Annotated in this window: 43 protein-coding genes; 27 read left to right on the forward strand and 16 right to left on the reverse strand. The window is 45.2% G+C overall.

The window, feature by feature from the left end; translation table 11 throughout:
- Positions 1 to 106: 106 nt before the first annotated feature.
- On the forward strand, positions 107 to 1,513 hold the full coding sequence (gene rlmD, locus QYB97_RS24100; protein ID WP_301168590.1) for a 23S rRNA (uracil(1939)-C(5))-methyltransferase RlmD: 1,407 nt from the start codon (positions 107 to 109) through the stop codon (positions 1,511 to 1,513).
- Between the two features lie 51 nt (positions 1,514 to 1,564).
- On the opposite strand, the gene QYB97_RS24105 is transcribed toward rlmD, so the two are convergent.
- From QYB97_RS24105 to QYB97_RS24130, 6 genes are all read right to left on the reverse strand, one after another.
- Positions 1,565 to 1,777: a hypothetical protein gene (locus QYB97_RS24105; protein WP_301168551.1), complete on the reverse strand. Its 213-nt coding sequence runs from the start codon at positions 1,775 to 1,777 to the stop codon at positions 1,565 to 1,567.
- Between the two features lie 432 nt (positions 1,778 to 2,209).
- A complete protein-coding gene (locus QYB97_RS24110) occupies positions 2,210 to 2,380 on the reverse strand; it encodes a YfhD family protein (protein WP_425589843.1) in 171 nt (56 codons plus the stop codon).
- Between the two features lie 69 nt (positions 2,381 to 2,449).
- Positions 2,450 to 2,593, reverse strand: a complete 144-nt coding sequence (locus QYB97_RS24115) for a YfhE family protein (protein WP_301168552.1) — start codon at positions 2,591 to 2,593, stop codon at positions 2,450 to 2,452.
- Positions 2,594 to 2,700: 107 nt separating this feature from the next.
- A complete protein-coding gene (locus tag QYB97_RS24120) occupies positions 2,701 to 3,270 on the reverse strand; it encodes a GNAT family N-acetyltransferase (RefSeq protein ID WP_301168553.1) in 570 nt (189 codons plus the stop codon).
- A gap of 190 nt (positions 3,271 to 3,460) precedes the next feature.
- Positions 3,461 to 4,603, reverse strand: coding sequence for an amidohydrolase (locus tag QYB97_RS24125; RefSeq protein WP_301168554.1), 1,143 nt, complete (start codon positions 4,601 to 4,603; stop codon positions 3,461 to 3,463).
- 43 nt (positions 4,604 to 4,646) lie between these two features.
- Positions 4,647 to 5,543, reverse strand: coding sequence for a TIGR01777 family oxidoreductase (locus tag QYB97_RS24130; protein ID WP_301168555.1), 897 nt, complete (start codon positions 5,541 to 5,543; stop codon positions 4,647 to 4,649).
- Between the two features lie 103 nt (positions 5,544 to 5,646).
- Here QYB97_RS24130 and QYB97_RS24135 point away from each other — a divergent pair, with 103 nt between their 5' ends.
- From QYB97_RS24135 to recX, 3 genes are all read left to right on the forward strand, one after another.
- Positions 5,647 to 7,749, forward strand: a complete 2,103-nt coding sequence (locus tag QYB97_RS24135; protein ID WP_301168556.1) for a carbon starvation CstA family protein — start codon at positions 5,647 to 5,649, stop codon at positions 7,747 to 7,749.
- Positions 7,749 to 7,952: a YbdD/YjiX family protein gene (locus tag QYB97_RS24140; RefSeq protein WP_301168557.1), complete on the forward strand. Its 204-nt coding sequence runs from the start codon at positions 7,749 to 7,751 to the stop codon at positions 7,950 to 7,952. Before QYB97_RS24135 ends, QYB97_RS24140 begins: the two co-directional genes overlap by 1 nt.
- Positions 7,953 to 8,035: 83 nt before the next feature.
- Entirely contained in the window at positions 8,036 to 8,848 is an 813-nt protein-coding gene (gene recX, locus QYB97_RS24145; RefSeq protein ID WP_301168558.1) for a recombination regulator RecX, read from the forward strand.
- Here recX and QYB97_RS24150 read toward each other — a convergent pair.
- Positions 8,835 to 9,503 carry an SDR family NAD(P)-dependent oxidoreductase gene (locus tag QYB97_RS24150; protein ID WP_301168559.1) on the reverse strand — a complete coding sequence of 223 codons (669 nt, stop codon included), beginning with the start codon at positions 9,501 to 9,503 and terminating at the stop codon, positions 8,835 to 8,837. The genes recX and QYB97_RS24150 overlap by 14 nt on opposite strands.
- Before the next feature lie 75 nt (positions 9,504 to 9,578).
- Between QYB97_RS24150 and QYB97_RS24155 the strand changes: the two genes are divergently transcribed.
- On the forward strand, positions 9,579 to 9,890 hold the full coding sequence (locus tag QYB97_RS24155; protein WP_301168560.1) for a YfhH family protein: 312 nt from the start codon (positions 9,579 to 9,581) through the stop codon (positions 9,888 to 9,890).
- Between the two features lie 122 nt (positions 9,891 to 10,012).
- Here QYB97_RS24155 and sspK read toward each other — a convergent pair whose 3' ends face one another.
- On the reverse strand, positions 10,013 to 10,168 hold the full coding sequence (sspK, locus tag QYB97_RS24160; RefSeq protein ID WP_301168561.1) for a small, acid-soluble spore protein K: 156 nt from the start codon (positions 10,166 to 10,168) through the stop codon (positions 10,013 to 10,015).
- Positions 10,169 to 10,269: 101 nt separating this feature from the next.
- Here sspK and QYB97_RS24165 point away from each other — a divergent pair, with 101 nt between their 5' ends.
- The gene (locus QYB97_RS24165; protein WP_301168562.1) at positions 10,270 to 10,524 is read left to right on the forward strand and encodes a YfhJ family protein; all 255 of its coding nucleotides are present in this window, start codon (positions 10,270 to 10,272) and stop codon (positions 10,522 to 10,524) included.
- 17 nt (positions 10,525 to 10,541) lie between these two features.
- On the opposite strand, the gene QYB97_RS24170 is transcribed toward QYB97_RS24165, so the two are convergent.
- The gene (locus QYB97_RS24170) at positions 10,542 to 11,537 is read right to left on the reverse strand and encodes a metal-dependent hydrolase (RefSeq protein ID WP_301168563.1); all 996 of its coding nucleotides are present in this window, start codon (positions 11,535 to 11,537) and stop codon (positions 10,542 to 10,544) included.
- Positions 11,538 to 11,585: 48 nt separating this feature from the next.
- Here QYB97_RS24170 and QYB97_RS24175 point away from each other — a divergent pair, with 48 nt between their 5' ends.
- The 3 genes from QYB97_RS24175 to QYB97_RS24185 are packed head-to-tail and all read left to right on the forward strand — an operon-like array spanning position 11,586 to position 13,752.
- A complete protein-coding gene (locus QYB97_RS24175; RefSeq protein ID WP_301168564.1) occupies positions 11,586 to 11,897 on the forward strand; it encodes a hypothetical protein in 312 nt (103 codons plus the stop codon).
- Between the two features lie 5 nt (positions 11,898 to 11,902).
- Positions 11,903 to 12,994, forward strand: a complete 1,092-nt coding sequence (mutY, locus tag QYB97_RS24180) for an A/G-specific adenine glycosylase (RefSeq protein WP_301168565.1) — start codon at positions 11,903 to 11,905, stop codon at positions 12,992 to 12,994.
- A complete protein-coding gene (locus QYB97_RS24185) occupies positions 12,991 to 13,752 on the forward strand; it encodes an SDR family NAD(P)-dependent oxidoreductase (RefSeq protein WP_301168566.1) in 762 nt (253 codons plus the stop codon). Before mutY ends, QYB97_RS24185 begins: the two co-directional genes overlap by 4 nt.
- A gap of 44 nt (positions 13,753 to 13,796) precedes the next feature.
- Here the strand turns inward: QYB97_RS24185 and QYB97_RS24190 are convergent, their stop codons facing one another.
- Positions 13,797 to 14,021 carry a cytosolic protein gene (locus tag QYB97_RS24190; RefSeq protein WP_301168567.1) on the reverse strand — a complete coding sequence of 75 codons (225 nt, stop codon included), beginning with the start codon at positions 14,019 to 14,021 and terminating at the stop codon, positions 13,797 to 13,799.
- Between the two features lie 194 nt (positions 14,022 to 14,215).
- Here QYB97_RS24190 and QYB97_RS24195 point away from each other — a divergent pair, with 194 nt between their 5' ends.
- From QYB97_RS24195 to QYB97_RS24230, 8 genes are all read left to right on the forward strand, one after another.
- Entirely contained in the window at positions 14,216 to 14,386 is a 171-nt protein-coding gene (locus QYB97_RS24195; RefSeq protein WP_425589844.1) for a gamma-type small acid-soluble spore protein, read from the forward strand.
- Positions 14,387 to 14,754: 368 nt separating this feature from the next.
- On the forward strand, positions 14,755 to 15,282 hold the full coding sequence (ntdP, locus tag QYB97_RS24200) for a nucleoside tri-diphosphate phosphatase (protein ID WP_301168568.1): 528 nt from the start codon (positions 14,755 to 14,757) through the stop codon (positions 15,280 to 15,282).
- A 510-nt stretch (positions 15,283 to 15,792) separates the two neighbouring features.
- A complete protein-coding gene (locus QYB97_RS24205) occupies positions 15,793 to 17,541 on the forward strand; it encodes an ABC transporter ATP-binding protein (protein ID WP_301168569.1) in 1,749 nt (582 codons plus the stop codon).
- A 251-nt stretch (positions 17,542 to 17,792) separates the two neighbouring features.
- The gene (locus QYB97_RS24210; protein WP_301168570.1) at positions 17,793 to 18,797 is read left to right on the forward strand and encodes an ABC transporter ATP-binding protein; all 1,005 of its coding nucleotides are present in this window, start codon (positions 17,793 to 17,795) and stop codon (positions 18,795 to 18,797) included.
- Positions 18,778 to 19,746, forward strand: a complete 969-nt coding sequence (locus QYB97_RS24215) for an ABC transporter ATP-binding protein (RefSeq protein WP_301168571.1) — start codon at positions 18,778 to 18,780, stop codon at positions 19,744 to 19,746. Before QYB97_RS24210 ends, QYB97_RS24215 begins: the two co-directional genes overlap by 20 nt.
- A gap of 55 nt (positions 19,747 to 19,801) precedes the next feature.
- Positions 19,802 to 21,400, forward strand: coding sequence for an ABC transporter substrate-binding protein (locus QYB97_RS24220; RefSeq protein ID WP_301168572.1), 1,599 nt, complete (start codon positions 19,802 to 19,804; stop codon positions 21,398 to 21,400).
- 93 nt (positions 21,401 to 21,493) lie between these two features.
- Positions 21,494 to 22,495: an ABC transporter permease gene (locus QYB97_RS24225; protein ID WP_301168573.1), complete on the forward strand. Its 1,002-nt coding sequence runs from the start codon at positions 21,494 to 21,496 to the stop codon at positions 22,493 to 22,495.
- 15 nt (positions 22,496 to 22,510) lie between these two features.
- Positions 22,511 to 23,422, forward strand: coding sequence for an ABC transporter permease (locus QYB97_RS24230; protein WP_301168574.1), 912 nt, complete (start codon positions 22,511 to 22,513; stop codon positions 23,420 to 23,422).
- Between the two features lie 43 nt (positions 23,423 to 23,465).
- Here QYB97_RS24230 and QYB97_RS24235 read toward each other — a convergent pair whose 3' ends face one another.
- The 3 genes from QYB97_RS24235 to QYB97_RS24245 form a co-directional block, all read right to left on the reverse strand.
- Positions 23,466 to 24,542: an FUSC family protein gene (locus QYB97_RS24235; RefSeq protein ID WP_301168575.1), complete on the reverse strand. Its 1,077-nt coding sequence runs from the start codon at positions 24,540 to 24,542 to the stop codon at positions 23,466 to 23,468.
- 177 nt (positions 24,543 to 24,719) lie between these two features.
- Positions 24,720 to 29,180, reverse strand: a complete 4,461-nt coding sequence (locus QYB97_RS24240) for a glutamate synthase-related protein (RefSeq protein WP_301168576.1) — start codon at positions 29,178 to 29,180, stop codon at positions 24,720 to 24,722.
- A 276-nt stretch (positions 29,181 to 29,456) separates the two neighbouring features.
- On the reverse strand, positions 29,457 to 30,752 hold the full coding sequence (locus tag QYB97_RS24245; RefSeq protein WP_301168577.1) for a glutamate-1-semialdehyde 2,1-aminomutase: 1,296 nt from the start codon (positions 30,750 to 30,752) through the stop codon (positions 29,457 to 29,459).
- 179 nt (positions 30,753 to 30,931) lie between these two features.
- On the opposite strand from QYB97_RS24245, the gene QYB97_RS24250 reads away from it, so the two are divergent.
- The 6 genes from QYB97_RS24250 to bcp all read left to right on the forward strand — a co-directional run bounded on the left by QYB97_RS24250 (position 30,932) and on the right by bcp (position 36,007).
- The gene (locus QYB97_RS24250) at positions 30,932 to 31,948 is read left to right on the forward strand and encodes an ABC transporter ATP-binding protein (protein ID WP_301168578.1); all 1,017 of its coding nucleotides are present in this window, start codon (positions 30,932 to 30,934) and stop codon (positions 31,946 to 31,948) included.
- Entirely contained in the window at positions 31,941 to 32,732 is a 792-nt protein-coding gene (locus QYB97_RS24255; RefSeq protein WP_301168579.1) for an ABC transporter permease, read from the forward strand. Before QYB97_RS24250 ends, QYB97_RS24255 begins: the two co-directional genes overlap by 8 nt.
- Positions 32,733 to 32,739: 7 nt before the next feature.
- A complete protein-coding gene (locus QYB97_RS24260) occupies positions 32,740 to 33,525 on the forward strand; it encodes an ABC transporter permease (protein WP_301168580.1) in 786 nt (261 codons plus the stop codon).
- Positions 33,526 to 33,784: 259 nt separating this feature from the next.
- Positions 33,785 to 34,939, forward strand: a complete 1,155-nt coding sequence (locus tag QYB97_RS24265) for a S8 family peptidase (protein ID WP_425589845.1) — start codon at positions 33,785 to 33,787, stop codon at positions 34,937 to 34,939.
- 118 nt (positions 34,940 to 35,057) lie between these two features.
- Positions 35,058 to 35,477, forward strand: a complete 420-nt coding sequence (locus QYB97_RS24270) for a potassium channel family protein (protein ID WP_301168581.1) — start codon at positions 35,058 to 35,060, stop codon at positions 35,475 to 35,477.
- Between the two features lie 59 nt (positions 35,478 to 35,536).
- Complete coding sequence (bcp, locus tag QYB97_RS24275; RefSeq protein ID WP_301168582.1) at positions 35,537 to 36,007, forward strand: thioredoxin-dependent thiol peroxidase; 471 nt, start codon at positions 35,537 to 35,539, stop codon at positions 36,005 to 36,007.
- Between the two features lie 35 nt (positions 36,008 to 36,042).
- Here the strand turns inward: bcp and QYB97_RS24280 are convergent, their stop codons facing one another.
- Positions 36,043 to 36,222: an H-type small acid-soluble spore protein gene (locus tag QYB97_RS24280; RefSeq protein WP_301168583.1), complete on the reverse strand. Its 180-nt coding sequence runs from the start codon at positions 36,220 to 36,222 to the stop codon at positions 36,043 to 36,045.
- A gap of 146 nt (positions 36,223 to 36,368) precedes the next feature.
- On the opposite strand from QYB97_RS24280, the gene QYB97_RS24285 reads away from it, so the two are divergent.
- From QYB97_RS24285 to perR, 3 genes are all read left to right on the forward strand, one after another.
- The gene (locus QYB97_RS24285) at positions 36,369 to 37,478 is read left to right on the forward strand and encodes an aminopeptidase (RefSeq protein ID WP_301168584.1); all 1,110 of its coding nucleotides are present in this window, start codon (positions 36,369 to 36,371) and stop codon (positions 37,476 to 37,478) included.
- A gap of 133 nt (positions 37,479 to 37,611) precedes the next feature.
- Positions 37,612 to 38,562 carry a D-2-hydroxyacid dehydrogenase gene (locus QYB97_RS24290; RefSeq protein ID WP_301168585.1) on the forward strand — a complete coding sequence of 317 codons (951 nt, stop codon included), beginning with the start codon at positions 37,612 to 37,614 and terminating at the stop codon, positions 38,560 to 38,562.
- A gap of 82 nt (positions 38,563 to 38,644) precedes the next feature.
- Positions 38,645 to 39,088, forward strand: coding sequence for a peroxide-responsive transcriptional repressor PerR (gene perR / locus QYB97_RS24295; RefSeq protein WP_301168586.1), 444 nt, complete (start codon positions 38,645 to 38,647; stop codon positions 39,086 to 39,088).
- 21 nt (positions 39,089 to 39,109) lie between these two features.
- Here the strand turns inward: perR and QYB97_RS24300 are convergent, their stop codons facing one another.
- A complete protein-coding gene (locus QYB97_RS24300; protein ID WP_301168587.1) occupies positions 39,110 to 39,478 on the reverse strand; it encodes a YgzB family protein in 369 nt (122 codons plus the stop codon).
- 109 nt (positions 39,479 to 39,587) lie between these two features.
- On the opposite strand from QYB97_RS24300, the gene QYB97_RS24305 reads away from it, so the two are divergent.
- On the forward strand, positions 39,588 to 40,454 hold the full coding sequence (locus QYB97_RS24305) for a nucleotidyltransferase-like protein (protein WP_301168588.1): 867 nt from the start codon (positions 39,588 to 39,590) through the stop codon (positions 40,452 to 40,454).
- A 43-nt stretch (positions 40,455 to 40,497) separates the two neighbouring features.
- On the opposite strand, the gene QYB97_RS24310 is transcribed toward QYB97_RS24305, so the two are convergent.
- Positions 40,498 to 40,689, reverse strand: a 192-nt coding sequence (locus QYB97_RS24310; RefSeq protein ID WP_301168589.1) for a hypothetical protein, incomplete at its 5' end; no start/stop codon positions are given.

A 40,689-nucleotide genomic window follows, 5' to 3' on the forward strand; every position in this document is an offset into this window, starting at 1 on the left:
AAGCCTTCGATAAGGCTTTTTTCTCTGTTTCGGTATTGTAATTGGAACAAGCGGGAAACAATGCTATAATGGGTCGTAAAAATTTTTTTGAGAGAAGTGAATGGCTATGCCAAAAGAAACAGCCAACCACAAACAAAAAACACTGCTAACCACAGGACAGACCATCCCGCTCAACATTAAGCGCCTCGGCATTAATGGTGAGGGAGTTGGTTTTTATAAACGTACAGTGATCTTTGTGCCGGGGGCTCTGCCCGGTGAGGAAATCATTGCACAAATAGAGAAGGTTTATCCCAACAGGGCAGAAGCCGTTGTAAAGCGCATCAAGAAAAAATCCCATGACCGTGTGGTGCCTCCTTGTCCGTTATATGATGAATGCGGAGGATGCCAGCTGCAGCATCTGAGCTACGAAGGCCAATTGAAGGAAAAACAGGATGTCGTCCGTCAGGCGTTTGAGCGATATACAAAAATTAAGACTGAGAATCTGCCGCTGCGTCCGACCATTGGCATGAAAAACCCTTGGGAATATCGGAATAAGAGCCAGCTACAAGTCGCCAAAGACAAAGAAAAGGTCATTGCGGGTCTCTATGGCATTAACTCACACCGCATCATAGATTTGGACCAATGCAGCGTCCAGCATCCGGAAACTGTGCGTGTAACCAACGCTGTTAAACGGATTCTCGAGGATTTAAACATCCCTGTTTACCATGAAAAAACAAGAAAAGGGATCATCCGTACCATCGTGGTAAGGACCGGTTTCGAAACAGGGGAAACCCAGCTCGTACTCGTAACCACCCAGGAAAAAATCCCCCGCAAAGAACTGCTGATCGCCGAAATCCAAAAACGGATTCCCGGGATCAAATCTATTGTGCAGAATGTTAACGACAAAAAAACTTCAATTATCTTTGGTGAAAAGACCATTCCCCTAGAAGGTCCTGAAACGATTGGAGAGAAGCTCGGCAGCTTGTCGTTTGAACTTTCAGCAAGGGCGTTCTTTCAGCTTAATCCGCAGCAGACCGTAAAGCTTTATGATGAAGCCAAAAAAGCGGCGAAGCTTACCGGAAAAGAAAAAGTGGTCGATGCCTACTGCGGGACCGGAACAATTGGACTCTGGCTGGCCCCGGACGCGGCAGAAATAAGAGGAATGGATGTGATTGAAGAATCCATCCTGAATGCAAAAGAGAACGCAAAACGGCACGGATTTACGAACACGCAATACGAAACTGGAAAAGCCGAAGACATCCTTCCTAAATGGCTGAAGGAAGGATGGAAGCCGGATGTTATAGTGGTTGATCCGCCACGAACCGGATGCGATCAGGCTTTCCTGAAAACCGTGGGGAAGATAAAGCCGAAACGGATGGTTTATGTTTCCTGTAATCCATCAACTCTTGCAAAAGATGTCCACATGTTGATAAGTCATGGATTTGAAGTTGAAAACTTGACCCCTGTGGATATGTTTCCGCAGACGTCTCATGTGGAAGTCGTGTGTACGCTTGTGCAAAAGATTGAAAAGTGAAAAAAAGAGAGAAGGTGAGCGATCACCTTCTCTCTTTTTATTTTGTACATACTAGTCACATCCTCCGCCATCACTGCCTCCGTCGTTGCAGCTGTCACCGAAAGACCCGGAATCTGTTCCCGTATCACTCCACCAAAACCCTGAGGTGGCTGCTGCCGCACTCCTTCCTTTGATGCTTTTTTTCGCTTTTTCTTTGATATTCGGGCTGCTGCTTTCGTTTTTTTCTCTTTTTCTGCTTTCATGCAGGAGCCGAAGATAAGCCAATAAATACCGTATCCTGCAACGCCGACGATCAAGCCCTTCCAGGGATGTGGGCTGGCTATACCGAGAAAGGTAATCAGGATATAAACAAATAAATAAGTCTTTCTGAAGGTTTTCATTCGAAATTACTTCCAGATCTGCAGCTTTTCATCATGTAATCTTCACGTCCTTGGGTTTTGAATGTCTATATTAGATTAAATGAAAAGTGCGGTATTAATCAATATTTTCAGACATATACACACAATCCACAGGGTTATCCACTGGTTGTGAATAGGCGAAATAATGAAAAATTAACAAAACCCGCATCAGGCATTTATTTTTTTACATATCTTTAATAAGGGTATAACTTATCCACATTATCAACAACCTGTGTATAATATTATCCACAGAAAAGGGAGTAGAAAAAAGTCCTCCCGATAAGGAAGGACTTTTACTTTATTTATCAAGCTGGCGATTGTCTGCTTCTTCCGCGCGCTCTATAGCTTCTCTATCATCCTCATCGGCAACCTCCGAAGAATATTCAACATCTACACCTTCAGGCTGGTTAAGATCCGCTTCGGTCAAACCGTCCTTTTCATTCTCCAACCGGTCTTTTTCATTATCCACGGGAATTCCTCCTTTAGCAGTATAGGTCATCATGGTGGGGTTATTGTTGTTTGGTTTTTTAGAATGGAACTACTTGGTTTGGGAAGAGTTTTGGGATGTATATTCATTTTTTTCCCTGCCGTCAGCGGACTTAAACTCTTCTTTGTAAAGTACTTCCTGCGTTTTGGTTAAAGCAGCATTACGCTCTTCAGCCTGCCGTTTTTTGCTTTTCAAATTTGTCTCCCCCTTTAAAAGAAATAAAAAAAAGAAGATTACCCGGCAAGCAACTGAACTTACTGAGTCATCCCCTTTATAGTTTTTCCTTTAATGGCGCGAAATATTTAAGCCTCTTTCAACTGGTTGTCATCAAACACTTCGAGCTGTTGATGCTGGGTTCTCAGCTGATGAAGCATATAGTTATCCTTTTCGATATGGTACAGGTTATACACGTCTCCATCGCGGTTGAGCTGCTGATAGATGTCGGGCCGGCTTTCATTGGCCAGCGTGACATATGGAATCTTTTCTGCAGCCTTCTGTGAGCGGGGATTCGATTTTCGAATCCGCATAAAGACGGTATTAATATTATGCTCATAAAACAATTCTGAAAAGAAATGTTCTTTTGCTACCTTGTTATAGCCCTTTCCAAAGTACGGCTGTCCAATCCAGGTGCCCAAAAAACCACATCCGTCCTGTATATCGTACAGGCTGATCGCTCCGATTGGATTATACCACTCATCCAGGATGGTCCTGGAGATGGTTTCTCCGCGTTCTTCTTCTTCAATCGTCTGTTTGGTAAGGAACATAAATTCCTCGAGACATTCGGTTTTCTGCCGAACAAAAGGAAAAACTTCCGGGTGCGCCATTAAATTGAAAAGAACATGACAGTCGTTTAAATCACGCTTTTTTAACAATTTAATCCCTCCTGGAGGGCAGAAAAATCCCACCCTCGAATTAAGAATAAAAATTAATTCGGGGTGGGAATCGAACCCACTAGGACCAGAAAATCTGGTGGCGCACCAATTGCCTTCCCTATGGTTTTTGCTTATTCATTTATACTTGAATCATATGATATTTTACTGAAAAAGAAAATAGTTTTTTTGTTTATTTTTTATAAAAAAACCGCTTATTTTTGTAAAGAATTTTCCCCTCAATCATGGTCATAACAGGAAGGGAGGAAAAGTGAAACGGATGCTCGGACCACAGGCTGATATCCCCGTCTTTTCCGGGCTCCAAACTCCCGATACGCGCTGCCACTCCAAGGTTTTTTGCCGGATTGATGGTAATTCCCCTGAGCGCGTTTTCTTCGCTCAATCCTTCACGAACCGAAAGAGCTGCACACACATTCAAATACTGGATGGGAGTATAGGGATGATCAGTTGTGATTGAAACCTCAATTCCATGGTCAGCCAGAACTTTGTAGGTTTCCCATGTTTTGTTTTTCAGTTCGATTTTCGAGCGTCTAGTCAATGTGGGGCCGACTGAAACCTGCAGGCCCCGGCCCGATAATTCGTTTGCCACCAAATGGCCTTCTGTGCAATGTTCAATTCTTAAGTCGAGATTAAATTCATCAGCAAGTCTCACCGCAGAAAGGATGTCATCTGCACGGTGAGCATGGATACGGACGGGAATTTCCCGGTTTAAAGCGGCCCAAAGGGGTGCGATTCTCAGATCTTCCGTGAATGTTGATGATTTTGCATGATAAAAGGCTTCCCGGAGCATTCCCATAATGCCCATGCGGGTGATGGAATTGTTTTCTCTACCGCTGTGAATCCGTTTGGGATTTTCGCCAAGGGCCAATTTCAGCCCCGCAAGCTCTTTCACGAGCATATCACGGATATCTGTGCCGGCTGTTTTAATGACCGATGTGGTGCCGCCGATGACATTGGCGCTTCCCGGCATAATGTGGACAGCTGTGATTCCATGTTGAATAGCATCGCGAAATCCGCTGTCCAGCGGATGGCATCCATCAATGGCGCGGATATGGGGTGTCAGGACTTCATTGGTTTCATTGGCATCATTTCCTGCCCAGCCTGTTCCTTCGTCATAAAGCCCTAGATGGGTATGAACATCAATAAAGCCCGGCAAAAGGTGATAGCCAGCCGCTTCAATGACTTCCATATCTGAAGAGGGATTAATGGACGGGGCAATATGAAGGATCTTACCGTCCTGGATGAGGATATCGCCTTTTTTCATCACTGGAGATGTGATGGGATAAACCCTGGCGCCTTTAATGAGTGTTTTCAACTACATCACCTGTTTCTCTTTTTTTTGTTATTTATATTGCTGTTTACTTGAGCAAATTCTCCAGCGCCTCCTGAACCCTTGGGAAATGGTAGGTAAATCCTTTTTTTACCGCCTTCTCCGGGTAGGCGTGCTGTCCCTCCAGAATCAATACACTCATCTCGCCAAGCAGACTTCTGATGGCAAAGGAAGGTGCCGGAAGCCAGTGAGGCCGTCCCAATGTTTCTCCGAGCTCTTTTCCGAAGTCACTGTTCTGAACGGGATAAGGTGCCGTCACATTAACGGGCCCTTCAATTCCTGGCTGCAGGCAAAACTCAATGAGCCTGGCAGCATCCTCCAGATGAATCCATGATACCCACTGCCGTCCTGAACCGATTTTTCCGCCGGCAAAAAATTTATATGGCATTGCCATTTGAGACAGGGCGCCGCCTTTTTCACTAAGGATAACGCCAAATCGTGCAAAAACCGTACGGATTCCCAGTTCATTTGCATGGCTTGCTTTTTGCTCCCACTGCTGTGCCACTTCTGAAAGGAAATTTTCACTTTTGGGCGCAGAGCGTTCAGTGAAATGCTCTTGTTCCGAAGTTCCGTAAAATCCGACGGCGGAGGCGTTGACCAGCACAGACGGTTTTTCGGGCAGCTCAGACAGGATACGAAGCACCTCATCCGTTGCCTTCATCCGGCTGTCCATGATCTTTTTCTTTTTCTCATCAGTCCATCTACCATTGATGCTTTCACCTGCCAGATTAATAAAGGCATCGATTCCCTGTAGCTCACGTTCGGGTGTACTGTCATCACTCAGCCATCGCACGTAATGAAGTTTTGAATGGCCGGATTCTTTGGGAGAACGGGTCAGGATGTACACTTCATGGTCTTTTGAGAGCAAGAGTTTAGTGACGGCAGACCCAATGAGTCCGGTGCCGCCTGTGATGGCAATTTTCATAAAAACCTCCTGGATGGTAATTTTCCGGAAAATTTATTTAAAAATTAAGAATATTTGATATAATTGTCACTGTAATTATATCAATCTTTTGAGGGGGAGCCTAATGGAAACACAGACAAGCACCATTAGAAAGAAAAGTAATCCGGTGGCAAAGGCCATCATCTGGATTGCGGTTGCCCTGGCTGGAGGCATAAGTTTATCTGTTATTGCCTTGCAGAGGGACGAACACATAAGTGCCATCTGGTTTGTGGTGGCATCGCTCGCTACATACGCAGTTGCATATCGCTTCTATTCCCGTTTTATCTCCAATAAAATCTTTGGATTGGATAAGAAGCGTGCAACGCCTGCAGAAAGATACGCAGACGGAAAGGATTATGTACCAACCAACAAGTGGGTTCTCTACGGCCATCATTTTGCTGCGATTGCCGGGGCAGGTCCGCTTGTCGGCCCTACTCTTGCCGCTCAGATGGGATATCTTCCGGGAACCATCTGGATTGTTGCCGGAGCTGTCCTTGCTGGATGTGTCCAGGATTTCGTCGTCTTGATCATTTCCATGAGGCGAAAGGGAAAATCGATCGGAGAGATTGCAAGAGAAGAAATTGGCCCTGTGGGAGGCTACCTTGCACTCGTAGGTGTATTTGCCATCATGATTATCCTCATTGCTGTTTTGGGGCTTGTAGTTGTAAACGCTTTAAAAGCGAGTCCGTGGGGGATGTATACCATTGCGATGACGATTCCAATCGCATTGTTCATGGGAATCTACATGAAATTTCTGCGGCCGGGAAGGGTAGGGGAAGCTTCCATCATCGGTTTTGCCCTGCTGATTTTCGCACTGGTCAGCGGCCAATGGGTGGCCGATTCCGCCACACTGGCTCCGATGTTTACTTTCGAGGGAAAAACAATTGCCATCATGATGATTGTTTACGGATTTTTGGCTTCCGTGCTTCCTGTGTGGCTTCTGCTCGCTCCGCGTGATTATTTGAGCACATTTTTAAAAGTGGGGGTCATCGGTTTGCTGGCTGTCGGCATATTGATTGTTATGCCTGAAATCCAAATGCCTGCTTTGACCAAATTTGTGGATGGAACAGGACCAGTGTTCTCAGGGAACCTGTTTCCATTTTTGTTCATTACCATTGCTTGTGGAGCCGTCTCAGGGTTTCACTCCTTGATTTCTTCGGGCACTACGCCAAAGCTGATTGCCAATGAGAAACATGCCAACATGATTGGCTACGGCGGTATGCTGACAGAATCTTTTGTTGCAGTAATGGCTCTTGTGGCTGCGACCCTTTTATCGCCGGGTGTTTATTTTGCAATCAACTCGCCGGGCGCCGCAATCGGTACAGATGTAAGTGCTGCCGCGTCAACAATTTCATCCTGGGGATTCTCGGTCAGTGCTGATGAAATTAATACGCTTGCCCAACAGGTGGATGAAGAAAGCATTCTTTCCCGGACAGGCGGGGCTCCATCGCTTGCCGTTGGAATGGCACACATCTTTTCAAAAATTGTCGGCGGACCGCAGCTGATGGCGTTCTGGTACCATTTCGCCATCCTCTTTGAAGCAGTCTTCATATTAACGACAATTGATGCCGGAACGAGGGTCGGCCGGTTTATGCTGCAGGATTTACTCGGCAACATCTGGAAGCCGATCGGAAAAACCGACTGGATGCCTGCGGTTTATATTACAAGCGCCATTGTGGTTGCCGGATGGGGTTACTTCCTTGTGGTCGGTGTCACAGACCCGCTGGGCGGAATCAACACGCTCTGGCCGTTATTTGGCATAACAAATCAAATGCTGGCTGCCATTGCCCTGATTGTGGCGACAACCGTAATCATCAAAATGGGCAAAAGCAAATATTGCTGGGTCACACTGGCACCGCTTGCCTGGCTTATGATTGTAACGTTTACGGCCGGCTGGCAAAAAATCTTTTCTCAGCTGCCGAATATCGGTTTCCTGAAGCAGGCGGAAGTGACAAAACAGGCATTGGCTGCAGGAAAGCTCCCGCCAACCATACCGACTGCCGAAGCGGCCAAGCAGATTATCTTTAACAACCAGTTAAATGCGGTGCTTACGGGAATCTTCATGCTTCTCATTCTCGGCGTTCTGATTGATGCCATGCGGATTTGGGGAAAGGTTTGGTTTAAGAAAGAAGAACTTCCGACAAGCGAGGAACCGTTTAAACAAACGAAAATCAGCGAGGTGTCCTAATGAATTCTCTTTTCCAAAAAATCAGACATGGTGCCGAAATCATGCGCAAAATCGGCAAGGGGATTTCAAATCTTCCGGATTATCAGTCCTACGTGGAGCATATTAGAATCCATCATCCGGAGGTAGCCCCGCCCACTGAAGCTGAATTCTTTAAGGATTTCCTGGACAAAAAATACGGAGCATCAGCCAAGAGATGCTGCTAGAAGCCAAGAGCCCGCATAAGGTTTATGCGGGCTCTTTTACCGGTCAGGTATGTTAAGATAAAAGTATTAGCGGGGTGAAAGCAATGACAGTCATTACAAAGATCACAACTCAAAAAAAGAACACGGATCGTTTCAATATCTATATCGACCAGGGCAAAGGAGAAGAATACGGCTTTAGTGTTGATACAGATATTCTGATTAAATATAAATTGAAAAAAGGTTTAGAAATCGATACAGAAGAGCTTAGAAACGTGCTGTATGAAGATGAAATTAAAAAAGGGTTTAATACCTCTCTTCAATTCTTGTCGTTTCGAATGAGGTCCGAAAAAGAAGTCCGGGATCACCTGAAAAAGAAGGAATTCGAGGATAATGCCATCGAAGAGGTGATCAAGCGGCTGCTGGAATACAAGTATCTTGATGATACCGATTTTGCCAATACGTTTGTGCGGTCGAGAAAGAATACGACGTCAAAAGGGGCTGGAGTCATAACAAGAGAGCTATCGCAAAAAGGCATCTCACAGCCTGTTATTGAAAAAGCGCTGAACGAATTTCCGCTTAATGAGCAAATCGAGTCGGCTGCTTCTTTCGCTCAAAAAAAAGCAAACCAGAATAAAAGCCTGTCAAGCAATGAACGGCGAAATAAAATATCCCAGCAGCTCCTTCAAAAAGGATACTCCTGGGACGTGATTCAAGAAGCTCTCCAAGACATTGACATGGAAAGCTCAAGGGATGAGGAAATGGAAGCCTTGCTAAAACAGGCTAACAAAGCCCATAGACGCTATAAAAAGTTTTCCGGGATGCAATACCGCAATAAAATGAAACAGCATCTCTATGGAAAAGGATTTTCTGTCGAAATGATCGACGAAGTGCTGAATTCGGACCTTATCGATCAATAAAGATTTCGGCTTTTCCGTTGTCTTCCGATACAATCTGCACTGCCACCTGCTGGGGTGTTTTAAACCGGGACTTGTCTTTCACATGATCGCTGGCCTCCCAAAACGGGGTATCCATTCCCCCCATGTAGACGGCAGTTACGCTGATGCCGGTTCCGTCCAATTCTTTGACCAGGCTTTCCGTAAAGCCTCTTACGGCAAATTTGCTTGCGCAATAAACGGATTCATTTACCTTTCCCCGAAGTCCGGCGGTGGAAATGACGTTCATGATTTTTCCTTCTGATTTTTCCTTTAAATAAGGCAAAGCCGCCATGGTAGTGAATAAGGTGCCTTTTACATTGGTGTCCAGCAAGAGGTCCACTTCTTCTTCTGTAAACTTTTCCAGCGGGCCAAAGATTCCTGAACCGGCATTATTGATCAGCATATGTATATCTTCCCGCTGAAAAAGCTGCCCAAATACATGTTTCACTTCTTCCATAGATGTCACATCGCAAGCGTAACAATCCGCCTGCTGTCCTCTTTGCATCAGCACATCCTTCACCATTGTCAGTTTCTTCAGGGTGCGCCCGATAAGAATTACTTTGTACTTTTTTGCATATTCCTCCGCAAGCGCTGCTCCAAGTCCAGAACCGCCTCCGGTAATTATTACTGATTTCATGGGATCATCCTTTCAATACGTTTGGATTCTTATACAATGTTTATTATACTAAAAGCAGTAGAATGGAGGCTCATCATGGAAAAAAGATATAGTGAAATGGACAAGACACAACTTAAGAACGAAATTGCTGACCTTCATGCAAAAGCGCAAAAGGCGGAACAAATGGGAATGATCAGCGAATTTGCCGTATATGAGCGAAAAATCATGATGGCAAAATCCTATATGCTGGATCCTGCCCAGTTTGAACCAGGAAAAACATACGGTGTGGAGGGGGATCCCGGATCTTCCTTTAAAATATTGTACATGAATGGAATATTTGCCTGGGGCTACAGAGACGATTCGCAGGAATTGGAAGCCTTTCCGATCGCCATCCTTCAGCAGCCCTGATGATAATTGAAAAAAGAAGCGGAAAGGGCCGCTTCTTTTTCCGGCAATACTAACGCTTGCGTGTTTGGATGAAAGCCGGTCGGCAACGCTAATGACTTTAGCACCATCCATAACCGCAAGAGCTATTGTTCATCCCGGTGTCGATTGGATTGAAACATTCGTTCCTGTGGATGGTCACGAATGGATCCGTCTGGCCGCTTGGAAGAGAATTCTTCTTTAGCTTTCGGCTCACCTGAGAAGGAGATCCGATTAGGAAAGTTTTTCGATTTGTTTCGCATTTTAAGCCCTCCTTATAATCGGTTCCCATCTAGTATGGTTTGAATAAAAACCTTTAATGTGAATAGAAAACGTCAAAATAATGGATAAGGAGGAAGAAAAAATGGAGGATAGATTTGACCGTCTTGCCCGGATACTGACGGCCAAAAATGAACTGCTCAATTATGACGAAGCCAGAACCTGGATAGAAGGACTATGGGAAGATTTTGAGTCCTCCCGTGCGCGAGCTGGATACGAGTATGGCGGAAAGAATAAAACAGAAGAAATGGTTGTGCAGTGGATCAACAGCTTTGGTCCGAAGCTGCATGAGTACGAAACATCCAATCCAAAATTTAAACACTTGAAAAAAAAGAAGTGATGAAGGAGTTTCCTTCATCACTCATTTTTTAATACACTTGGTGTGAAATCCAGTTTTTTCCGTAAGCGGTCTTCGCTGTATACCCAGCCGGTATAAGAAGTCATGATATTTAATTCTTCATCCAGCTGCACAATGGCTACAAACGGATAATGCCCTTTGCTTCTGTAGCGAAGGTCGATAAAGCGGACTTCATGTCCATGACTGTTCTTTTCAACCTCCCACCGGTAAACGGGTGAAAAGGACAGAAACGCCGAAAGGTTTTTGTCTTTCTTTGCAGCATGTATCACGTCCGTATCAGGCACTTCTACACGGTCAAAGGTGTCGAGCACCCTGAAACGTCCTTGTTTTATGCTGCCTACAAAAAATTGATGTTTGGTTTTAATCGCCAGATGGTACTGTCCCCATTTAATGGTGGGAGATGCGATGACCTCAATAGTTTCCGGTATATGGCGCCTGACCACCTGGGCTATCCGGTGGCGGTTCCAGATTCTGAGTAAATAATAGCCGGCCAAGATAATATAAATTGCTGCAAATGTCCTTCCCGGATCGAAGCCTCCGTACCACAGAGCTAATCCAATCAAGTGAAGGATAAAAATAAACGGGTCAAAAATACTGATTACACCCAGAGCGACCCACTTTTTTGAAAATGGATAGAGAGCCTGTGTGCCGTATGCATTAAATATGTCGACAAAAACATGGAGAAACACTGCCAGGGACGTCCAAAGCCATAAGTGCAGACCATCCGCGCCGGGACTCAGTCCAAAAATAATCAATGAGAGTATTGCCGGCCAAATGAACAGTGCCGGTACGGAGTGGGTAATCCCCCGATGATTGCGAATGTAAACGGCATTGTTTCTTAATTTTAATATGGTGTCAAAATCGGGTGCTTGTGAACCGACCAGTGTCCCAAGAATAACGGCATGGGCAGTTACAGAGTCGGAAGAGACGGCCGGGTCCAGCATTGCGAGACCGCCGAGCCCCAGCCCCATTACGACATGGGTTCCAGTATCCAATTTACACACCTCCTTACGTGTTTTAGTGGTAGAATGGAGGATCCTGCCTTGAGTGAAAAAATAACGGTTTTTATTGAATATAAAGTAAACACTGATCAAGTCGGTCAATATGAAAAGTATATGAAAAAAGTGCTTGATGCATTAAAGAAAGATGGTGCTTATTCTCCTGTTTGGATGAAAGCCATCGACCAGGATTTATTGTATGTTGAATGTTTTGATGTCAGTAATCCAAAATTTTATATCTCCATCAAAGAAAAGCGGCGGTCCAGAGAGCATACCGTTTATGGAGCGCTGGATCAAATGATCACCGGCGGTCTGTCAAAACTCCATTGCTGGGCATTTGAAAAGAAAGGTGAGTAAGCAATTTGAATTCTTATACTGACGATTTTTCGATTTTGGATTTTCAGCGAGACCTGGTGGACTGGTACAAAATGAACCAGCGAGACCTGCCCTGGAGAGCAGATCAGGACCCGTATAAAGTATGGGTCTCAGAAATCATGCTTCAGCAAACCCGTGTGGACACGGTCATTCCTTACTTCAATCGGTTCCTCAGCCTTTTCCCAACACTCGGAGCTCTTGCCGAAGCAGATGAAGAGAAGGTGCTGAAAGCATGGGAGGGTTTAGGTTATTATTCCCGCGTTCGCAATTTGCAAACCGCTGTTAAAGAGGTTGCCGAGCAATATGGCGGAAAAGTTCCCGATACACCGGAGGAGATATCCAAGCTCAAAGGGGTCGGTCCTTACACGGCAGGTGCGATACTGAGCATTGCTTATGGCGTCCCTGAACCTGCGGTGGATGGCAATGTAATGCGTGTGCTGTCACGGATCCTGCTGATTGAAGAAGATATAGGCAAGGCCAAAACACGGACTTTATTTGAAAAAGCAGTCCGGGAACTTATTTCAAAAGAAGATCCTTCCTCTTTCAATCAGGCAATGATGGAGCTGGGAGCTCTGATCTGCACACCAAAGTCCCCGGCTTGTCTGATTTGTCCCGTGCATGAGCATTGTCGTGCTTTTGACCAGGGAAGACAGCGGGAGCTTCCTGTAAAAGAGAAAAAAACAAAGGTTCGTCATGTGGATATGGCCGCTCTTATTTTACGGCGGGCAGACGGGAAATACCTGATTCACAAACGTCCCAAGGAAGGCCTGCTCGCCAATCTGTGGGAGTTTCCAAATGTTCCGGTCCGGAAAAGAGGGCAGAGCGAGATTGAGGATCTTACCGTTTTTCTTGACGCAGAATGGGGAATAACCGCAGAAATTGGAGATCATATCAGTAACCTGGAACACGTATTTTCTCATCTGAAATGGGATATTCAATTATTTGAAGGACAATGCACCACTGAAACAGGAGAGAAGGATGATCTCAAGTGGGTGACATTTGAGGAAATGGAGGCTTTTCCTTTTCCTGTCTCTCACCAAAAAATCATAAAGTTGGCGAAAGAGGTGGCAGTCTTATGAATTTAGGTCTTGAACAGAAAAAAGTTTTAATTACCGGGGGTTCCAAGGGCATTGGTAAAGGAATAGCCAAGCTGTTCATGGAAGAAGGTGCCCTTGTCGGCATATGCGGCCGCAAGGAAGAGACGCTTGCGGAAGCGAAAGAAGAATTGGGACAAGCTCTTTTCACTGTGCAGGGAGATGTAACGTTATCTGAAGACAGGGGACGCATTCTTCAGGAATTCATCCTGCATTTTGGAGGCATTGACATCCTCGTTAATAACGCGGGAGGAAGCAATGGGGGAGCTGTAATGGACACCACAATGGATCAATTTGAAGAATCGGTGCATTTGAATTATTTGTCTGCTGTTGGAATGAGCAAGCTGGCAGCGGCAGAAATGGTTAAGCAGGAAAGGGGTACAATTCTAAATATCTCTTCCATTTTTGGCCGGGAGTCGGGAGGAAAGCCGACTTACAATGGCAGTAAAGCGGCACTTATCTCGTTTACAAAGTCCTTTGCAGATGAAATGATATCTCAGGGTGTGAGGGTTGCGGGAATTGCGCCGGGCTCTGTACTGCATCCAACAGGCAACTGGCAGCGCCGGTTGAAAGAAACCCCGGAGAAAATTAACCAGTATATCCAGCAAAACATTCCGGCCCAGCGGTTTGGCACAGTAGAGGAAATTGCCAACACAGTTATCTTTATGGCATCCGACCGTGCATCATGGGTGGTTGGCTCCACGTTGAATGTTGACGGCGGACAATCGTACAGCAATTTTTAAACCAAAAAGGTGATCCTGAATGTTCAGGATCACCTTTTGTGCGTTTAGTCGACTTTCGGGGTCGTGCCTCTCTCATAACTCGCTTCATCACTCTTCAAGCCGCCTCTGGCTTCAATTTCCTTTATGATCTCCCGATGAATGGTTGTTCCTTCCTCATTTAAATATGGTGTAATTTGCTGGAAGGACTGATGAAAATATGCCAATTCACTGTCTTTCCACTCTTTTTTAGCAATCATATCAAGCTCGCTCATATCTCTTCCTACATACATTATTTTGCCTCCTTGTGCCAGTGTGGGTGCCTGGGCACCACGCTAAAAAGTCTTTTTAGTTTTTCATCCCGTTTGCAATCCTATACCCGGTCTGGGGATGCGGCAACCACGGAAAATATTCATCAAATAATTATTTTTTGTTCACATAAAAACATTTGATGAGGGTTAAATTAATTTTCGTGGAGGTGATACACATGGACAAACAGTCAAAAACAAACGCACAGCAAGTTAAACGTCAAAACCAACAGTCTCAAGCTGGCCAAGGTCAATACGGTGCTGAGTTTGGAAGCGAAACTGACGCTCAACAAGTTCGTCAGCAAAACGCTCAAGCTCAACAACGTAAAGGTCAAGGTAACCAACAGTAACCTCTATCCATTAATGCTCCCTGCTATACGCAGGGGGCATTTTTGGTTTTCTGGGTTTTTCGACTACATACAGGGGGAAAAGAAGTAGGCAATGAAAAAATGGGCGAGCTTTTTTTTAATAAACAGGGTAACTATCATTTCCAAACTATTCTTAAAACGATATACTATAGAAGAGAAAATAACGTAAAGTAACTGTTTCTTGGGGATGATGAAGGCCGGGCAGGGCTAGAATAGTGATGAGACCACACAATGAACGTATTTTGCAACGAAGCTGGTGAATTACCTATATGTATTATTTTAATGGAAAGGAGTAACCACATAACTGGTAAACCATTGGCTTCCGGAATCGCGAAGGAAAGGAGAAGCATATGAGTTTTCCCACACCCGGAAGTATTATCGATATTCAGAGCTACAAACATAATGGTTCCCTCCATCGAACCTGGGAAGATACGGTTATCCTGAAAGGAAGCTCGTCCGTTGTTATCGCGGGAAATGACCGTATTCTGGTTACAGAATCAGATGGCAGGCAGTGGCGGACACGTGAACCGGCAATCTGCTACTTTAACGCCAAACAATGGTTTAATGTAATCGGCATGATCCGGCAGGATGGCTTTTATTACTACTGCAACCTGGGCACACCGTATATTTGGGATAATGAGGCACTAAAATATATAGATTATGACCTCGATATTAAAGTTTTTCCCGATATGTCCTATATACTGCTCGATGAAGATGAATACAGCCTGCACCGTCAGATCATGAAATATCCGCAAGAGCTGGACTACATTATCCAAAAGAACCTGAATGATCTAATTTCCATGGTCAATCAAAGAAAAGGCCCGTTTGAACCTGGCTTTATTGAGCAATGGTACGAGCGGTATTTGGAATTCAGATAAGAAAAAACCTGTTGAATCAAGCATTCAACAGGTTTTTCTGCCCGTAAGAAGGTATACTGTAAGTGTCTGATAGTGGCGCCTTGGCTGGATCCCACTCGGGTCTGTCCACAGGCGTATTTTGTTATGGCGGTTTAAAGCTGGGAAAGCAGGCGGATAAACAGAAAAATAGAGCTGATTTATGAAAACGATGTGATATGCAATTAAATCGTGTTGAACCGCAACTAATCACCAATGAACGGCCGCTTCAGCATTTCAGGATCCAGCTTCAGCGGCCAAAAGCTTGTCCGTTTCACTCTTTCACAAAATACAAAAAACGTATTTCTGTTCAAGAGTTCCAACGCCTTCGCTTTTAAACGGCCGCTTCAGCATTTCAGGATCCAGCTTCAGCGGCCAGAGACTCGATCACTTCGGTTTTTGTCAGAAAACAAAAAGCGTTTTATGCCAAAACCCTCCAGTGCTTTTCGTCTCTAAACAGCCGCTTCAGCATTTCTATATATAGGGTGTGATTTTTTGGATAGTATTAAGAGGTATTTGGGTTTTGTTAAGCCTTATAAAAAACAGATTAGCTGGACAATTGTGATCGGAATTTTGAAGTTTGGGATTCCGCTCCTGATTCCACTCATTTTAAAATATGTGGTGGATACGATCATTGGCGGTGAGGGGTTATCGACCAGTGAGAAAATGGGCAAGTTGTTCTGGCTGATGGGAGGAGCTTTCTTTATCTTTGGTGTGCTGCGGCCGCCTATTGAATATTACAGACAGTATTATGCGCAATGGGTCGGAAGTAAAGTTTTGTATGATATACGAGACAGACTGTACCATCACATTCAGCGCCTCTCACTGCGGTTTTACTCCAATAATAAATCGGGAGAAATTATTTCACGGGTTATCAATGATGTGGAGCAGACGAAGGATTTTGTCATAACTGGCTTAATGAATGTCTGGCTGGACATGTTTACAATCGTGATTGCCATCGTGATCATGGCCACCATGGATGGCTGGCTGACGCTGGTCGCACTGGCCATGCTGCCGTTCTATGGCCTTTCGGTTAAATATTTTTATACAAGGCTGCGCGGACTGACTAAACAGAGGTCACAGGCGCTTGCGGAAGTTCAGGGGCATTTGCACGAGAGGGTGCAGGGGATGTCCGTGATCCGGAGTTTCGCGCTTGAAGATTATGAACAGGTTCAATTTAATAAAAGAAATTCCCATTTCCTCAACAAAGCGATGGATCAGACGACATGGAATGCCAAAACGTTTGCCGTGGTGAACACCATTACGGATATTGCTCCGTTGCTTGTCATTGGATTTGCTGCCTACCGTGCCATCGGAGGTCATATTTCGATTGGGGAAGTGGTGGCTTTCGCCGGGTATATGGACAGGCTGTACAACCCTCTTCGAAGACTGGTGAATTCTTCAACCACGCTGACACAGTCTCTCGCTTCCATGGACAGGGTTTTTGAATTCATGGATGAAAAATATGATATTTACGACCAGCCAAAGGCCAGGGAGCTGAACGGAGTCAAAGGACAGCTTTCATTTAAAGATGTACTTTTCCGTTATAATGAGAATGAACCTTATGTGTTAAAAGGAATTAATCTTGAAGTGGAATCCGGCCAGACGATCGCTCTTGTAGGAATGAGCGGCGGCGGAAAATCATCCCTCGTCAGCCTGATTCCAAGGTTCTACGATGTTTCCGAGGGCAGTATTCAGCTGGACGGGGAAGACATCCGCAACTTTAAAGTACGTTCCCTGAGAGATAAAATCGGTATGGTTCTGCAGGATAACATCTTATTCAGTGAATCGGTAAAATCCAATATTCTGATGGGAAATCCCGAAGCATCGGATGAGGAAGTCATAGCAGCGGCAAAAGCAGCCAATGCCCATGATTTCATTCTGGGGCTCCCGGAAGGATATGACACAAAAATCGGGGAAAGAGGCGTCAAACTTTCAGGTGGCCAAAAGCAGCGGCTTGCCATCGCCAGAGTTTTTCTTAAGAACCCTCCGATCTTGATTCTTGACGAGGCTACATCCGCTCTTGATCTGGAAAGTGAACATTTGATCCAGGAATCGCTCGAAAAGCTTGCCAAAGAGAGAACAACCTTTATTGTAGCCCATCGATTGGCGACGATTACCCATGCTGACCGCATTGTGGTGGTGAATAATGGCGAAATAGCTGAGAGCGGGACCCATCAAGAACTTATGGCTCGACAAGGCGTTTACTATAATCTCTTTACGGTTCAGCAGCTCGGAGATTAAGTTGGTAACTATAGGAATAAAGTTGTGATAAGTAAATAAGGGAAACTGAGGAAATGGGCGGTGTATACCTATACACCGCCTCTTTTTTTTGTTAAAAAAGACCTGTAATCAGCAAAAAAATGTTAATTCTTTTAAATTTTTAAAAATTTTCATATTGTCAAATAATCAGACTAGTGTCATAATTCGAAGTAGAGTGTCCTACTAAATGTTCACGCAGAAAGAAAAAAGCATCATAGAAAGGGGTTGGGTTAGTGAGCAGTCCTGTCTTGGAAGTTAAAGGATTAAGGACCTCCTTTATGACAGATGATGGTGAGATTTCAGTTGTTAATTCCATCGATTTTCAAATCAATTCCGGTGAAGTGCTTGGAATTGTCGGAGAATCGGGATGCGGCAAAAGTGTTACCTCTTTATCTGTTATGGGACTTGTGCCTTCACCCGCGGGAAAAGTAGAGGGAGATATTCTGTTTAATGGGGAGAATCTCGTTTCTGCCTCGGAGAAGAGGATGCGGCAAATCCGCGGAAATGAAATCGCCATGATTTTTCAGGAGCCGATGACAAGTTTAAATCCGGTTTTCACCATCGGCAGCCAGCTGATCGAAGCTTTGCAAATACATAGAAAATGGCCAAAGAAAAAAGCTCAGGCACAAGCCATTGATATGCTGAAAATGGTGGGCCTTCCACGTGCGGAAGAATTAATGAAGGATTTTCCGCATCAATTATCCGGAGGAATGCGCCAGCGTGTAATGATTGCCATGGCCATGATTTGTGCTCCGAAACTGCTGATTGCAGACGAGCCGACGACGGCTCTTGATGTGACGATTCAGGCACAGATTCTTGAGCTGATGAAAAAACTCAATGAAGAGACAGATACAGCTATCATGATGATCACACATGATCTGGGAGTAGTGGCAGAAATGTGCCAGCGTGTGGTTGTTATGTATGCAGGTAAAGTAGTGGAAGAGGCAGATGTCAAAACCATCTTTACAAGTCCAAAACATCCATATACGGTGGGACTGATTCAGTCGGTGCCGGATATGAGGGATAAGAAAGAGAGACTGTACTCCATCCCCGGTAATGTGCCCAAGCCCGGCTCAGTAAAAGCGGGATGCCAATTTGCGCCGCGGTGCGCCCATGCGTTTGACCGCTGCATCAGCGAAACGCCCGCGCTGGAAAGCCTTGGGGGCAGCCAAAAGGTCAGATGCTGGCTGTACGAGGATGAGAAAGGGGTGGACATCGTTGACCGAACCATTAGTTAAAGTTGAAAACCTAAAGAAGCATTTTCCGATAAAAGGCGGTCTTCTTGGAAAGACCGTCGGTGAAGTAAAGGCTGTAGACGGAGTATCTTTTACCATACACAAAGGGGAAACACTTGGCCTTGTGGGAGAAAGCGGCTGCGGCAAGTCCACGACAGGGCGTATGCTGCTAAGGCTCCTGGAACCGAGTGAAGGTAACGTGTTCTTTGAAGGGAAAAATGTTCTCGGCCTGTCTTTAAATGAAATGCGCAAAATGCGCAGAGAAATGCAAATGGTATTCCAGGATCCCTTTGCTTCACTCAACCCAAGGCATACCGTAGAGAAAATTTTGGAGGAACCGCTGATCGTCCATGGCATGAAAGATTCCAAGGAACGAAAGAAACGGGTGAAGGAGCTTCTGGAGGTTGTTGGATTAAACAGCTACCATGCGAAACGCTATCCCCACCAGTTCAGCGGCGGGCAGCGACAGCGGATCGGAATTGCCCGTGCCCTGGCCGTAAACCCCAAATTGATCATTGCCGATGAGCCTGTATCCGCACTGGATGTGTCCATTCAGTCCCAGGTGCTTAATCTTCTGCAGGATCTTCAAAAGGAATTCGGTTTAACCTACTTGTTTATTGCCCATGACCTTGGTGTGGTCAGACACATCAGTGACAGGGTGGGAGTCATGTATCTCGGCAGAATTGTGGAGCTGGCAGACAGTGAACCGCTCTATGACAATCCGCTTCATCCTTATACTCAGGCTCTGCTTTCGGCAGTACCTGTACCGGACGTCGAGATCAAGAAGGAACGCATCATTCTTAAAGGAGATGTTCCGAGTCCTTCTAATCCGCCGAAGGGGTGTGCGTTCCATACCCGCTGCCCTCAGGCAATGGATGTATGTTCAGCAAAACGACCTGATTTTAGAGAAGTAGAAAAAGGCCACTACGTAGCTTGTCATCTTTATGAATGACAGCTCGTACACATAAATAGAGGCAAAAAAACTATATGATAACGGGGGAAAGAACATGAAGAAAAGTTCGTTAACAGTTCTGGTGTTACTCTTGGTTCTCTCACTGGGGCTTGCAGGCTGTAAGTCTAACAGCGAAGGCGCCAGCGGTGACAAAGATAAAGGCGGCGGTGTCATGATCTACGGACGCGGCGGTGACGCGGTTGGACTGGACCCGGCTCATGAAACAGACGGTGAATCCTTTATCGTTACAGAGCAGGTATTTGAAACACTGACAGGCTATAAAAAAGAAAATACGGATGTAATACCTGAACTGGCAAAAAGCTGGAAGATTGCTGATGATGGAAAGAAATATACATTCACTTTAGAAAAAGGCATCAAATTCCAGGATGGAACCGACTTTAACGCGGATGCCGTTGTGAAAAACTTCGAACGCTGGATGAATGGCGATGCTGCCAAATTCCCATACTACGCTTCCATGTTTGGCGGATATAAAAATGATCCTGGCCATGTTATTAAAGAAGTAAAAGCATTGGATGAAACCACGGTTGAATTTACGCTTAAACGCCCGCAAGCACCATTCCTTAAGAACCTTGCGATGAGCCCGTTTGCCATCTCAAGCCCTGCTGCAATCGACAAATACGGCGATAAGTATGGCGAGCATCCGGTAGGAACCGGTCCTTTCAAGTTTAAAGAGTGGAAACGCGGAGACACCGTTTCAGTTGTTAAGAATGATAAGTACTGGAAAAAAGGTCTTCCAAAGCTTGACGGTGTTACGTTTAAGGTCATCAAGGACAACTCTGCACGTTTGAATGCGTTAACCAAGGGTGAAGTTGACTTGATCGACGGAGTAAACCCAAGTGACATTGATAAAATCAAATCAGATAAGAATCTCCAAATTTTTGAGCGTCCTTCCATGAACGTTGCCTACTTCGGTTTCAATACCGAAAAAGCACCATTCAACAAAAAAGAAGTACGTCAGGCGATCAGCCACCTTGTGAATAAAGATGATTTGATCAAGAACTTCTACAATGGAACAGCAGAGCCGGCAGCAACGCCGCTTCCATCTTCCATTGCCGGACAAAATAAAGATGTTAAGGATTACGCTTATGACGAAGCAAAGGCAAAAGAGCTTCTGAAAAAAGCAGGATATCCAAACGGTTTCAAAATGGATCTTTGGGCAATGCCGGTATCACGTCCTTATATGCCAAATGGACAAAAAATTGCTGAAGCCATCCAGGCTAACCTTGAAAAAGTCGGAATCAAAGCTAACATTGTAACCTTTGAGTGGGGTACTTACCTGGAAAAACTTCGTAAGGGTGAATCACCTGCTTTCTTAATCGGCTGGACAGGGGATAACGGAGATGCGGATAACTTCTTGTATACGCTTCTTGATAAAGAAACGATTGACTCCAACAACTATTCCCGCTATAAGAGCGAACCGGTTCACAAACTGTTGATTGAAGCACAATCCACAGCTGATGAAGCGAAACGTGAAGAGCTATACAAAAAAGCACAGGAAATTATTCATGAAGATGCACCATGGGTTCCTCTTGTGCATGCGAAGCCGCAGCTTGCTGGTGTGAATACGATTAAAGGTTTCTACCCGCATCCTAAAGGTTCTCAGTCATTTGTTGATGTTTCCATGTCGAAGTAATGAAAAAAACGGGGAGTATCTTGCATGCTCCCCTTTTGTTTTGGAGAAAAACATCAGGACGTAACGACAACTACGTGTAAATGAGGTGTGGACATGTTTTCTTATACAATGAGAAGGGTTGGTTTGCTGATACCGGTGCTTCTAGGCATGACATTCATCGTATTTATGATGATTCGGGCCATACCGGGTAATCCGGCCCAATTGATTCTGGGGCAGCAAGCTTCAAAAGATGCGATCGAAACATTAACCAAACAGCTGGGTCTTGATCAGCCCTGGTATACGCAATTCGTTCATTATTTAGGCGGACTGTTTCAGGGAGACCTCGGGATGTCCTTAAAAACAAGATCTCCGATCAGTGATGAAATTTGGCCATATTTGGCAGCGACTATCGAATTATCGCTTGTGGCGATTTTAATCGCTGTTATTGTCGGCGTGAATGCCGGAATTATCTCTGCCTGGTTTCAAAACTCATGGTTCGACTATGCTGTGATGCTGATCGCGCTAATCGGGGTTTCCATGCCAATTTTCTGGCTCGGTTTGATGGAGCAATATTTTGTATCCATCAAATGGGACCTGCTTCCGACCACCGGACGTGACAATATCCGGATGCCGGTCGAGGCCATCACGCATTTATACCTGATCGATACGCTGATGGAAGGAAGGTTTGACCAGTTCATTGAAGTGGTGAAGCACTTGATCCTGCCTGGTATCGCCCTTGGAACCATTCCGATGGCGATCATTGCAAGGATGACCCGCTCCAGTATGCTTGAAGTGATGAGATCCGATTACATCCGTACAGCTCGTGCAAAAGGATTGAAAATGTTCTGGGTAGTGTACAAGCACTCCCTGAAAAATGCAATGATTCCAGTTGTTACTGTAATCGGTCTGCAAACAGGGCTTCTTCTTGGAGGGGCAATTCTTACCGAAACCATTTTTGGATGGCCGGGAATTGGAACCTACATATACGATGCCATCCAGTCACGTGACTATCCTGTGATCCAGTCCGGCATCCTGGTAGTGGCAACGCTGTTTGTTCTTATCAATCTGTTCGTGGATATATTGTATGCGGCCATTGATCCGCGCATTAAGTACTGATAGGGGGAGTTTAGTATGGCAGAATTGGCACAGAGCACACCACCGTTAAACAACCCGCCGGTGATGGAGCAACATGACGACAAAGTGATCTCGCCCTGGAAAGATGCGTGGCGCTCTTTTAAAAAGAATAAGCTTGCAATGGTTGGATTGGGAATTGTTGTTTTTTTCATATTGATTGCTATCTTTGCTCCGCTGCTGGCACCGTATGGCTTTTCCGAACAAAAGCTGGCGGACAAGCATCTGTCTCCTTCCGGGGAGCATTGGTTTGGCACGGATGAGTTTGGCCGTGACATTTTCAGCAGGGTACTGTACGGGGCAAGAATTTCCCTGTGGGTAGGATTCGTTTCCGTTGCCGGATCTGTAATTGTAGGTTCAGCATTGGGTATTGTAGCTGGCTATTACGGGAAAATAGTGGATGGAATCATCTCCCGGATATTCGATATCCTCCTCGCGTTTCCCAGCATTCTTTTGGCGATTGCTGTTGTATCTGTTCTTGGGCCATCCCTGAGAAACGCATTAATTGCCATCGCGATTATAAACGTTCCGATATTCGGCCGGCTTGTTCGTTCACGAGTGCTGAGTGTTAAGGAAGAAGAATACATTACAGCGGCAAAGGCGATCGGCATGAAGGATTCACGAATCCTGATTCACCATGTGCTTCCCAACAGTATGGCACCCATCATCGTTCAGGGAACACTGGCCATCGCTACAGCCATTATTGAAGCCGCAGCTCTAGGATTTTTGGGACTTGGAGCTCAGCCTCCGACTCCGGAGTGGGGGAAAATGCTGGCGGATTCAAGAGATTTTATCATTCAGGCTCCATGGACTGTTATTTTTCCGGGCCTCGCCATCATGCTTACCGTTTTGGGCTTTAACCTGATGGGGGACGGCCTCCGGGATGCACTCGATCCGAGAATGAAGAGCTAAAAGCAAAAAAAATCCTGACGTCTGTCAGGAGTTTTTTTGCTTTTTAATGGATATTTTCTTCTTTTATCGTCAGTTCATTATCATCTGCGTGGTGATTCTTAAAGCTTTCAACCAGACGGTTCAAATGTTCCAGCTGGTCACTGTAATCAATAATTAATGCAAATACAGGAAACAGTTGCATCCACTGGTCATTTTCTAACTCGTTATAATAATTCATGAATGAGCTCATCAAGGAATTCTTGTTTTCACAAAGTCCATCCAGCATCACTGATGAATGCTGGGCTCTGATTTTTCCTGTATATTTCAGCAGAATCTGCTCATGGTAATTGGTCAGGCATTCTACTTGTTCAGTGATCAATCCCCGCAGCTCATCAGGCATGCATAACAATTCGTTTTCATGCCGATGCAGATTTCGCAGCAGCTCCAGCAGTTTTTTAGTTGTATGAATCATCTGCCGGTAGAGTACAAGCTTCCGGCCTTTGGTAAACTGATTGTGTTTAAGATAGGTACGGTCTTCTTTGTATAAAAGATAGAGCTGATCCATCTTGATGCTGTTTTCCTTCATCGTTCCAATGTCATCTTTGATGGCGGAATAGTCTGAAGCATGGTGGTTGATCATGCGCATCCATTTAATAATATCATCGGTTAAGTTTGAAATGCTGTAATACAGCTTTGTTTCATGCTTTGGCGGCATAAAAATCAAGTTTACGAGAAAAGCGGATACGACGCCCAGCATAATGAGCAGAAACCGCCCAAGCGCAAAGGAGATAAAGTTTGGCGTATGGCTTTCCATAATGACAATTACGGTCACAATGGCGAGGGGGATGGTCTTTTCCACTTTGATTTTCAAGTTAACGGCGATGACGATTACCACAACAAATCCGATGACAAACGGACTGTTTCCGAGTAAAAGCACTCCGACAATGGCGAAAAATGCACCGATGATATTGCCCTGGATCTGTTCAATAATGGTTTGATAGGACCGGTATATTGAAGGCTGAATCGCAAACGTAGCTGCAATTGCAGCAAAAACAGGTGTATTCAAATTAAAAAGCATGGCTAGATAAATGGCCATGGTGATGGCCAACCCGGTTTTTATCATTCGGGCTCCAAGTTTCATCTTAAAAGGTATTCCCTTCTATAATTAAAATAAGTTCACTAATAATCTTGACAACTATACAATGATTCCCCGTAATAATCAAGTATTCATTTGTAACAATTTCTAGAATATCGATAAACTATTAAAACCATCCACTACAGGGATAATTCCCCAAAATGGATGGTTTTAATAGTTTATTTATTCAGTAGACACATCAGGATCGGCTTGTTCTTTAACAGGAATCACCTGAACAAAATGCTGAAGCGGATGTTCGAGCAGTTGTTTAATTTCAGCTGCCTCTTCAAACTGTTCGGATTTCACAAGAGCTGCCATATACTTTGCCAGCAGGTCGGAGATATCTTCCGCACCTTTAAATCCGATAGGCTCGAGAGTTACTTTCGCACCTTTTGCGATCCTGGACTGCAGAACTTCTGTTGTAAGACCAAGCTCGGGCTGGAGGCGGAGGTATACGACACCGCCTGTCATACCGGCGCAGATCCATGGACCAGGATCACCAAGAACAATGCCTCTTCCGTTGGTCATATATTCAAAGGCAAATCCTTTAATATTGGCGTTTATACCAACATTGCCACGGCCTTTAACAACCGGGCCGGCAAGCTTGCCGCCAATGACCAGGTCAGCACCGGACAGGCGGATACCTGCTCTGGCGTCTGCATTTCCCTGAATCATGAACAGCCCTTTTTGAGCGCCATAGGCGAAGCCTTTTCCAACCGAACCGTTATAGTAGTTGCCATCTTTTCCTTTGGCTTTCAAGATGGTAATCGACCCGCCAAACGCTGTCTTGGCCAGACCATCCTGTGCTCCGCCTTCCACCTTTATTTTTATTCCTTTAGAGGTGTAGGCGCCAAGTCCGTTTCCGGGAATGGATCCGTTTTTAAATGTAAGAGTAATGTCCGGCTTTTTGCCCGTTTGCTTCGAACGAACATTGTGCCCGGAGACACGGCTGCCAAGCACGCGCTGTTCAGCTGTAACAAATTGAAAATCTCTGGACTGTGCGAGCTGGGCAACGTCGTTGTCCAGGTATTCCGCTCCTGCAGCCATCGTAACTGCTGCGAGCAGTTTTTCCTCCACTTGAGGCACCGGCACCATTTCTTCTACGACCGAGGCCTGAAGCAGGGTGGATAAGTCAATCTGCTCCTGGCCGCGAACCTGAACAAGCAAATCGGACTTTCCAACAAGTTCCTGAGCCGAAGAAAAACCAAGGGAGGCGGTGAGTAAGCGCAATTCTTCTCCAAAAGCGCTAAACAGTCGCACGAGCCCCTGAACAGCCGGGTCAAACTGCCTTGGAACGAAGCGGCGAAGGCCGTGATCGATCGCTTTTTGTTCGGAATCAATTTGGGTGGCAATCCCCACATGGCATGTATCCAGGTGGCAGCCACGGCAGGTTGTACACCCGATCGCAACCATGGACAGGGTGCCGAAGCCAATGCGGTTAGCCCCGAGCAGCATCATTTTTACAGCGTCGAGTGCACTGCGGATGCCTCCATCAGCCCAAATTTCAACCTTGTGGCGCAGCCCGGATTCAAGCAAGGCGGTATGTGCGGCTTTTACACCAATTTCAGCAGGCAATCCAACATGCTGAAGGGCATGCACCCTGGCTGCTCCGGTACCTCCGTCAAATCCGCTTAAGGTAATAATATCAGCTCCTGCTTTAGCAATACCGACTGCGATGGTACCAATATTCGGTACAACCGGGACTTTGACGGAAACTTTTGCCTGATCATTCGCTGTTTTTAATTCTGTAATCATTTGTGCCAAATCTTCGATAGAGTAAATATCATGGTTGTTGGAAGGGGAGATCAAATCCGATCCGATCGTCGCGTTCCTTGCCTCCGCGATTTTGTCTGTCACCTTGGAACCTGGCAAATGACCGCCTTCCCCTGGTTTTGCTCCCTGGCCTATTTTAATTTCGAGCAGGTTGGATGAATTGAGAAGTTCAATATTAACGCCAAAACGTCCGGAAGCAATTTGCTGTCCCCGTGTTTTTGGATACTTTCCAATCATATCCTTAATCTCTCCGCCTTCGCCGTTGAGACTGATCATATTCAGAACATCCGCCGCTTCGGCATATGCTCTGAACGCGGTTTCGTTTTGCGAGCCAAATGACATCGAGCTGATGACAAAAGGAAGGCTGTGGTCTTTTACGCCCACATCCACTTGTGCAGGGTCAACCGGAGTCTGTGACGGGACAAGGTCGGTCAGATGGCGAAGCGCAATCGGATTTTTCAACTCTTGTTCCGATAATTTGTCGGCATAGCTTCTGTAGTCGGCTTTTCCGCTTGCGATATCGCCGATGGATTTCCAAATGCGGGGAAAGAGGCGGAAGCTTTTGCTTGGCCTAGCATTTTCCTCTTTGAATACTTCCATGCGGGCGAGGCTGTCTTCCTTCAGTGCCGAGAAATTATAGCTTAGGTTTTCTGAACCGAAAAAATTAACGATGTTGAGCGTTTCAGCAATTTCCTGGCTCAGCCCAATGCTGGAGAAGAGGCGGTCATAGCCTCTCAATTCATGGATTCCGATAGTAGAGATCACTTTCTCGAGCCCTTTGTTCAATGCCTCAAACAATTTAATGGCCGGTGTGAAATCCTCTGGCTCCGTAACGGTTTCAAATAGCAGGTAAGGGCTGATAGCATCCGCTCCGAGCCCAATCGCGAGAATGATGTCGTGAAGCGAACGGATGGCAGCAGATCTCAGGATAAGAGAGGCACTGCGGCGCAGCATCTGTTTTCTCAGGCTCTGATCCACAGCTGATAGTACGAGGTGCGGATCGAGCCATAAGTGCACCCGGTGTGCCTGATTATCGTCCAATATTAAAATGGTTGCCCCGTCCTTAACCGCAGCAGCTGCTTCATCGCAAAGCCGCTTCAAGGCGCCTTCCACTGTTTCGTCGTCTTTCATGATGGTATGAAGAATGTATTTTTCGTTTCGATCTTCGAAATAAGCGCCGAGCTGCTCATAAGAAGGGTGGGGGTTTTGTTTGGAAAGCTCGTTTCCATCCTTTCCTTCCACGAGCAGGGGAGTAAGCAGCTCGACTGTTCCCAATGATTCTTCTTTTTCAAAAAGAGAAGGCCGTTTGCCCAAAACGGTACGAGTAGAAAAATGCTCCGTTTCACGGTCTCTGTCTATGGCCGGATTGGTAACAACGGCCACACTCTCTTTAATGAAATCCGCAATGTTCTGGCGTTCCGGATGCAGGGCAGCCAGAGGTGAATCATGGCCGAGTGATTGGATTGGCTCAACCCCTTTTTCCGCCATCTGCTCGAGCTGATGAATTTGTTCGCGGTCCCAGCCGTAAGCTGAATACCAGCCATTGTGCTTCTTGAGCGGACCACGTACATACCCCGTATCAAAGGCCGGAGTATTCAGCTGCTTATGCGCGCCGTCAACCTGAATCCGCTCTTTCATCGATGTGAAGACAGCTTCCTGATAATCGTTATGATTATAGTAAACCAGTCGTCCGTCGTCTTCCCGCTTTAACCCCACCTTTTCACCGGGTGCAAAACACTTGGGCTCTGCTGTAAATTCATTGTTTGATAGAATGCCCTGTTCGGATGAGAAATAAAGAGAGGACTCTGTTTCAAGCTGCCAAATCGGACGCAGGCCAAGCGCATCCACGCTGAATACCGCTTCCCGACCGAATCTTGAAATAATACCGGCGGGGCCCTGTGCAAAGTGACCCCAGGCTTCCCGTAAATAGGTGTAAAGATCCTGAAGATGTTCAGGATAGGATTTGATTTCATGTACGATGGGAGGGAAGAGAACATCCATCGCTTCAAACAGCGTAAACCCGTCACGAAGGATCAATGTCTCAATGACACGGTTTAAATCCTGTGAATCACTCCCGCCGGCGGTCACCGGTATGCCGACGATTTCAGCTTCTTCCCGAAGCTTGGCAATCGTATTTAATTCGCCATTGTGACCAAGTACACTAAACGGCTGTACCCTGAAAAAGGTAGACAGTGTATTGGTTGAATAGCGGTTATGTCCAAGGGTAACTGTGGATGCAATCAGCGGATTGTTCAAGTCGTCGTAATAGGCAGGAAGAGTTTCCCCGGATCCCATTACTTTATAAACCGCATGATGGTTGCTTAACGAGGCAACATGAACAGAGCGTGAAACTTCAATATCAGTCAGAAGGTTATACAGCGTACAGTCGAGGTCCGCCATTTCTTTTTCCGGATGAAGGGCCACCTGCCAGAATACAGGTTCTTCTCCTCTGGCGATCGGACCGAGTGCTTCAGACTTTGTCACAGATGTGGTTTCAAACAGAAGTTCAAAACCGTGTGTCTCAAATAGTTTCTTGATTTGAGACGTCTCAGACAGACTGTCCGCATTTTTATCAATAAAAATATGACCGACCGTAAATTGATCCGATTGGACGGCAGCATAAGGGAGACCTTCCCGGGTCAACTTTTCTTTCCAAAGTGACTTGGGAATATCGATATTAATCCCAATGCCGTCTCCTTCGTTTTCGATAAAACCTGCTCTGTGGTTCATGGTGATCAATGCAGAAATGGCATCATCCACATTCTTTTTTGTAGGAATGTTCTCCTTTTCTATGACCGAAACGATTCCACAGCTGTCAAACTCTTGTTTCCTGTAATCCTTAAATTGCGCAGGACTCCATGACTTACCCATCCGATCGCCCCCTTACCTCCAACGTTTTAATATAAGACATAAAAAAACCAAATCGCTAGAAATGGTTTTATCTCTTTGCAGATGTGTTATTTTCGAGAAGATATTTTTTCTCCGTTCTTATCATAGTACCATTGTTTAAATAGTCAGTCAATTATCTTTATTCAAAATAATGAATAATACATAACAGAGTGGTGATAAGGGGTAGAGGATAGTATTGATAGCGCTTACATTGGGGGATAAAAAAACAGAGTGATTATTCACTCTGTCTCATAAAAATTACATTTCGGCAAGTTTCTTAAAAGAAGATCCGACGGCTTTTAACGTTTCTTCGATATCCTGTTCGGTGTGAGCGGTGGTCAGGAACATCGCTTCATATTTGGAAGGTGCGAGATTAATCCCTTCTTCGAGCATCGCTTTAAAGTATTTGCCAAACATCTCGCCATCTGTGTTTTCCGCCTGTTCATAATTGGAGATTTTCTCATCTGTAAAGTAAACGGTCAATGCTCCCTTAAGACGGTTGATCGTGATCGGCATGTTGTAAGTTTTTGCATGATCGAGGATGCCTTCTTCGAGCCTGCGTCCGAGTTCATCCATTTTTTCGTATACGCCTTCTTCCTGAAGGACTTCGAGACAGGCGATTCCTGCGGATATGGATGCGGGGTTTCCTGCCATGGTTCCCGCCTGATAGGCAGGTCCAAGAGGCGCCACTTTTTCCATAATTTCTTTTTTACCGCCATAAGCCCCAATCGGCAGGCCGCCGCCAATAATTTTACCAAGGGCAGTCATGTCTGGTTTTACGCTCAAAAGATCCTGTGCGCCGCCGTACATAAAGCGGAACGCGGTAATTACCTCATCATAGATAACGAGAGCGCCAGCTTCATGGGTCAATTCATTTACGGCTTCAAGAAAGCCTTCCTTCGGTTCAACAATACCGAAATTGCCGACAATCGGTTCCACAAGAACAGCGGCGATCTGGTCGCCCCACTTTTGCAATGCCTCCCGATAGGCATCAACGTCATTGAATGGAACAGTGATCACTTCCTGGGCGATGCTTTTTGGCACGCCGGCAGAGTCGGGAGTGCCGAGCGTGGAAGGCCCAGATCCGGCAGCAACAAGAACGAGGTCGGAATGGCCATGATAGCAGCCGGCAAACTTAATGATTTTGTCGCGCCCGGTGTATGCCCGTGCCACCCGGATCGTTGTCATGACAGCTTCCGTTCCTGAATTTACAAAACGGACTTTCTCCATGGCTGGCATGGCTTCCTTCAGCATTTTAGCAAATTTCAATTCAAGGCTTGTAGGTGTCCCGTAAAGAACGCCGCTTTCGGCCGCTTTTGTGATCGCCTTCGTAATATGGGGATGGGCATGCCCGGTGATGATGGGCCCGTAAGCCGCAAGGTAATCTATGTATTTGTTGCCGTCCACGTCCCAAAAGTATGCACCCTGTGCTTTTTCCATAAATACCGGGGCACCGCCGCCTACGGCTTTAAACGAACGCGATGGGCTGTTAACCCCTCCGACAATATGCTTCTGTGCTTCTTTATATAGTAATTCTGACTGTTGATGGTTCATAAAATGTCCTCCTTGCTGTTTAAAACCTGTTTAAAAACCATCCTATATTGTAGCATGTTTTAGGCATGGCGGCTGAAGAAACGCCCCAAGTCAGAATGAAACAATTGTGGTCCTTGATAAGTTAGGATACACTAGTTCAGGTGCTAAGCGCGAGATCGAAGTTTTTTGGAGGAGAAATAATGGACTATATTATAGATGTGAAAGATTTGCGCAAGGAGTTTACGTCGCATTCCAGCCGTTCGGGGCTTAAGGGAGCGTTCCGGGATTTATTTACAAGAAACTATACCATCAAGACAGCAGTGAATGATGTGTCCCTACAGATTAAAAAGGGAGAGATGGTCGGTTATATTGGCGAAAATGGCGCCGGTAAATCAACAACGATCAAAATGCTTACAGGAATTCTTACACCCACCTCCGGACTCGTCCGGGTAAATGGGATGAATCCGCACAAGGACCGGGAACAATTTGTGCGCAGCATAGGCGTTGTATTCGGCCAGCGGTCCCAGCTATGGTGGGATATCGCGGTTCAGGAATCGTTTCGTCTGCTGAAAAAGGTATACAACGTTCCCGACGAGTTTTACAACACCCATATGGCAGATGTGATCAAGACGCTCGGGATTGAACCGCTGCTTGATAAACCGGTGCGAAAGCTGTCACTGGGGCAGCGGATGAGATGTGAGCTGGCGGCCGCACTCATTCACAATCCGCCGCTTTTGTTTTTGGATGAACCCACGATCGGACTGGATGTGCTCGTTAAGCTAAGGATTCGAGAGTTTCTGAAAGAAATCAATGCAAAGTACGGAACAACCATTCTTCTCACCACCCATGACCTGTCTGATATCGAAGCTCTTTGTGAGCGGGTCATCATGCTGGATGAAGGCCAAATTATTTATGACGGGGCACTCCGGAAGCTGCGTGAAAATTGGGGAGAAGGGAAGCAGATTCAATTTGCCTTTGCTGAAGAGGCGACACATGCAGAACTTCAAAGTCTGACGCAGGGACATTTGGTGCTGTGGGAACAGGGCGGCAATGCCAGCAACTGGACAGCCAGCGTTGAAAACAACGAAGACATTATTTCTGCCGTCATCGGCCGGGTAGTTGGCGCGAAAAAAATAGCCGACCTGAAAATCGTTGAAATTACTACTGAGGAAATTATCCGTAATATTTATGAAGAAGGAGTCATCCGGAATGGCTAAATATATGGAAATGATCCGGATTCGTTTTTTAATGATGCTTGCCTACCGGACCAACTATTACAGCGGTATTCTAATCTATAGCATTAATATAGGTGCGTACTACTTTTTGTGGAGTGCCATTTATGGTGACAAGTCCTCCATTCAGGATCTTTCGATTGTACAGATGACAACGTACATTGCGGTTTCATGGATGGCAAGGGCGTTCTACTTCAATAACATTGACCGCGAAATTGCGCTTGAAATCAAGGAGGGCAAAGTCGCGATCGAAATGATCCGCCCTTATAACTACCTTGGGATGAAAATGATGCAGGGCCTCGGAGAAGGGGTGTTCCGGCTATTGTTTTTCTCGGTACCCGGCATGGTGATTGTGTATTTTATTTTTCCGATACAATTTACCACTCATCCGGCCACCTGGATCTACTTTTTGATCTCCATTCTTTTGAGCTTTATTATCAATACACAAATTAATCTGCTGACCGGTATTGCCACCTTCTTCTTATTTAATAATGATGGGCTGATCAGGGCGAAACGGGTTGTCATTGACCTTTTTTCAGGCTTGATTCTCCCGATCAGCTTTTTCCCGGTCTGGGCTCAGGGTGTCATGGATTATTTGCCTTTTAAAGGAATCAGCTATATATCGAGCATGATTTTTACAGAAGGCTTTCATGGCAATGAAATATTCCATGGGCTCTTGAATCAGACGCTATGGGCACTGGTTCTCTTTATTCCGATTCAGCTGCTCTGGACGACGGCAAAACGTCAGCTGATTGTACAGGGAGGTTGATCGCAGTATGTCGTATTTATCTATCTTTTTTCAATATGCAGGACAGTATTTAAAAACACGGTTGACCTACCGGGCTGATATGCTGGTAGAAATCTTTTCCGATTTGCTGTTTCAGGCTGTAAATCTTATTTTTATTCTGGTTGTATTCGGCCATACCAGCCTGCTCAGCGGGTGGAGCAAGGACGAAATGGTTTTTATCTATGGTTTCTTTCTTGTTCCCTTTGCCATTTTTGGTGCCTTTTTTAACATTTGGGATTTTACGGACAGATATATTGTCAAAGGGGAGATGGACCGGATCCTGACCAGGCCGATTCATAGCCTGTTCCAGATTATCCTTGAGCGGATGGAGCTGGAATCCTTGTTTGGTGTAATTACGGGGCTTGGTATCATGTTTTATTCCGGACACCAACTGGGCTTAAGCTTACATTGGTACGATCCGTTCGTTTTTGTCCTGCTTGTTGCCGGCGGGGCGCTCGTTTATGCGGGTATCTTTGTTGCTCTGGCGAGTATCGGGTTTTGGTCCGACAGCAAAACGGATATTATGCCGATGATGTACAACATCGGAAATTATGGCCGTTACCCGGTTAATATCTATAACCGTATTATTCGTTATGTATTAACTTGGATCCTTCCTTTTGCCTTTGTCGGGGTTTATCCGTCTGCCTATTTTTTAGGCAGGGACGAATGGTACGGGTATGCATTTTTCACTCCGGTGATCGGGGTCATCTTCTTTGGCCTTTCGGTTGTCTTCTGGAATTATGGCGTTACCAAATACAGGGGCGCAGGAAATTAACGGATAAAAGACACCTCAAATGGGGTGTCTTTTTTATGTCTTCATACTTAGGCGGTATCTATGGTAACAGGAAAAAAGGAGTGCGTTTTTTACATTAATTATATAGTTATTTAACCTTATAAAGGTTCTAAATACGAAGTTATTGGTAGATAGTATTCATCTTTCAACAATTATGTAAAATTTTCTTTATTTTCTGCGAATTTACTACTATGCTAAAAGTATCCCAAACAAAGGAGTGATCAATTTGATCAAGAAGTTCATGGCAGTAGCCGCTGTATTACCAATTGTTGTGTCTTTAGCTTCCCCTGCACAAGCTGCAACACAGGTTTCACAAAAAACAGCTGTGAAAGCAGAAGTAGCACCGAACGAAATTATTGTAAAATTTAAAAAGGGTGTATCTTCAGCCAAAACAAAAGCGATCCATTCAAAATCTGACGCTCAGCTTGTTGAAAAAGAACAAGGGTTCCAAGTGGTTAAAGTTAAGGATGGCGATGTAAAAGGGGCCATTAAGGAATACAAAAATAATGCAAACGTAGAATATGCGGAACCAAACTATACATATAAAGCAACCTATACACCGAATGATCCATATTTTTCTTCTTATCAATATGCACCTCAAAAAGTAGGGGCCCAGTCCGCCTGGGACGTTACCCGGGGATCGTCATCTGTAAAAGTCGCCATTGTCGATACAGGTGTTGACTACAACCATCCCGATCTGGCAGGCAAAGTGGTTAAAGGATATGATTACGTCGACAATGACAGTGATCCGATGGATTTAAACCAGCATGGTACGCATTGCGCGGGTATCGCAGCGGCTTTGACAAACAACAGCCGTGGTATTGCCGGGATGGCGCCAAACGTTTCCGTATTGGCAGTCCGTGTGCTTGATGCAAACGGAAGCGGTTCTCTTGATGACGTGGCAAGCGGCATCCGCTATGCGGCAGATCAAGGAGCCAAAGTTATTTCTCTCAGCCTTGGCGGGCCAAGCTCTGCAACCACGCTTCAAAGTGCGGTAAGCTACGCGGCAAGCAAAGGTTCTGTAGTGGTAGCGGCTGCCGGCAACGAGAGCACTTCTGCTCCAAGTTACCCTGCATACTACTCTTCAGCTATCGCTGTTGCAGCAACAGACCAGAATGACCGTCTTGCTTCTTTCTCCAACTACGGTTCTTGGGTAGATGTAGCGGCTCCAGGGGTTAACATTCTTTCCACAGTACCTGGCGGAAACTATGCTTATCTTTCCGGAACAAGCATGGCCACTCCTCTAGTCGCTGGTGTAGCCGGACTGCTGGCTTCACAGGGGAAGAGCGCATCACAGATTCGCGCGTCCATTGAAAACACCGCAGACAAAATTTCCGGTACCGGAACTTATTTCTCCAAAGGGCGTGTAAACGCAGCAAACGCGGTTCGTTATTAATCAACGTGTAAAAGACAGCGGGGCATCAGCTCCGCTGTCTTTTTTATGGAAAGGCCCGGACCTGTCCTAATCCCTGCGGGTGAAGCATAAACTTCTACCAAGGGATGGTGGACGGAGTATGTACCTCGCGATGCTTTTCTTATCAGGATTTATTGTATTCAAAAGCCTGCAGTCCCTTTTTTCTCACCCGGTAATGAAGCATCAGCTTATGTCGTTGAATCACCTTTTGGTATTGATGACCGTATATTTAACCATTATTTTGGGCTTTGGCCTAATGTACACTTCGCTGCTCTTGATGGACATCCATGTACTCGAGAAAGATGGATTGGTAATCGGGCATCAGCATTTTTTTTTCGTGATTGATGACGCGATGTATTTCAGTTCGATGACGATGCTTTCAGTAGGGTATGGAGATCTCACACCAATGGGTTTTGGCAGATGGCTTTCTATTCTGGAGGCGCTTATCGGATATCTGCTCCCGGCGGCATTTGTTCTGAATTCTGTCATTGACCGAAACCCTCCATCAAAAAGGTTGTAGGAAGACAAAGAATTGGTTACCCTCTTTATATGGAAACAACTTAAGCAGGAGGGATACTAATGGCAGTTGCGACAGGACAAAAAGCGCCGGATTTCACATTGCCGGCAAGCAACGGGAAAGAAGCTGCGTTATCGGATTTTAATGGGAAAAATGTGGTTTTGTATTTTTACCCGAAAGATATGACGCCGGGATGTACTACCCAGGCTTGCGATTTCAGGGACAAGCATAAGGAATTTCAGGATTTGGATACGGTTATTCTTGGCGTAAGCACAGATCCGCTTTCAAGACATGAGAAATTTATCGATAAGTACGGTCTTCCATTTTTACTGCTCGCTGATGAAGAGCATAAAGCGGCAGAGCTGTTTGATGTATGGAAGCTCAAAAAGAACTTCGGAAAAGAATATATGGGGATCGAACGGTCGACTTTTGTTATTGATAAGGAAGGTACGCTTGTAAAAGAATATAGGAAAGTGAAGGTCAAAGAACATATTGACGAAGTACTGGCCTATATCCGGGATAACTTAAAGTAATAAAAAAGAATGCTGCAAACACTGCAGCATTCTTTTTAATGTTCCTCGAGATCTGAAACGGGAACTTCCATATCATGTGCCGGGTTTTCATTGGGGTGTACCCAGGCGGTTCCGCTTGCGGAGTTTACCGATTCAATCCATACCGGCTTTCCGTAATAATGAACTTCAATCTCGCTGGGAGAGGTAATAATTTGTTTTGCACGGTCTGTGTTCATGGGTATTGTACTCCTTTTTTATTTTTAGTATTGAACCGATTTTGCCTGTGTATACTTTTGGCTTAAATATAAGCATGCTGAAAGAAATCGTGATAATATTGAATTGTTGGAATTTTTGTAAGATACATAGAACAGGGGGACTTTACATGCTTGACCAGAGAGTGGTTACTCTTGCCAAAACACTTCTTCACCATTCCGTTCAATTGAAGAAGGGAGAACGGGTTCTGATTACTTCGCCGCTGACTGCCCGCCCTTTGATAAAAGCGCTGATTAAAGAAGCCTATGCAATGGGGGCCTATCCGTATGTTAACCTGTATGATGACGAGATAAACCGGTATTTGTATACGGGTTTTGAAGCTGAACAGCTGGAAACCTCCATGCAATGGGACCTCAAGAGAGTGAAGGAAGTGGATGCTTATATCTCCATTTCAAGTTCAGAAAACGATTCCGAGCTTTCTGAAGTTCCAGGGGAGAAATTCCGCCTGCGCGGTGAATACTTTAAGCCGGTTCAAAAAGTTATCATAAACGACCGCAAATGGGTACTGCTGAATTATCCGACCCAAGGTCTCGCACAAAAGGCGAAAATGAGTTATGAAGCATTTACGAATTTTCTTCTTGATGTCTGTAACGTTGATTACGAAAAAATGGATCAGGCCCAGCAGCCTTTAAAGGAACTAATGGAACGCACGGATAAAGTAAGGATCGTTTCACCGGGTACAGATCTCACCTTCTCCATTAAAGGTATTCCTGCTGTGAAATGTGCAGGGGAAAATAACATCCCGGATGGTGAGGTATTTACAGCTCCGGTCAAGGATAGTGTGAACGGCACAATCACATACAATACTCCTTGTCCATACCGCGGAACTGTATTTAACAATGTAAGCCTTACATTCAAGGATGGAAAAATTGTTGAAGCAACAGCTGATAATTCTGATAAAATCAATGAGATTTTTGATACAGATGAAGGAGCGCGTTTTGTCGGGGAGTTTGCGATTGGTGTAAATCCGATGATTTTGCATCCGATGGGAGATATCCTGTTTGACGAAAAAATAGCGGGAAGCATCCACTTTACACCGGGTGAAGCTTATGAGGATGCGGATAACGGTAACCGTTCTTCCGTTCACTGGGATATGGTGCTCATTCAGCGGCCGGAGTATGGCGGTGGAGAGCTGTATTTTGATGACGTTCTTATCCGGAAGGATGGACTGTTTGTCATTCCTGAACTTGAAGGGCTGAACCCGCAGCATTTAAAATAAAAAAATTAGCAAAACAAATGGTACCGCAGATTCGAAAGTGCATAGAATTTAGTATTAACTCTTCCAATCAGTGCGGGATTCGTTCCCGCACTTTTTTCTTTGATCACTTTTTTAATTACCGGGAGGAAGCACCATGAACATTGTGACATCAGCAAAAATCAGACAAGATCTTCAGGAAGCACTCTTGGAGCGTTTTCCCGAAGAGAAATTTTATTTCCACGAAAGCATCAGCGAAGCGCAAAGTAATTTAAAAAATGCAGAAATATTAATTACCCTGGGGGAAGATTTAAACAGGGAGTACCTTGAAGAAGCGGTTCATTTAAAATGGATTATGGTCATATCGGCCGGAATGGACAGAATGCCGTTTCAGGTCATCAAGGAAAAGGGGATATTGGTGACAAATGCAAGAGGCATTCATAAAACCCCGATGGCCGAGTATACACTGGGCATGATGCTGCAGACAGCAAGACAGGCTAAAACCTTGATCAAGCACCAGGAACAGAGAATATGGGACAGAAGTGTTCCGATGAGTGAAATATCAGGCCGGGTCATTGGTATTTTGGGAGCAGGGGCTATTGGAAGCGAAATTGCCAGGCTTTCGAAGGCGTTCGGCATGACTACGCTTGGCTTCAATAGAAGCGGGGAGGATGTTGAATATGTGGACAGGATGTATTCGGAAAGGGAGTTGGATTCCATCCTTCAGGAGAGCGACTATCTTGTTTCTGTGCTTCCTGCAACAGAGGAAACAAGGGGCTTTCTATCACACGAGCATTTTCGCCTTATGAAGAAATCGGCTGTGTTCATCAACATAGGAAGGGGAACGACGGTTGTCCAGGAAGATTTGAAATTGGCTCTTGAGCAAGGGGAGATCGCTCATGCTGTTCTCGACGTGTTTGAAGAAGAGCCGCTTCCTGCAGAACACCCGCTCTGGAATATGGACAATGTCACCATTACCCCCCATCTTTCGGGCATTTCTCCTTTATATCAGTACAGGGCGATTCAGCTGTTTGCAGAGAACCTGGAGAAATATAAGAAGAAAGACCCTGATTTAGCCAATATTGTTGCAGTAGAGCGGGGCTATTGATTGACAAATGCAGGCATTCCAAGATACACTATTTATAAATATTACAATGTAAGAATATCTTTTGAGAGCGAGGTGCATGACGATGTCTGAAGTACGCATTAATGAAGCGATTGATACATTAAAGCAGTCTGGAGTACGCATAACTCCTCAGCGTCATGCGATTCTGGAACATTTGATACAATCAATGACCCATCCAACCGCAGATGAAATATATAAATCCCTGGAAGGCAAGTTTCCCAATATGAGTGTAGCGACGGTTTATAACAACCTTCGTGTATTTAAAGAAGTTGGTCTCGTTAAGGAGCTGACGTACGGAGATGCCTCCAGCCGTTTTGATTGCGTCACTACCGAGCACTATCACATCATTTGTGAAGGGTGCGGCAAAATAGTGGATTTCCATTATCCAGGATTGGATGAGGTGGAGGCACTGGCCGAGTCGGTTACAGGTTTTGATGTGGGCCATCACCGCATGGAGATCTATGGTACATGCCCGGATTGCAGAAGCAATAAAACAAAAATAAGCTGAACCAGCTTGGCTGGATTCAGCTTATTTTTTTGTCGCCTGTCTCATGGCGCGTCTGGAATTGTATTTTTCATCAAATTCAACGCCCTCGAGGTTTTTATCAAGTGTCAATGGCTGGTTGCAGGACATACAGGCATCTGCCCGCCCTAAAACCTTTGTTACCTTATTACAATTCGGGCAGACCACCTGGACCGCATTCGTCGAGATCATCCCGATCCAAAAATAAACTCCAGCACTTGCAAGGGTTGCAAGAAACCCGATTAACATAAATAATGACATTAGTATATAATGGCTTCTGAAGTACAGTCCGGCGTACATAATAATAATTCCGATAAACACAAGACTCAGGGCAAACGTGCGTATTTTATTGATCTTGCTCGTATATTTTATCATGGTTGTCCCTCCTACCTAACAGTATACAAGGACTTGGAAAAAAAGAAAGGATTTTCAGCCCATACGTTGAATTGGTTTGAAGACCGAAATCAGAACGGGAGTTGAAGGCATGGAAGACTTGTTACGCCCGCTTTATCAGGAAAGGGCAAGTAACGAAAACACATTGGGAGTGCTGTTAATTGAAAGCAACAAACCGTTTAGCCCATTAACGGACAACTTTGACAGCATCATATTTATCATTGTCACAAAAGGGGAAAAACCCTGGGGCGTAAAACATTATGAATATGGTGGCAAAATCACAGCCTTACATATCGTAACGGAGGACCAGCTGAACCAATGGCTTCTTCTTGGATCGAACCGCCGTGTGGTTGATTGGGTTGTAAACGGAAAAGTCCTGTTTAACCGAAACGAATACATTACGGATCTTCGTGACCGGATGGACAAGTTTCCCGTACCGGAAAGGTCCAAGAAAATAACCATTGAGTTCGGCAAGCTGCTCCGCCGTTTTTCCGACGGAAAGGAATTGTTTCACAGCGAACAGTACCTTGATTCATTCAATCATATTCTGCATGCCTTGCATCACCTGGCACGGCTGGCTGTGATTGAACGCGGATTTCATCCCGAAATTACGGTCTGGAATCAGGTGAAAGTGATCGAGCCCCAAATTTACAAGCTATATGAAGAGCTTATCACCGGAAATGAACCTATTGAAAAAAGGATTGAACTTCTGTTAATTGCAAGCGAGTTTTCCATCAGTTCCAAAACAAAGCTTGGCGCCGGCCATTTGCTGAGTGTATTTCAGGAACAAACCGAATGGTCTGTCGCAGAATTAATGGAACATCGTGAAGTCACTGATTATTCTATTGATCTAACTATCCTTCTTGAGCACCTGATCGAAAAGGGGATCGTCCATGTAATCAGGCAGGAAACAAAGGGAAAACACTTGTATCACCGTCACTACACCACTAAATTATAAAAAAGCACAACTTTTTTCGAAAAAGGTGTTGACCACTTTCTAGCTAACATGGTATATTACTACTTGTCGCTGAAACGACGCGGCAAACAAACGAAACAAACGAAATAAACAAAGCAAAAAAGTGGTTGACACCTTTCGTCAAAGGTGCTATTATAAGAAAGTCGCCAAAACGAGCGACATCGACAAAATGTTCTTTGAAAACCAAACAAAAGCCAGAGTAAGTCAGGGATTTTGC

Origin of the sequence: Fictibacillus fluitans, assembly GCF_030418125.1 — a bacterium.
Classification (GTDB): Bacteria; Bacillota; Bacilli; order Bacillales; family Fictibacillaceae; genus Fictibacillus_C; species Fictibacillus_C fluitans.

Bases quoted from the DNA above. Each gene is read 5' to 3' on its own strand.
- rlmD (WP_301168590.1), top strand. From the start codon at position 107: ATGCCAAAAGAAACAGCCAACCACAAACAAAAAACACTGCTAACCACA.
- QYB97_RS24130 (WP_301168555.1), bottom strand. From the start codon at position 5,543: ATGAAAATTGCCATCACAGGCGGCACCGGACTCATTGGGTCTGCCGTC.
- QYB97_RS24135 (WP_301168556.1), top strand. From the start codon at position 5,647: ATGGAAACACAGACAAGCACCATTAGAAAGAAAAGTAATCCGGTGGCA.
- QYB97_RS24140 (WP_301168557.1), top strand. From the start codon at position 7,749: ATGAATTCTCTTTTCCAAAAAATCAGACATGGTGCCGAAATCATGCGC.
- recX (WP_301168558.1), top strand. From the start codon at position 8,036: ATGACAGTCATTACAAAGATCACAACTCAAAAAAAGAACACGGATCGT.
- QYB97_RS24150 (WP_301168559.1), bottom strand. From the start codon at position 9,503: ATGAAATCAGTAATAATTACCGGAGGCGGTTCTGGACTTGGAGCAGCG.
- QYB97_RS24155 (WP_301168560.1), top strand. From the start codon at position 9,579: ATGGAAAAAAGATATAGTGAAATGGACAAGACACAACTTAAGAACGAA.
- sspK (WP_301168561.1), bottom strand. From the start codon at position 10,168: ATGCGAAACAAATCGAAAAACTTTCCTAATCGGATCTCCTTCTCAGGT.
- QYB97_RS24165 (WP_301168562.1), top strand. From the start codon at position 10,270: ATGGAGGATAGATTTGACCGTCTTGCCCGGATACTGACGGCCAAAAAT.
- QYB97_RS24185 (WP_301168566.1), top strand. From the start codon at position 12,991: ATGAATTTAGGTCTTGAACAGAAAAAAGTTTTAATTACCGGGGGTTCC.
- QYB97_RS24190 (WP_301168567.1), bottom strand. From the start codon at position 14,021: ATGTATGTAGGAAGAGATATGAGCGAGCTTGATATGATTGCTAAAAAA.
- QYB97_RS24195 (WP_425589844.1), top strand. From the start codon at position 14,216: ATGGACAAACAGTCAAAAACAAACGCACAGCAAGTTAAACGTCAAAAC.
- ntdP (WP_301168568.1), top strand. From the start codon at position 14,755: ATGAGTTTTCCCACACCCGGAAGTATTATCGATATTCAGAGCTACAAA.
- QYB97_RS24220 (WP_301168572.1), top strand. From the start codon at position 19,802: ATGAAGAAAAGTTCGTTAACAGTTCTGGTGTTACTCTTGGTTCTCTCA.
- QYB97_RS24225 (WP_301168573.1), top strand. From the start codon at position 21,494: ATGTTTTCTTATACAATGAGAAGGGTTGGTTTGCTGATACCGGTGCTT.
- QYB97_RS24230 (WP_301168574.1), top strand. From the start codon at position 22,511: ATGGCAGAATTGGCACAGAGCACACCACCGTTAAACAACCCGCCGGTG.
- QYB97_RS24235 (WP_301168575.1), bottom strand. From the start codon at position 24,542: ATGAAACTTGGAGCCCGAATGATAAAAACCGGGTTGGCCATCACCATG.
- QYB97_RS24240 (WP_301168576.1), bottom strand. From the start codon at position 29,180: ATGGGTAAGTCATGGAGTCCTGCGCAATTTAAGGATTACAGGAAACAA.
- QYB97_RS24245 (WP_301168577.1), bottom strand. From the start codon at position 30,752: ATGAACCATCAACAGTCAGAATTACTATATAAAGAAGCACAGAAGCAT.
- QYB97_RS24250 (WP_301168578.1), top strand. From the start codon at position 30,932: ATGGACTATATTATAGATGTGAAAGATTTGCGCAAGGAGTTTACGTCG.
- QYB97_RS24255 (WP_301168579.1), top strand. From the start codon at position 31,941: ATGGCTAAATATATGGAAATGATCCGGATTCGTTTTTTAATGATGCTT.
- QYB97_RS24260 (WP_301168580.1), top strand. From the start codon at position 32,740: ATGTCGTATTTATCTATCTTTTTTCAATATGCAGGACAGTATTTAAAA.
- QYB97_RS24265 (WP_425589845.1), top strand. From the start codon at position 33,785: ATGGCAGTAGCCGCTGTATTACCAATTGTTGTGTCTTTAGCTTCCCCT.
- QYB97_RS24270 (WP_301168581.1), top strand. From the start codon at position 35,058: ATGTACCTCGCGATGCTTTTCTTATCAGGATTTATTGTATTCAAAAGC.
- bcp (WP_301168582.1), top strand. From the start codon at position 35,537: ATGGCAGTTGCGACAGGACAAAAAGCGCCGGATTTCACATTGCCGGCA.
- QYB97_RS24280 (WP_301168583.1), bottom strand. From the start codon at position 36,222: ATGAACACAGACCGTGCAAAACAAATTATTACCTCTCCCAGCGAGATT.
- QYB97_RS24285 (WP_301168584.1), top strand. From the start codon at position 36,369: ATGCTTGACCAGAGAGTGGTTACTCTTGCCAAAACACTTCTTCACCAT.
- QYB97_RS24290 (WP_301168585.1), top strand. From the start codon at position 37,612: ATGAACATTGTGACATCAGCAAAAATCAGACAAGATCTTCAGGAAGCA.
- perR (WP_301168586.1), top strand. From the start codon at position 38,645: ATGTCTGAAGTACGCATTAATGAAGCGATTGATACATTAAAGCAGTCT.
- QYB97_RS24300 (WP_301168587.1), bottom strand. From the start codon at position 39,478: ATGATAAAATATACGAGCAAGATCAATAAAATACGCACGTTTGCCCTG.
- QYB97_RS24305 (WP_301168588.1), top strand. From the start codon at position 39,588: ATGGAAGACTTGTTACGCCCGCTTTATCAGGAAAGGGCAAGTAACGAA.